52 protein-coding genes (2 of these 52 cut by a window edge) are annotated in these 55,920 nt (G+C 69.6%); 14 read left to right on the top strand and 38 right to left on the bottom strand.

The window, feature by feature from the left end; translation table 11 throughout:
- From AB4078_RS02270 to AB4078_RS02260, 3 genes are all read right to left on the bottom strand, one after another.
- Positions 1-2,046, bottom strand: partial view of an endo-beta-N-acetylglucosaminidase gene (locus AB4078_RS02270; RefSeq protein WP_441975801.1) — the 5' portion only. 57 nt of this gene lie to the left of the window's left edge; 2,046 of the gene's 2,103 nt are visible here — the first part of the coding sequence; it begins with the start codon at positions 2,044-2,046; the stop codon falls past the left edge of the window.
- Positions 2,047-2,273: 227 nt separating this feature from the next.
- Positions 2,274-3,824, bottom strand: coding sequence for a signal recognition particle protein (gene ffh, locus AB4078_RS02265; protein ID WP_440731619.1), 1,551 nt, complete (start codon positions 3,822-3,824; stop codon positions 2,274-2,276).
- 43 nt (positions 3,825-3,867) lie between these two features.
- On the bottom strand, positions 3,868-4,482 hold the full coding sequence (locus tag AB4078_RS02260; RefSeq protein ID WP_441975800.1) for a TetR/AcrR family transcriptional regulator: 615 nt from the start codon (positions 4,480-4,482) through the stop codon (positions 3,868-3,870).
- Positions 4,483-4,540: 58 nt separating this feature from the next.
- Here AB4078_RS02260 and lipB point away from each other — a divergent pair, with 58 nt between their 5' ends.
- The gene (lipB, locus tag AB4078_RS02255) at positions 4,541-5,182 is read left to right on the top strand and encodes a lipoyl(octanoyl) transferase LipB (protein WP_441975799.1); all 642 of its coding nucleotides are present in this window, start codon (positions 4,541-4,543) and stop codon (positions 5,180-5,182) included.
- On the top strand, positions 5,179-6,168 hold the full coding sequence (gene lipA / locus AB4078_RS02250; protein ID WP_440731616.1) for a lipoyl synthase: 990 nt from the start codon (positions 5,179-5,181) through the stop codon (positions 6,166-6,168). Before lipB ends, lipA begins: the two co-directional genes overlap by 4 nt.
- A 97-nt stretch (positions 6,169-6,265) precedes the next feature.
- Here lipA and AB4078_RS02245 read toward each other — a convergent pair whose 3' ends face one another.
- The 3 genes from AB4078_RS02245 to smc form a co-directional block, all read right to left on the bottom strand.
- The gene (locus AB4078_RS02245) at positions 6,266-6,766 is read right to left on the bottom strand and encodes a DUF2004 domain-containing protein (RefSeq protein ID WP_440731615.1); all 501 of its coding nucleotides are present in this window, start codon (positions 6,764-6,766) and stop codon (positions 6,266-6,268) included.
- A gap of 80 nt (positions 6,767-6,846) precedes the next feature.
- Positions 6,847-7,722: a signal recognition particle-docking protein FtsY gene (gene ftsY / locus AB4078_RS02240; RefSeq protein ID WP_440731614.1), complete on the bottom strand. Its 876-nt coding sequence runs from the start codon at positions 7,720-7,722 to the stop codon at positions 6,847-6,849.
- 77 nt (positions 7,723-7,799) lie between these two features.
- Entirely contained in the window at positions 7,800-11,423 is a 3,624-nt protein-coding gene (smc, locus tag AB4078_RS02235; protein ID WP_441975798.1) for a chromosome segregation protein SMC, read from the bottom strand.
- 507 nt (positions 11,424-11,930) lie between these two features.
- On the opposite strand from smc, the gene AB4078_RS02230 reads away from it, so the two are divergent.
- From AB4078_RS02230 to AB4078_RS02215, 4 genes are all read left to right on the top strand, one after another.
- On the top strand, positions 11,931-12,209 hold the full coding sequence (locus AB4078_RS02230) for a hypothetical protein (RefSeq protein WP_440731613.1): 279 nt from the start codon (positions 11,931-11,933) through the stop codon (positions 12,207-12,209).
- Positions 12,209-13,315, top strand: coding sequence for a GNAT family N-acetyltransferase (locus AB4078_RS02225; protein WP_441975797.1), 1,107 nt, complete (start codon positions 12,209-12,211; stop codon positions 13,313-13,315). Before AB4078_RS02230 ends, AB4078_RS02225 begins: the two co-directional genes overlap by 1 nt.
- Positions 13,316-13,411: 96 nt before the next feature.
- Positions 13,412-14,107 (top strand): ABC transporter ATP-binding protein, encoded by a 696-nt coding sequence (locus tag AB4078_RS02220; RefSeq protein ID WP_441975796.1) that lies wholly within the window; start codon positions 13,412-13,414, stop codon positions 14,105-14,107.
- Positions 14,104-15,420, top strand: coding sequence for a permease (locus tag AB4078_RS02215; RefSeq protein ID WP_441975795.1), 1,317 nt, complete (start codon positions 14,104-14,106; stop codon positions 15,418-15,420). Before AB4078_RS02220 ends, AB4078_RS02215 begins: the two co-directional genes overlap by 4 nt.
- 11 nt (positions 15,421-15,431) lie before the next feature.
- On the opposite strand, the gene AB4078_RS02210 is transcribed toward AB4078_RS02215, so the two are convergent.
- Positions 15,432-16,070: an HAD-IA family hydrolase gene (locus AB4078_RS02210; protein ID WP_441975794.1), complete on the bottom strand. Its 639-nt coding sequence runs from the start codon at positions 16,068-16,070 to the stop codon at positions 15,432-15,434.
- A 146-nt stretch (positions 16,071-16,216) separates the two neighbouring features.
- Here AB4078_RS02210 and AB4078_RS02205 point away from each other — a divergent pair, with 146 nt between their 5' ends.
- Positions 16,217-16,678 carry a phage tail protein gene (locus AB4078_RS02205; RefSeq protein ID WP_440731608.1) on the top strand — a complete coding sequence of 154 codons (462 nt, stop codon included), beginning with the start codon at positions 16,217-16,219 and terminating at the stop codon, positions 16,676-16,678.
- Positions 16,679-16,734: 56 nt separating this feature from the next.
- Here AB4078_RS02205 and AB4078_RS02200 read toward each other — a convergent pair whose 3' ends face one another.
- From AB4078_RS02200 to AB4078_RS02165, 8 genes are all read right to left on the bottom strand, one after another.
- On the bottom strand, positions 16,735-17,886 hold the full coding sequence (locus AB4078_RS02200; RefSeq protein ID WP_441975793.1) for a hypothetical protein: 1,152 nt from the start codon (positions 17,884-17,886) through the stop codon (positions 16,735-16,737).
- Positions 17,887-18,287: 401 nt separating this feature from the next.
- The gene (mutM, locus tag AB4078_RS02195) at positions 18,288-19,208 is read right to left on the bottom strand and encodes a bifunctional DNA-formamidopyrimidine glycosylase/DNA-(apurinic or apyrimidinic site) lyase (RefSeq protein ID WP_441975792.1); all 921 of its coding nucleotides are present in this window, start codon (positions 19,206-19,208) and stop codon (positions 18,288-18,290) included.
- The gene (gene rnc, locus AB4078_RS02190) at positions 19,201-19,893 is read right to left on the bottom strand and encodes a ribonuclease III (RefSeq protein WP_441975791.1); all 693 of its coding nucleotides are present in this window, start codon (positions 19,891-19,893) and stop codon (positions 19,201-19,203) included. The genes mutM and rnc overlap by 8 nt, the downstream gene beginning before the upstream one ends.
- Before the next feature lie 14 nt (positions 19,894-19,907).
- Complete coding sequence (gene rpmF / locus AB4078_RS02185; RefSeq protein WP_013586329.1) at positions 19,908-20,117, bottom strand: 50S ribosomal protein L32; 210 nt, start codon at positions 20,115-20,117, stop codon at positions 19,908-19,910.
- 32 nt (positions 20,118-20,149) lie between these two features.
- The gene (locus tag AB4078_RS02180) at positions 20,150-20,632 is read right to left on the bottom strand and encodes a YceD family protein (RefSeq protein WP_440732421.1); all 483 of its coding nucleotides are present in this window, start codon (positions 20,630-20,632) and stop codon (positions 20,150-20,152) included.
- A gap of 139 nt (positions 20,633-20,771) precedes the next feature.
- Complete coding sequence (coaD, locus tag AB4078_RS02175) at positions 20,772-21,269, bottom strand: pantetheine-phosphate adenylyltransferase (RefSeq protein WP_440731604.1); 498 nt, start codon at positions 21,267-21,269, stop codon at positions 20,772-20,774.
- Between the two features lie 92 nt (positions 21,270-21,361).
- On the bottom strand, positions 21,362-23,539 hold the full coding sequence (locus AB4078_RS02170; RefSeq protein WP_441975790.1) for an ATP-dependent DNA helicase RecG: 2,178 nt from the start codon (positions 23,537-23,539) through the stop codon (positions 21,362-21,364).
- A gap of 62 nt (positions 23,540-23,601) precedes the next feature.
- Positions 23,602-24,372, bottom strand: a complete 771-nt coding sequence (locus AB4078_RS02165) for an alpha/beta fold hydrolase (RefSeq protein ID WP_441975958.1) — start codon at positions 24,370-24,372, stop codon at positions 23,602-23,604.
- Positions 24,373-24,466: 94 nt separating this feature from the next.
- Between AB4078_RS02165 and rsmD the strand changes: the two genes are divergently transcribed.
- Positions 24,467-25,042 (top strand): 16S rRNA (guanine(966)-N(2))-methyltransferase RsmD, encoded by a 576-nt coding sequence (gene rsmD / locus AB4078_RS02160; protein ID WP_441975789.1) that lies wholly within the window; start codon positions 24,467-24,469, stop codon positions 25,040-25,042.
- 7 nt (positions 25,043-25,049) lie between these two features.
- On the opposite strand, the gene thiL is transcribed toward rsmD, so the two are convergent.
- Entirely contained in the window at positions 25,050-26,084 is a 1,035-nt protein-coding gene (gene thiL / locus AB4078_RS02155) for a thiamine-phosphate kinase (RefSeq protein ID WP_441975788.1), read from the bottom strand.
- A 23-nt stretch (positions 26,085-26,107) separates the two neighbouring features.
- Here thiL and AB4078_RS02150 point away from each other — a divergent pair, with 23 nt between their 5' ends.
- The gene (locus tag AB4078_RS02150; RefSeq protein ID WP_440731600.1) at positions 26,108-26,635 is read left to right on the top strand and encodes a DUF3515 domain-containing protein; all 528 of its coding nucleotides are present in this window, start codon (positions 26,108-26,110) and stop codon (positions 26,633-26,635) included.
- Positions 26,636-26,654: 19 nt separating this feature from the next.
- On the opposite strand, the gene AB4078_RS02145 is transcribed toward AB4078_RS02150, so the two are convergent.
- From AB4078_RS02145 to AB4078_RS02105, 9 genes are all read right to left on the bottom strand, one after another.
- A complete protein-coding gene (locus tag AB4078_RS02145; RefSeq protein WP_441975787.1) occupies positions 26,655-27,233 on the bottom strand; it encodes a hypothetical protein in 579 nt (192 codons plus the stop codon).
- 133 nt (positions 27,234-27,366) lie between these two features.
- Positions 27,367-28,290 carry a LysR family transcriptional regulator gene (locus AB4078_RS02140; RefSeq protein WP_441975786.1) on the bottom strand — a complete coding sequence of 308 codons (924 nt, stop codon included), beginning with the start codon at positions 28,288-28,290 and terminating at the stop codon, positions 27,367-27,369.
- Positions 28,291-28,365: 75 nt separating this feature from the next.
- Positions 28,366-29,448, bottom strand: a complete 1,083-nt coding sequence (locus tag AB4078_RS02135) for a D-alanine--D-alanine ligase family protein (protein ID WP_441975785.1) — start codon at positions 29,446-29,448, stop codon at positions 28,366-28,368.
- Positions 29,354-30,505, bottom strand: a complete 1,152-nt coding sequence (locus AB4078_RS02130) for an NAD(P)H-dependent glycerol-3-phosphate dehydrogenase (protein ID WP_441975784.1) — start codon at positions 30,503-30,505, stop codon at positions 29,354-29,356. Before AB4078_RS02130 ends, AB4078_RS02135 begins: the two co-directional genes overlap by 95 nt.
- The gene (locus AB4078_RS02125; protein ID WP_440731595.1) at positions 30,495-31,247 is read right to left on the bottom strand and encodes a lysophospholipid acyltransferase family protein; all 753 of its coding nucleotides are present in this window, start codon (positions 31,245-31,247) and stop codon (positions 30,495-30,497) included. The genes AB4078_RS02130 and AB4078_RS02125 overlap by 11 nt, the downstream gene beginning before the upstream one ends.
- Before the next feature lies 1 nt (position 31,248).
- Complete coding sequence (murA, locus tag AB4078_RS02120; protein ID WP_441975783.1) at positions 31,249-32,610, bottom strand: UDP-N-acetylglucosamine 1-carboxyvinyltransferase; 1,362 nt, start codon at positions 32,608-32,610, stop codon at positions 31,249-31,251.
- A 75-nt stretch (positions 32,611-32,685) separates the two neighbouring features.
- The gene (gene leuD, locus AB4078_RS02115; RefSeq protein ID WP_441975782.1) at positions 32,686-33,282 is read right to left on the bottom strand and encodes a 3-isopropylmalate dehydratase small subunit; all 597 of its coding nucleotides are present in this window, start codon (positions 33,280-33,282) and stop codon (positions 32,686-32,688) included.
- Positions 33,283-33,284: 2 nt separating this feature from the next.
- On the bottom strand, positions 33,285-34,751 hold the full coding sequence (gene leuC, locus AB4078_RS02110) for a 3-isopropylmalate dehydratase large subunit (protein WP_441975781.1): 1,467 nt from the start codon (positions 34,749-34,751) through the stop codon (positions 33,285-33,287).
- 181 nt (positions 34,752-34,932) lie between these two features.
- Positions 34,933-35,934: a TerC/Alx family metal homeostasis membrane protein gene (locus AB4078_RS02105; RefSeq protein ID WP_441975780.1), complete on the bottom strand. Its 1,002-nt coding sequence runs from the start codon at positions 35,932-35,934 to the stop codon at positions 34,933-34,935.
- A gap of 335 nt (positions 35,935-36,269) precedes the next feature.
- Here AB4078_RS02105 and AB4078_RS02100 point away from each other — a divergent pair, with 335 nt between their 5' ends.
- Positions 36,270-37,736 (top strand): DUF222 domain-containing protein, encoded by a 1,467-nt coding sequence (locus tag AB4078_RS02100; RefSeq protein WP_441975779.1) that lies wholly within the window; start codon positions 36,270-36,272, stop codon positions 37,734-37,736.
- A 232-nt stretch (positions 37,737-37,968) separates the two neighbouring features.
- Here AB4078_RS02100 and AB4078_RS02095 read toward each other — a convergent pair whose 3' ends face one another.
- Positions 37,969-38,778, bottom strand: coding sequence for an isoprenyl transferase (locus AB4078_RS02095; RefSeq protein WP_441975778.1), 810 nt, complete (start codon positions 38,776-38,778; stop codon positions 37,969-37,971).
- The gene (gene recO, locus AB4078_RS02090) at positions 38,775-39,503 is read right to left on the bottom strand and encodes a DNA repair protein RecO (RefSeq protein ID WP_440731589.1); all 729 of its coding nucleotides are present in this window, start codon (positions 39,501-39,503) and stop codon (positions 38,775-38,777) included. The genes AB4078_RS02095 and recO overlap by 4 nt, the downstream gene beginning before the upstream one ends.
- A 35-nt stretch (positions 39,504-39,538) precedes the next feature.
- Here recO and AB4078_RS02085 point away from each other — a divergent pair, with 35 nt between their 5' ends.
- Positions 39,539-40,225: a trimeric intracellular cation channel family protein gene (locus AB4078_RS02085; protein ID WP_440731588.1), complete on the top strand. Its 687-nt coding sequence runs from the start codon at positions 39,539-39,541 to the stop codon at positions 40,223-40,225.
- A 130-nt stretch (positions 40,226-40,355) separates the two neighbouring features.
- Here AB4078_RS02085 and leuA read toward each other — a convergent pair whose 3' ends face one another.
- Positions 40,356-42,119 carry a 2-isopropylmalate synthase gene (gene leuA, locus AB4078_RS02080; RefSeq protein WP_441975777.1) on the bottom strand — a complete coding sequence of 588 codons (1,764 nt, stop codon included), beginning with the start codon at positions 42,117-42,119 and terminating at the stop codon, positions 40,356-40,358.
- Positions 42,120-42,365: 246 nt separating this feature from the next.
- Here leuA and thrC point away from each other — a divergent pair, with 246 nt between their 5' ends.
- A complete protein-coding gene (gene thrC, locus AB4078_RS02075; protein ID WP_440731586.1) occupies positions 42,366-43,787 on the top strand; it encodes a threonine synthase in 1,422 nt (473 codons plus the stop codon).
- Between the two features lie 87 nt (positions 43,788-43,874).
- Positions 43,875-45,662 carry a DUF2207 family protein gene (locus AB4078_RS02070; RefSeq protein ID WP_441975776.1) on the top strand — a complete coding sequence of 596 codons (1,788 nt, stop codon included), beginning with the start codon at positions 43,875-43,877 and terminating at the stop codon, positions 45,660-45,662.
- Positions 45,663-45,723: 61 nt separating this feature from the next.
- On the opposite strand, the gene AB4078_RS02065 is transcribed toward AB4078_RS02070, so the two are convergent.
- From AB4078_RS02065 to hrcA, 9 genes are all read right to left on the bottom strand, one after another.
- The gene (locus AB4078_RS02065) at positions 45,724-46,683 is read right to left on the bottom strand and encodes an NADP-dependent oxidoreductase (protein WP_441975775.1); all 960 of its coding nucleotides are present in this window, start codon (positions 46,681-46,683) and stop codon (positions 45,724-45,726) included.
- Between the two features lies 1 nt (position 46,684).
- Positions 46,685-47,605 (bottom strand): GTPase Era, encoded by a 921-nt coding sequence (era, locus tag AB4078_RS02060; RefSeq protein ID WP_441975774.1) that lies wholly within the window; start codon positions 47,603-47,605, stop codon positions 46,685-46,687.
- On the bottom strand, positions 47,595-48,893 hold the full coding sequence (locus tag AB4078_RS02055) for a hemolysin family protein (protein WP_441975773.1): 1,299 nt from the start codon (positions 48,891-48,893) through the stop codon (positions 47,595-47,597). Before AB4078_RS02055 ends, era begins: the two co-directional genes overlap by 11 nt.
- The gene (gene ybeY / locus AB4078_RS02050; protein ID WP_045270489.1) at positions 48,890-49,354 is read right to left on the bottom strand and encodes an rRNA maturation RNase YbeY; all 465 of its coding nucleotides are present in this window, start codon (positions 49,352-49,354) and stop codon (positions 48,890-48,892) included. The genes AB4078_RS02055 and ybeY overlap by 4 nt, the downstream gene beginning before the upstream one ends.
- Complete coding sequence (locus AB4078_RS02045; protein ID WP_441975957.1) at positions 49,351-50,376, bottom strand: PhoH family protein; 1,026 nt, start codon at positions 50,374-50,376, stop codon at positions 49,351-49,353. Before AB4078_RS02045 ends, ybeY begins: the two co-directional genes overlap by 4 nt.
- Before the next feature lie 70 nt (positions 50,377-50,446).
- A complete protein-coding gene (locus tag AB4078_RS02040; protein ID WP_233309285.1) occupies positions 50,447-50,794 on the bottom strand; it encodes an HIT domain-containing protein in 348 nt (115 codons plus the stop codon).
- A 37-nt stretch (positions 50,795-50,831) separates the two neighbouring features.
- Entirely contained in the window at positions 50,832-51,560 is a 729-nt protein-coding gene (locus AB4078_RS02035) for a 16S rRNA (uracil(1498)-N(3))-methyltransferase (protein WP_441975772.1), read from the bottom strand.
- 6 nt (positions 51,561-51,566) lie between these two features.
- A complete protein-coding gene (gene dnaJ, locus AB4078_RS02030) occupies positions 51,567-52,673 on the bottom strand; it encodes a molecular chaperone DnaJ (RefSeq protein ID WP_440732418.1) in 1,107 nt (368 codons plus the stop codon).
- Between the two features lie 49 nt (positions 52,674-52,722).
- Complete coding sequence (hrcA, locus tag AB4078_RS02025; RefSeq protein WP_441975771.1) at positions 52,723-53,757, bottom strand: heat-inducible transcriptional repressor HrcA; 1,035 nt, start codon at positions 53,755-53,757, stop codon at positions 52,723-52,725.
- A 98-nt stretch (positions 53,758-53,855) separates the two neighbouring features.
- Between hrcA and AB4078_RS02020 the strand changes: the two genes are divergently transcribed.
- Entirely contained in the window at positions 53,856-55,295 is a 1,440-nt protein-coding gene (locus AB4078_RS02020; protein WP_441975770.1) for a carboxylesterase/lipase family protein, read from the top strand.
- Positions 55,296-55,384: 89 nt separating this feature from the next.
- Here the strand turns inward: AB4078_RS02020 and hemW are convergent, their stop codons facing one another.
- Positions 55,385-55,920, bottom strand: the final stretch of a protein-coding gene (gene hemW, locus AB4078_RS02015) for a radical SAM family heme chaperone HemW (protein WP_441975769.1). 709 nt of this gene lie beyond the right edge of the window; 536 of the gene's 1,245 nt are visible here — the last part of the coding sequence; its start codon lies off the right edge, out of view — the gene reads right to left on this strand; the stop codon is at positions 55,385-55,387.

Genomic DNA, 55,920 nt, shown 5'->3' with positions numbered 1-55,920 from the left:
GACGAGCTGGAACTGCCGCCCTCCGGCGAGATCCACAGCCTCGGCGAAGAACACGTCGCGGTGCACCCGGCCCAGCCAGGTGGTGCCGCCGTCCCCGATCTGCAGCACGTCGTAGCCGACGGCATCGGCCTGGAGGTCCCAGGCGAAGCTCAGATGCCGTCGCCCGTCTCCGGCATCCCCCGCGTCGGCGACCTGGAAGCCGGTCGGCGTCGATGGCTTCAGCGGTTTGCCGGCCTCCCGCAGCGACACGCGTCCGAGACGGCCATCGCCACTGGTGCGCAGCGAGATCCGCGCGACGCGTCTCCCGTGCATCTCGATCCCGCCGGTCCAGCCGTCCCAGTCCGCGGACGCCGATTTCGCCAGCGACTGCCAGTCGATCTCGGACGGTGCATCCTGCCACGTGATCCCGATGTCGATGGTCTGCAGCCCCTGCGCGCGGACGTCGACCGACATCGCCTTCGCGGCCGTCAGGTCGGTCTTGAACAGGTGGATCACGCCCCCGCCGCGCAGAGCGAGGCTGTGCCCGCTGCCGTAGCTGGCCGACTCGTCCAGCGTGACGACGAGGTCACCCTCGGTCCAGTACTGCCAGGTCAGCGCCCGATCCGCGCAGCCCATGTTGTCCCAGCCGCCGTCACGCACCTTCGTTCCGTCGAGGAAGAATGCGGATCCGACGCCCGCGTTGAAGTCGGTGGCGATCGGCAGGCTGCCGTACGGCGAACGCTCCGTGATCCAGTGCGCGATGCCATCCCACTGCCGGTAGTCGAGGGTGTCAGTGCGATACGGGGGCGTGCGGGGCTCGAGCCGTCCGGACGTCCCCGGGTTCCCTGTCGGGCCGGACCAGAACCGCTGCTCCAAGTCGCGGTACGTCGCGCGCCCCTCCGCGGTGGACGTGGTGCCGTCCCACGATCCGTTCAGCCAGATCTGGGAGTCCACGAAGAGCGCGACCGAGGTCGGCGCAGGACGACCCGGGCCCGCCACGCTGCCGAAGTCCTCTTCGGGCCGGAACCCGCCCTTCTGGTGTTCGACGCCGGCGAAGCCCACCATGCGAGGGTCGTAGCCCGCGGCGACGGCTGATGCGGCGCTCTTGCTGAGATCGCGGTCTGCGCCGCCGGTGGTCGCCTGCCACCAGTAGTTCATGAACAGGGAATCGTAGATGGGCGCGTCCGGCGTGCCCAGCCAGCGCAGGTTGTTCTCGCTCAGCCTGTTCTCATAACTGACCTCGCCGCTGTCGAAGTCCGCCGAGTCATAGCCCTGCAGATAGAAATCGGGATCCGCGCGCTTGAGGTAACGCAGGAAGTCCTGGAACTTCTTGATCTGCGCCGCGCTGACGCTGCCCTCCTGATTGAGGAACAGGCCGTCGAATCCGAAGTATTTCCGGATCTCGATCATCTTGTCCGCGACGGGGAAGGATCCGTCGCCGGACTGCACGAGGAATGCGTCGAAGTCGACGGGGCGCGGCCAGAACCAGCCACCGATGGAGCGCGCGCCGTTCTTATGCGCGGCCTCGGTCCAGCCGGGATTCGGGATGTCGATCACGCCGTACGGACGTCCGGGGGCACGCTGCCCATCGATCATCTCGATGGGTGCCGGCCCCTTGACCTGTCCGTGCCAGGTGCCCCAGATGTCGATGTACGACCAGTACCGCTGGGTGTACACCTGCGCCTCCAGGCCGATCGCCTGGTTGTGGCCCTCGTAGATGCTCCCCGCGTCGTCGATCGTGAGCGTGGACAGCTGCACGGCGGGGTCGAGATCCGGATGCGCCTGCGTGGCGGCGAAGGGCGCGATGCGCGTGGCCCGTGGGATCAGACAGCGCAGGTGCCGCGCCCACGGCGTCGTGCCGGGGTCGAAGGCGAGCAGATCATCAGCGGCCCAGCCGAACGTATAGGGCCCGGGCGGCGTTCCCCCGGATGCCGGCACAGGTGCGGCGGCATCGGTTCCCGCGGCCGGACGCGCCGCCGCGTGGGCGATCCCCGGCGCCCCGGCGAGCAGCGCTGCCAGCCCGACACCTCCGACGGTCAGGAATGTTCTGCGGTTCAGGTCAGCCATATGCACCCTCCAGGTTGCGCTCCGTTGCGTGGCGGATCCGCGTCCCGTCACTGGAGACGCGAAGCCGCGTCCAGGCTATAACGCTTTAGTGTTCGGATGCGAAGCTCGAATCCGGCGCGTCGGTGGTCGCGGCGCACAACGATGCGAGGTTCTGGGTATCCGCCGCCGTCGCCGGACACGCCGCGGGCGCCGGGCCGCATCGGCCACGGCGCCCGCGAGCGTCGACGTCAGTTCTTGCCGAAGAGCTTCTGGATCTCAGCCATGTCGGCCTCGCTCGGCGCCGGCCGGCCACCCAGACCGAATCCCGATCCGGTCCCGGCTTCGCCGGTGGCGATGCCCGCGTTCTCTGCCGCGCGCTTGGCCGGGTTGCCGGAGCGGGATCCGGATCCCTTGCCCTTCTTGCCGCGCTTCGAAGAGGCGCCGGGGCGCCCCATGCCGGGCACCGGGCCCATGCCGGGGATGTTCGGGGTGCCTCCGCGGGCGACGGTCTTCATCATCTTCGCGGCCTGCTCGAACCGCTGCACGAGCTGGTTCACGTCGGTCACGGTCATGCCCGAACCGCGCGCGATGCGCAGGCGCCGGGAGCCGTTGAGGACCTTGGGGTTGCGGCGCTCCCCCGGCGTCATGGAGCGGATGATCGCCTCGGTGCGGTCGATCTCGCGCTCGTCGAAGTCCTCGAGCTGCTGCTTCATCTGGCCCATGCCCGGGAGCATCCCGAGCATCTTCTTCATCGAGCCCATCTTCTTGAGCTGCTGCATCTGCTCGAGGAAGTCCTCGAGCGTGAAGGTCTCGGTCGCAAGCTTCTCAGCGACCTTGAGCGCTTCAGCTTCATCGAACGCACTCTGAGCCTGCTCGATGAGGGTGAGGATGTCGCCGAGGTCGAGAATCCGGCTCGCCATGCGGTCGGGATGGAACGGCTCGAGGTCGTCGAGACCCTCGCCCGTCGACGCGAACATGATCGGCCGGCCCGTGATCGAGGCGACCGAAAGCGCGGCACCACCGCGGGCATCGCCATCGAGCTTGGAGAGCACGACGCCGGTGAAGTCCACGCCGTCCTGGAACGCCTTGGCGGTGTTGACCGCATCCTGACCGATCATCGCGTCGATGACGAACAGCACCTCGTCGGGGTTCACCGCGGCGCGGATGTCGGCGGCCTGCTTCATGAGCTCGGCGTCGACGCCGAGGCGTCCGGCGGTGTCGATGATGACGATGTCGTGCTGCTGGCGGCGTGCGTGCTCGACGCCGTCGCGCGACACGCGCACGGGGTCGCCGACGCCGTTGCCGGGCTCCGGGGCGTAGATGGTGGCGCCCGCCTGCTCCGCGACGACGGTGAGCTGGGTCACCGCGTTCGGACGCTGCAGGTCGGCGGCGACGAGCAATGGCGTGTGCCCCTCGCCCTGCAGCTGCTTGGCGAGCTTTCCGGCGAACGTGGTCTTTCCGGATCCCTGGAGGCCGGCGAGCATGATCACAGTCGGCGGGTTCTTCGCGAACTCGAGACGGCGCTGCTGACCGCCGAGGATCGCGATGAGCTCCTCATTGACGATCTGCACCACCTGCTGCGCGGGGTTCAGCGCCTTGTTGACCTCGTCGCCCAGCGCCCGCTCGCGCACCTTGGCCGTGAAGTCCTTCACGACGGGAAGCGCGACGTCGGCGTCGAGCAGAGCGCGACGGATCTCGCGGACGGTGCCGTCGACATCGGCGGCGGACAGCTTGCCCTTCGTGCGCAGGTTGCGGAAGGTCTCGGTCAGCCGATCGGAGAGCGTGCCAAATGTAGCCATGGTGCTCCGATTCTACGCGAGCGGATCCCCCGTCCGCGGCGCGTCAGCCCCAGTGCAGGTCGGCGATGCGCGGCAGCGCGTGCTGCAGCTGCGCGAGCGGCGATCCGTGGCCCGCGCCACCCTCTGCCCAGACGCGCAGAGACGACAGCACGACGACCGCGTAGGCGGCGCCGAGCACGTCGGCGCGGATCCGCTCGACGCCGGCACCACGCGCGGCTTCGGAGAGCGCGGCGGCGAGCCGGCCCTGACGCAGCGCGGATTCGCGCTGCAGCTCATCGCCGAGACCCATGGCCTGTGCGTTGCCGAACGCGAGCGCCAGCGGATCCGGCTCGAGACCCTGCAGGATCGCGGTCAGGATCGTCTCGATCCGGGCCGAGTCCGCTCCCGCATCCGGCTCCGCGAGCGCCGCGACGGCCCGGTCGAGGCGCTCGTCGAAACCCGACCAGAGCACATCGCTCTTCGAGGAGAAGTAGTTGAAGAAGCTCGACCGGCTCACGCCTGCGCGCTGTGCGATGCCGGCGATCGAGGTCCCCTCGTACCCGGACTCCAGGAACAGCTCGCAGGCCGCCTCGGCGATCGTCTCGCGTGAGGAGACCCGGGGGCGGCCGACGCCGCGGGCAGGGGTGGTCACCACCACACCGTATCGCGATGCGCTCATCCGACCATTCACCCCTATTATTGAACCGCATACAACAACTCGATCAGAAGGATCGGTCATGCTCGACATCCAGACGGTGGGCCTCGCCCCCGCGTTCGTCCCCTACCTCGACGGCTGGGATCTGCAGCGCCGGATCCATGCCGAGGTCGTCGCCGGCACCCGCCCCGACACGCTGCTGCTGCTCGAGCACGAGGCCGTCTACACGGCCGGCAAGCGCACCGAGCCCCAGGAGCGACCTCAGGACGGCACTCCCGTGGTCGATGTCGACCGCGGCGGCAAGATCACCTGGCACGGCCCCGGCCAGCTGGTGGGCTATCCGATCGTCCGCCTGCCGGAGCCCATGGACGTGGTCGCCCACGTCCGCCGCCTGGAGCGCCTGCTCATCGACGTGCTGCGCCCGCTCGGCGTGGACGGATACCAGGTCGATGGTCGCAGCGGCGTGTGGGTGCGCCGGCCGCTCAGTGAGGACAAGGTGGCGGCGATCGGCGTGCGCGTGCAGCAGGGCGTGACCATGCACGGCTTCGCAATCAACTGCGACAACACGCTCGCGGGCTTCCGCGGCATCATCCCGTGCGGCATCACCGATGCCGGCGTCACCACGGTCAGCGAGGTGGTGGGGCGGGAGATCCCGCCGGCGGACATCGCCGACGCGGTCGCCATGGCGTTCGCTGCGGAGTATGCGACGGAGGTGGCAGCATGAGCGCCGCTCCAGAGGGCCGCAAGCTGTTGCGCCTGGAGATCCGCAACGCGGAGACCCCGATCGAGCGCAAGCCGGAGTGGATCAAGACCAAGGCGAGGATGGGGCCGGAGTACAAGGCCCTGCACTCGCTCGTGAAGGACGAGGGCCTGCACACCGTGTGCCAGGAGGCCGGCTGCCCCAACATCTTCGAGTGCTGGGAGGACAAGGAGGCCACCTTCCTCATCGGCGGCTCGCAATGCACACGCCGCTGCGACTTCTGCCAGATCGACACCGGCAAGCCCGCCGATTACGACACCGACGAGCCGCGCCGCGTGGCCGAGAGCGTACAGCAGATGGGTCTGCGCTACGCCACGGTCACGAGTGTCGCCCGCGATGATCTGCCCGACACGGGCGCGTGGCTCAACGCCGAGACGGTGCGCAAGATTCACGAACTCAACCCGAACACCGGTGTCGAGCTGCTGGCGAACGAGCACAACGCGGATCCGGCCTTCCTCGGGCAGATCTTCGACGCGCGTCCCGAGGTGTTCGCGCACAACGTCGAGACGGTGCCGCGCATCTTCAAGCGGATCCGCCCGGCGTTCAAGTACGAGCGCTCCCTCAACGTGATCACGCAGGGACACGAGGCCGGTCTCATCACGAAGTCGAACCTGATCCTCGGCATGGGCGAGGAGCCGGAGGAGGTCGTACAGGCGCTGCAGGACCTGCATGACGCCGGCTGCGACATCATCACGATCACCCAGTACCTGCGCCCCACTCCCCGCCACCTTCCGGTGTCGCGGTGGGTGAAGCCCGACGAGTTCGTCGCCTTCAAGGAGGAGGCGGAGCGGATCGGCTTCCTCGGCGTGCTCGCCGGCCCGCTGGTGCGTTCGTCCTACCGCGCGGGACGGCTCTGGGCGCAGTCCATGGTGTCCAAGGGCCGCGAGATCCCGCCGCACCTGGCTCACATCGCCGCCAGCGCAGACCTCGGCTTCGCGCAGGCCGTCTGAGACGCGGATCGCCGGGCGGGGAGCAGGGGGGCCACTCCCGTCCGGCGGTCCGTACTTCCCCCCTTCGGAGGGCGACCGGCCCGGCCGGCGCTCGGGCTCAGTCGGCGCTCATCACCGACAGCACCGAGCCGTCGGATCCGAAGTTCACCAGCAGCACGTCGTCCGCGCCGTCCGCGTCGAGGGCGTATTCGAGCACAGCGAACGGCTCACTCCCGCCGTGCTCGTCGACCAGCAGCGTCATGCTCATCAATCGGAGCGAGCGGATGATGTCGACGGCGGCGTCGCCGCTCACATCGACGAGATAGTCGGTGAGCTCGTCGCCGTACTCCTCCTGCTGCTGCAGGATGTACTCGGTGACCTCGCTGGTGCGGTCGTCGACCTCGGCGAGCATGCCGCGGCGGGCCTTGTCGTCGATCGCCTCCAGGCCCGACACGAACGCGGCCGCGATGTCGAGGGACTCCGGGGACACATCCTCCTGATCGGGCGCGGTCAGGTCCACGGTGAGGGCATGGTCGCCGAACTCCACCGTCTCGGACCAGAAGATCGATCCGTCCGGTCCCGAGGACAGCAGTCCGAAGAAGTCGTGTTCGATCGCCATACCGCTATAAAACCAGCCTTGTGCGCGGGGCGGTAGTCCGTGGCGCGCGTGCCGCCGACAGGTTCTTCGCCATCGTGGAATCAGGACCCGACGAGCGCCTGCACGAACACGTGCGGGGTGAAGCCGGTGAGGTCGTCGATGCCCTCGCCCTGGCCGAGGAGCTTGACCGGGATGCCTGTGCGCTCCTGCACCGCCAGCACGAATCCACCCTTCGCGGAGCCGTCGAGTTTGGTGAGCACGAGCCCTGTGACACCGGCGTGCTCGAGGAAGGCTTCCGCCTGCATGACCCCGTTCTGGCCCGTCGTCGCATCCAGCACGAGCAGCACCTCGCTGATCGGCGCCTGCTTCTCCACGACACGGCGGATCTTGGACAGCTCGTCCATCAGCCCGCCCTTCGTGTGCAGCCGCCCCGCGGTGTCGATGATGACGATCTCCGTGCCCTCGCGCTTGGCGTAGTCCACGGTCTGGAACGCGACGGAAGCCGGATCCTGCCCGTGCTGCTGCGGTCGCACGATCGCGGCGCCTGCGCGCTGCGCCCAGGTGGCCAGCTGCTCGACGGCCGCCGCTCGGAAGGTGTCGGCGGCGCCCACGACGACCGAGCGCTGGTAGCCCCGCAGGAACTTCGTGAACTTGCCGATCGTGGTGGTCTTGCCCACGCCGTTCACGCCGACGACGAGCACGACCGCCGGCCGCTCCGTGAGCTTGAGCGTGGTGTCGAACTTCGCGAAATGCTCCTCGAGCGTCTCCCGCAGCATGCGCTGCAGATCCTTCGGATCCGTGGTGCGGTACTTCTCGACCTTGGCGCGCAACTCGTCGACCAGTCGCTCGGTGATGTCCGGGCCGAAGTCGGCGGTCAGCAGCGCGGTCTCAAGATCGTCCCAGGTCTCCTCGTCGATCGTGGGCTTGACGAACATGCCGCGCAATGCGCGACCGAGGGACCAGGACTTCTCCGCCATGGCTCCAGCCTACGGGGAGCGACCCGGCGAACGCGGCGTGTTCGCCGAGGGCGCGGCCCGCTGTTCAGCGTCTCGGCTCAGACGGCAGCGGCCGCGCGATCCCCGACGCGCTGTCCGACCACCGCCGACACACCGTCCTGGCGCATCGAGACGCCGTACAGCGCGTCGGCGATCTCCATGGTGCGCTTCTGGTGCGTGATCACGAGCAGCTGCGAGCTGGCGCGGAGCTGCTCGAACACCGTCAGCAGCCGACCGAGGTTGGCGTCATCGAGCGCCGCCTCGACCTCGTCCAGGATGTAGAACGGGCTGGGGCGGGCCTTGAAGATCGCCACGAGCAGAGCGACGGCGGCGAGCGACCGTTCCCCGCCGGAGAGCAGCGAGAGCCGCTCGATCTTCTTGCCGACCGGGCGCACCGCGACCTCGATGCCGGTGTTCAGCAGATCGTCGGGATTCGTGAGCGAGATGCTCCCCGCGCCGCCCGGGAACAGCAAAGGGAAGACCTCGCCGAACGCCTGCCGCGTGTCCTCGAACGCAGAGGCGAAGATCGTCTGCATCCGCTCGTCGAGCTCGGTGATGATCGTGAGCAGATCCTGCCGGGTCTTGGTGAGGTCGGCGAGCTGTTCGGTGAGGAAGGCGTGCCGCTGCTCGAGCGCCGCGAACTCCTCGAGGGCGAGCGGATTCACCCGGCCGAGCTGGGCGAGCTTGCGTTCCGCTTCCTGCAGCCGGCGCTGCTGGATACGACGGTCGAACGGGATGCCGCTCGCGGTCGGCGCGCTCACGTCGCGGACGGATTCGTCGCCGATCTCATCTCCTTCGGCGCCTTGCGCTGCCTCTTCGGCCACGGCGGCCGCGAGCAGACTCTTGGCATCGCCCGCCGCACCTGAATCGCGCGGAACCAACTGATCAGGACCATATTCCGCAATCAGAATATCTTCGTCGAGAGCGAGTTCGGACTGCACGCGCTCGAGCAGGCTGGACAGGTGCAGCTTCTTCTCGTGGATCTGCAGCTCGAGGCCGTGCACGCTCTCGGTGAGGCCCGCCAGGCGCTCCCGGATCGAGGAATCCTGCCGGCGCAGCTCGCCCAGCTCCTCGTTCTGGGCGGAACGGGCGGACTCCGCGGCCGCGAGCGCCAGACGCGCCTCCGCGACCGAGCGATCCACGGAGTCCATGATGCGCGGCAGCTCGGCGGCGACCCCGGAGGCCGTCTCGCGCTGGGCACGACGCACCACGGCGCGTCGTGCGGCCTCCGCCGCTGCCTCGCGCTCCCGCTCGCGCTGCCGTTCCAGCGACGCGACCCGCGCCTCGGCGGCGCGCACGCGTTCACGCATCGTCTCGACACCGAGGCGCGCCTCGATCTCCGCTTCCCGCGCGGCCTCGAGCGCTTCCAGCAGGCCGTCTCGTGCCGAAGCGTCGAGGACGGGGCGCGGTGCAGCCTCGGCCGCCGCGAGCGCGTTCTTCGCCGCATCCGCGTTCGACTCCGCGTCGGCGACAGCCGACTGCGCCTGAGCGAGCCCCGACTCGAGGCGCTCGCACTCGGCGATGGCCGACTCGTGTTGCACGGCCACCCTGTTGACCTGCTCGGTGTGCGCGGCCAGCGCCGCATCGTGCTCGCGCAGCGTGCGCAACGCGTCGCGGGACGTACGTCGCGCGGTCTCCAGCGTCTCGGTCGCATCCTCGCGAGCTTCGCGCAACGAGTCGACGACAACCCGTACCTCGTCGAGGCGCTCTACGGCCGCATCGCGCTCCGCGACGAGCTCCAGCCGGGAGCGCTCCCCTCCGGATCCGGTGTGCAGGGTGTGCGCCGTGAGCACTTCGCCGGCGCGGGTGACGATCGTGAGCGGCACGCCGGCGGCGGCCGTGGCGGCCGCATGCGCGGCACGGGCGGACGCCAGATCCCCCACGACGACGACGTGCGAGAGGACGCCGATGATGCCGGCCGGAGCGGTCACGACCTGCACCGCGGGCGTCGCCCCCGCGATCCCCGCGTCGACGACGGATACGGCTGCTCCTTCGGCGATGACGAAGTCGTAGACGCCGGCCGTCGCGTCGTCCCCGGCGAGGGCGAAGGCCGCCGCCACGTCGTCCACGAGCACGCCCTCGGCGAGCGGACCGAGCACTGCGGCGATCGCGGCCTCGAACCCCGGTTTGACCTGCACCGCGTCGCCGACGACCCCTCGCACGCCGGCGAATCCCGCGGCGACGATCTCCGCGGCGCCGCCCGTGACCGCGATGGCGCTGCTCAGCGCGGCAGCCTTCGCCGTCAGCGCCTCGGACTCGCGCTCGGCGGCGTGCAGCCGCTCCCGCAGCTCGCCGAGCGCGGTCTCGGCCGCGACAGCCCGGGCCTGCGCTCGCTCATAGGTCTCGGCGTGCTCCGAGGCCGTGCCCTCGGGCGCCTCGCCTTCCTCGATCCGCTCACGTGCGTCTGCGGCTTCGCGACGGCGCTCGTGCGCGGCCTCCAGCGCGTTCTCCTGACGGAGCACCGCGCCGCGGACGGCTGCCAAGGCGGATGCGGCGGCCTCCGCCTGCCCGCGCAGGGTGGTCAGACGCATGTCGTGCGCAGAGACCAGCGCGCTCTGCTCTGCGATGTCGACATCGAGCGCGTCCAGCTCCGCCCGCGCATTCGCGACCTCGCGGGTCGCCTCGTGCGCGGCGTCCTGCGCGCGGCCGATGTTCGACGAGATCTCCTCGGCTTCGTGCTTCGCCTCGTCGATCGTGGCCTGGGTGACCGTGACGGCCGTGACTGCGGCATCATCGTCGTCGGATCCGAGCAGCGCGAGTCTCTGATTCGCGAGAGTGAACAGACCGCGCATGCGCTCCTGCACCTGCTCCAGGCCGAACGAGATCCGCCGCGCCTCATCGACCGCCGCGGAGTTCTGCAGGGCCTCGAGCCGGGTGATCTCGGCCCGGACGCGGTCACCCTGCTCGCTCAGCACCACGCGCTCGGCATGACGCTCGTGTTCGTTGCGGGTATGGTCGGCGAGCGCCGTGCGCAGCGTCACCACATCGTCGGCGAAGATCCGTGCCTTGGCGTCGCGCACGACCGCCGCGATGGTCTGCGCCTCGCGAGCGATCTCGGCCTGACGACCGAGCGGCTTCAGCTGGCGACGGATCTCCCCCGCCAGGTCGCTGAGCCGGGTCAGGTTGGTCTCCATCGCGTCGAGCTTGCGGAGGGTCTTCTCCTTGCGGCGCCGGTGCTTGAGGATGCCCGCGGCCTCCTCGATGAAGCCGCGCCGATCCTCGGGCGAGGCCTGCAGCACCGTGTCCAGGCGCCCCTGACCGACGATGACGTGCATCTCCCGGCCGAGCCCCGAGTCGCTGAGCAGCTCCTGCACGTCGAGCAGGCGGCAGTTCTCGCCGTTGATCGCATAGTCGCTCGATCCATTGCGGAACAGGGTGCGACTGATCGTCACCTCGGCGTACTCGATCGGCAGAGCCCCATCGCTGTTGTCGATCGTGAGCTGCACCTCCGCACGTCCGAGCGGACCACGCGTAGACGTGCCGGCGAAGATGACGTCCTCCATCTTGCCGCCGCGGAGAGTCTTCGCCCCCTGCTCCCCCATGACCCACGCAAGCGCGTCGACGACATTCGACTTGCCGGATCCGTTCGGCCCGACGATGCAGGTGACGCCCGGCTCGAAGGCGAACGTGGTCGGCTGCGCGAAGGACTTGAACCCCTTGAGGGTCAGGCTCTTCAGGTGCATGGGCACGCTCGGGGATCGGCGGAGTTCACGGCGTCTACGCTATCGCGGTGCTCCCTGCGGCCGCGCGGGAAACGCCCGAGGTCCAGGGATTTCTGAGTGTCGGCTTGACGTCTTCTGTGAAGCTCCGCTAGCGTGACAACCCGAGCCGAGAAAGGAGGTTGCCGACATGATTACTCGCACTGATATCAACCCAGCACGTGGGATCGATGCGTCCTCGGCGACTTCCGCCGGCCTCCGCGAGCGTTTCGCCGCGTAGTAGGCGCCTCTCCCCTCGCCCCGGCCACAGGCCGGCCTGACGCTCCGTGCGTCTGCGATCCGATCCGCGATTTCCGCGTCGATCTTCGATCGTCCACCCGATCCGGGACACCGTGTCCTTGGATCCGTGCAGATCCGGACATTTCGTCTCGGATCCGTCCCCTCACCCGTGACACGTCGCGGCGTCCTACCGGACGACCCTGCCGTGGAGCGAAACCGCCTTTCCGGCACGACCAACGAAAGCGAATCACCGTGAATACCGCATTGCACGCTTCGCCTCCCACCGAGTCGAAGCAGCGCGCTCTCCCCGAGCGTGACCTGTCCATCCAGCTCCCCCGCGAGGAGGAGCTGCGCAACCTGTCGCTCACCCAGCGTGTGGCCCTGCGCGTCGCCCTGCACCTCATCGTGCGGTCACGGCCGTCGATGCAGGACCGGGCTCACGCCGCCCAGGCCGAGGCACGTCGCCTCCGCATGCTGGAGCAGTACGAGGCCGACCGCCTGGCTCGCACGGCGACTCGGCAGGTCCTCTGATGACCGGCTCTCGGATCGACGACCCGATCATCTCCCTGCCCGCCGGTGCGACCCTGCATCCGCTCGTGCTCCCCGCACGGGCGGATGCGGGCTCGCCCGGCCCGTTCCGCGACTACGCCGAGGTGCGCAATCGCTGCCTCGAAGCGGCATCGGGCCGGGATGACGACAGCTTCACCCCGGAGGAGCTGCTGCCGCTGCTCACCTCGGACGCGTACTCGCAGCGACGCCAATGGCGGATCGTCATCGGGCCGCGCACGGTCGGCGTGGCTCTCCTGAACATCTCGCGCGACGGCGAAGGCGACACCGCCACGATGGCGATCAGCGTGCTCCCCGAGGAGCAGGGCCGAGGCCTCGCCACCGCGGTCGCCGCTCACCTGGAGCAGCTCGCCCGCGCCGACGGCGTCCACACGCTGCAGGTGTGGACGGAGCATCTCCCGGCGGACGAGCCTGCGCTGGTATCGCCGACCGGATTCGGCAGCGTCCCGCGCGACCACACCGCACGCTTCCTGCTCGCACAGGGCTGGACCCTGGAGCAGGTCGATCGCGTCAGCGAGTATCGCTGGGGCGAAGACGACCACCTGCCGGCACTGCGCGCCGCCGCCGAGGAGGCCGCATCCGGATACCGCGTCGTGCAGTGGCTGCTGCCGACCCCAGACGAACGGCTCGACGGGTACGCGTGGATGAAGTCCCGCATGTCGACCGACGCGCCGGACGCGGCGATGGGCTCGCCCGAAGAGACCTGGGACGCGGATCGCGTCCGCGAACAGGACACCCGCTGGCTCGACATGGGTCACACTGTGCAGGTGACGGTGGCCGAGCACATCGCGACTGGTGAGCTCTGCGCATACAACGAGCTCTCCCTCAAGGGGCCGGAGGACAGCGTCACGCAGCAGAACGACACCCTCGTGCTCGCCGCGCACCGCGGCCATCGGCTCGGCCTGCTCGTGAAGACGGCGGGCCTGCTCTCCTGGCATGAGCGCTTTCCGAGGTCGGCCCGCGTGGTCACCTACAACGCGGAGGAGAACCGCCCGATGCTGTCCATCAACGAGCAGCTCGGATTCGTCCCGATCGCCCACGGCGGTGCGTGGAAGAAGGTCCTGGACTGATCCTCGGTCCAGGATCATCCCGGAGGATGACGTCGCATCGCGATCCTCACTCCGGGGGCCGATGATCCATCGGGTCTCGCCGACCAGGCTGGAGGCATGAGCACAGCAGTCATCGAAGCACATGGCCTGATCAAGTCGTTCGGATCCACTCGCGCCCTGGCCGGAGTGGACCTGCGGATCTCCTCCGGGGAATCCGTCGCGATCATGGGGGCATCCGGATCGGGCAAGACGACTCTCCTGCATGCGCTCGCCGGGATCACCCGGCCCGACGGGGGCCGAGTGATGTTCCTGCCGCCCGCCGGTGGCTCCGTCGAGGTGAGTGCGCTGGGCGAGTCCGCGCGATCCCGCCTGCGTCGCGAGTCGTTCGGATTCGTGTTTCAGCAGGGGCTGCTGATGCCCGAGCTCTCCGCGGTGGAGAACGTCGCGCTCGCGGCGATGATCACGGGGGTCTCGCGTGCGGAGGCGACACAGCGCGCGGCGGGGTGGCTCGCAGCGCTCGGGCTGCAGGGCATGGAGGACCGCCGCATCGGCGAGCTCTCGGGCGGGCAGGCGCAGCGCGTCGCCATCGCCCGCGCCCAGGTCACCGGAGCGAGCGTGGTGTTCGCGGACGAGCCGACCGGCGCGTTGGACTCAGCGACCTCGGCGGAGGTCATGGACGCGCTGCTCTGGTCGACGACGGGGCAGGGGCGCACGCTCATCGTCGTCACGCACGATCCCCAGGTCGCGGCGCGCTGCTCGCGCACGATCGCCGTCCGCGACGGGCGAGTGCTGGGCTCGGTGGTGAACGCATGAACGCCGCGACGCTGCGTTTGCTGCTGCGGCCCGCTCCGGGTTCCGCCGCGGTCGTGGTGATCCCCGCCATCGCATTCGCCGTCGTGTCCGCGCTCGTGCTGACCGTTGTCGGCGGCGCGCAGGCGTTCTGGCGGTGGACCGACCAGGACGCGACGATCTACCAGATCCTTGCAGCGGTCGCCCTCGTGCTGCTAGTGCTGCCGCTCGCCACCCTGGGCGGTGCCGCGGCCCGGCTCTCCGCCCGGCGCCGTGACGAGCGACTTTCCACGCTGCGCCTGCTCGGCGTCACGGGGTTCGGCGTCGGCGTCGTCGCCGTGGTCGAGTCGACCCTGGTCGCGGTGATCGGCGTTCTCGGCGGCGTGGTGCTGGCCCTCGGTCTCGCGCCGCTCGTCGGCTTCATCTCGTTCCGCGGCGCGCCACTGGGCTCGGCTGTGCTGCTGTCGCCGGGGCTGATGGCGGCGATCGCGGCCGGCACGGTGCTGCTCGCGACGGTGAGCGCGATCGTCGGGCTGCGCCGCGTGGTGATCTCACCGCTCGGCGTGCGCACCAGGACCACACCGCCGACGCCGCACGGGGTGCGCGCCGTCATCGCGATCGCCGTCGTCGCGGCAGGATTCGTCGCCGGCCGGATCGTCCCCGGGATCGGCGGCGCGATCGCCATGATCACCGGTCTCGTCGCGATCTTCGGCACCGGGCTGCTGGTGCTGAACCTCATCGGTCCGTGGGTGTTGAAAGTCGGCGCCCGGGTGCAGCTGCGCGGGGCGAAGACCCCGTCGCGGCTGCTCGCGGCGCGCATCGTGCTGGATGAACCGAAGGGGGCATGGCGTCAGGTCAGCGGGGTGGCGATGGCCAGCTTCATGGCCGTGTTCGCCGGTACCGGGGTCGCCCTGATGGATGTGATCAGCTCGGGCGACCCGTCGGAACAACAGCTGATGCTGGTCACGGACATGCGCACGGGCCTCGTCATCACCCTGGTCGCGTCGTTCCTCATGGTCGGCTGCTCCGTCGCCGTGACGCAGGCCTCCGACATCCTCGACCAGCGCGATCTGCACCGCAGTCTGCACTACCTCGGTGTACCGGCCGACACGGTTGACGCCGCACGACGCCGCGCCGTGATGTCGCCGCTGCTGATCACGACCCTGGGCTCCGCCCTCTGCGCGGCCGTGCTCATCTTCCCGCTGCTCGGGATGGCGCTGATCACGGCACCGCTGTCCATCGCGACGATCGCCGCGGTCCTGACCGCCGGCATCGCCCTGGTGTGGATCGCGACCAGGCTCACCCGACCGCTGCTCATGCGGGCATTCGCGGGCTGAGCACTCTGATCTCAGGATCCGGTCGCGGCCGTCAGGAAGTCCTCGATGGCCGCGATCGTCGTCGCGTTGTCGACATGCACGATGCCGCGGATGCCCATGCGGGCGGCGCCGTCGATCTGCTGCCGGCGGTCGTCGATGAAGAAGACGTCGGCCGGGTCGGCGCCCATGGCGGTCAGCGCCGCGGTGTAGGCCTCGGGATCCGGCTTGTTGGCGCCGATCTCGTGGCTGTAGCAGATCGAGTCGAAGACGGCGGAGAAGCGATGGCGGCGCTCCTCCTCTTCGCGAGCGCCGTCCGCCGAGTTCGAGAGGATCGCGACTCCGGCGCGGCCGCGCAGCCCGCGCGCGTAGTCGATCAGCGCCGTGTTCGCCTCCCCGCAGTAGGCGTCCCACATCTCAGCGAGCGCGACTTCCTGCTGTGCAGGAGTGAACCCCAGCGTTCGCGCGAAGCCGTCCCAGTACTCTGCAGCCCGGCCCTGCTCGATGTCGATGCGCGGAAGCCCGGCGGCGGCGAGACGCTCGTCGTACTCCGGCCGGGTGAGGTCCGCCCGGGCCGCCCACCTGTTCTTGAGCTCTTCCTGCCAGGGTCCGTCGTCGACGAGTTCGAGCACTCCGCCGATGTCGAACAGGATCCAGGTCTTGTTCCGCGTCATACCTCGACGCTAGGCGACGAGTGCCACGATGACGATGGGGAGCGCTCCCCCGCTCCCCGCTCCGGCACCGGCACCGGCACCGGATGCACGCGATGCGGATGGGGCCCAGAATGGATCCGTCCCGCCAGCGACCCGAGGAGCACCCCATGAGCAGCATCGTCGACTTCGTCAGCGTCTCGACCGCGGGCCTCGAGTCCTCGCCCATCGCCGAGGCGCTGGCCGGCCTGCGCGCGAACGAGGCGCGGTACATCACCAATAAGTACGGCACGCCCTTCACCGTGAGCACGCCGGAGGAGGATCCGGACACGCTCCACTGGGTCACCGAGATCCTGCGTGACGAGCGCGGCATCGTGATCGCGAGTCCCGCACTCGAGGTCAGCGGCTTCGAGGCGGACGGGATCCGATTCGGCTACGTCTTCTACGCCTCGGGGCTCGCGATCAACGTGATGTACACGATCGCCGACGGAGGCAAGCGCGCGGTCGGCTTCAAGCTGTCGCTCGGCATGGACGCTCCGGAGGAACTGTCAGCCTTCAAGTTCGCACGCCAACGCTCGAAGCTCGCCGGCGAGATCCGCGGCTCCTACTTCGTCATCAAGGGCACGCACTAGCCGCGCCGGGAGCCCTCTTCTCCGCTGGCCACGGTTCTGGATCTTTCTCAGGACGCTCAGTTCGGCAGAGTGGCCTTGTAGATGGCCGCCGCGCCGGTGCCGATGAACACTGTGCTTCCAGAGACGGCGATGCTCTCGGCATTGCCGGTGATCCCACTCACGTCCGCCCGCTTCGTCCAGGTCGACCCGTCCGTGGACGAGTAGACGGCCGGAGCCGTCAGCGAGTTCGCCAGCATGTACGTGGTGCCGCCATCCTGGTAGGTGTCCAGGACGGCGCTGAGTCCGGGGCCCGAGATGGTGGTGTACTTCCCCGTGGTCGTGTCGAAGGCCGCGAGGCCGGCCGAGCCGTTCACTGAGACCACGTCGCCGCGGAGCGTCGACTTGGAGAAGACGATCTTCGAGCCCACTGCATCCGCGTGGTAGGGGTGCGGCAGCGTGGCGATGACCGGGCCCGGGTCCACCGTGCTCCAGCCGGATCCGGGCGTGTAGACGTCGAGCCCCGTGTTGTTGTACGCCGTGTGCTGCACGCCGTCCTTGCCGGGGTATTGGAACGCCAGCGAAGCGGCACCCGTGGCAGACATCGTGCTCGCCCGCGTGTAGAGCTTCCCGCCCACGACGGACATCCAGTAGTAGCGGGCGTACTCGCCGTCACCGGGATAGGTCGCCAGTACCGTGGGATCGTCCGCCGCGGTGCGCTCGATGGTCCAGGTCGCGCCGCCGTCGACGGACTTCTTGATCGCGGCGATCGTGTTCGTCGGCCCGTACTCGGCCTTGTCCGGGTTCTGAATCGAACCGGCCAGGAACAGCTCGCCTCCGAGTTCGGCGGAGTCGAACACGTGCACGAACGGGGTGTTCGCCACATAGCTGCCGAGATGCGTCGCCGAATCGTAGAGGCCGTAGTTCGCCGGCGACGTCCAGCTGACCCGCGGGTCCATGTTCGGGGCATAGACGTTGCCGTCCCACACCCGCAGGGTGTGGATCTCCTCGGCCGGCATGCCCGTGACCTCGCGCTTCTCGGCCCCGGTCGCGATCGAGTAGGAGTTCAGGCTCACCGGCCCGGTGTTGATGTTGTAGTCGCCGTAGCCGGCGAAGACCTTGCCATCGGCGACGGCCAGATCGTGGATCCCCGAGTGGAACGTGCTCTGCGTCCCGACCCAGCTCGGGACCGCCTTCGCATCGCTGTTCGTCGCGAAGAGAGAAGCCTTCACCGCTGAGGTCGTGGTTCCTCCACCCGGCTTGGACGGGCCTTTCCCCGTGTGCACGGATGCCGTCAGTTGCGCAGACCCCGAGGCCGGAACTGCGTTCGCGGGCGCTGCGATACCCAGCGTGCACACCGCGACCAGGGCGAGAGCGGGAGCAGCACGAAATGCCGTGCGGGAGAGCCGGCTGCCGGCGCGAGATCCGGAATTCTTGATGGACCGCATGAGCGTGAACCTTTCGATCTGGGTTGGAGCTTGGTGCGGAGCACAACGAATTTCGAGGATTATTCTGCTATATCGGGAGTCGATAGAGGAAATCAGAGAGAGCCCGATGCGCGACGCCCCGGCGCTCGACGCGCTTGACCCGCATCCACAGACTCGAGCGCCTCAGCGAGGGAACCCCGCGCCCGTCAGGCGCTCGAGGTGGGAGCCTTCCTCTGGCATCGCGGGCAGAAATGACTCGAGCGGTTCATGAAGGCGTCGCGGCGGATCGGGCCCCCGCAGCGCGGGCACGGCTGACCCGTACGACCGTAGGCGTTCAGCGAGTGCGCGAAGTAACCGGCCTCGCCGTTGACGTTGACGTACTGGGCGTCGAAGCTAGTGCCGCCCTCGGCCAGCGCCTTCTCCAGCACGGCGCGCACCTCGGCCAGCAGGCGGTTCACCGCCACAGTGGACAGTGCGGAGGCCGGCGTCTCGGGGTGGATGCGGGCGGCCCAGAGCGACTCGTCGGCATAGATGTTGCCGACACCGCTGATGAGATTCTGGTCCAGCAGCACACGCTTTATCGCGCTCGACCGCGTGCGCAGCGCTGCGCGGAAGACGCCGTCCTGGAACGCCTCATCCATGGGGTCCCGCGCGATATGCGCGACCTGCGACGGAAGGAGCGGTGCGTCACTCCCCCAGCCCGCGGCTCGTCCATCGGCCGTCGCCACCAGCTCGTCCACGGCGAGAGATCCGAAGGTGCGCTGATCGGCGAAGACGACGGCCAGCTCGCCGTGCTGCGGATGCTCGATGAACAGCCGGATCCGCTCGTGCCGCTCAGCGGCCACGTCCGGGCGGCGCAGCAGCAGTTGCCCCGACATGCCGAGATGCCCGACGATCGCCGAGCGTCCGTCGGTGCCGTCGGTCGTCAGCGGCATCCAGAGGAACTTCCCCCGGCGAGCCACCGTCGCGACCTCGGTACCCTCCAGCCGCGCGACGAAGTCGGCGGCGCCCGCGACGTGCCGCGTGAGGGCACGCTCGTCGTGTACGGCCACCGAGACGATGCGTGCCCCGGTCATCGCCGGAGCGAGGCCGGCGCGGACGACCTCGACCTCGGGGAGCTCAGGCACGGTCGCTGAGCGCGTGCCAGGCGGCCAGCGCCGCGGCCATCTCGGCCGTCTTCTTGCTCGTGCCCGTGCCCGTGCTGGCCAGGTCGCCCGTCGTCACAGTCGCGGTGAAGCGACGGTCGTGATCGGGCCCGGTCGAGACCACCTCGTACACGGGAGCGCTGAGACCGCGATGCGCGGACAGCTCCTGCAGCGCGGTCTTCGGATCCATCGCCGCGCCGTACCGCTCCGGGTCGGCGAAGAGCGGCTCGATGAGCCGCAGCACGAGCGCCGTCGCCGCCTCGGGACCTGCGGACAGGTAGGTGGCCCCGAACACCGCCTCCATCGTGTCGGCGAGGATCGAGTCCTTGTCGCGACCGCCGGTGCGCTCCTCGCCGTTTCCGAGCAGGATGTGCGCACCGAGGCCGATGCCACGGGCGACCTCTGCCAGCGCGACGGTCGACACCACGCTCGCACGCCGCTTCGCCAGGGATCCCTCGTCGAGGTCCGGGAGCGTCGTGTAGAGCATGACGGTCACAGCCTGGCCGAGCACGGAGTCGCCGAGGAACTCGAGACGCTCGTTGTGCGGGATGGCGCCGTTCTCGTACGCGTACGAGCGATGCGTGAGCGCAAGCTGAAGCAGCTCGGGGTCGATATCGACCCCGAGCTGCTCAGAAAGCGGGCGCGTCCCTACGGGGACTTCTGCCATGATCGACGGATCGATCAGACGTCGGCGACCTTGCGGCCCTTGTACTCGAGGAACAGCTCGGTGCCCTGCGAGTCCGTGACGACCTTCGCCTGGTGAGGACGGCTGTAGACGACCTTGCCGTTCTCGATGGTCTTGACGAGGGCAGGAGCCTCCGCCTTCCACTGCGCGCGACGCGAGCGGGTGTTCGAACGGGAGACCTTGCGCTTCGGGGGGTTACCGGCCATGGTTTGCTACTTTCTGTGCTCTGGGCGCGCAGCTATTCCGCTGCTTGCTTTTCGACGGTGCCGTCGTGGTCTGTGATCTGCTGGAGCGCGGCCCATCGAGGATCGACAGGAGCGTCCTGCTCTTTCCCGGCGCTTCCGGTCAGCCGCTCGCCGGTCTCGGGGTCGAGTCCAGGGCAATCCGGCTGACACACCGGCTGAAACGGGAGCGCCAAAACCACCGCGTCCCTGACCAGAGTTTCAAGATCCACGTGGTCGTCTTGAACCTCGAAGTCGTTCGCTTCCTCTCCAGGGTACGCGAAAAGCTCTTGAAACTCGACTTCGACAGGCTCTTCGATCGGATTCAGGCATCGACCGCACTCTCCGCGGTACGTCGAATCGACCTCGCCGGTGACGAGGATCCCCTCGTGCACGGACTCCAGCCGGACGTCGAGATCGAGTCCCTCGCCCTTCTCGACGGAGACGAGACCCTCGCCCCACTGCTCAGGCAGAGGAATCGTCATCCGGAACTCTCGCATCTCACCGGGTCGACGAACGATGTCGTGCGCGGACAGCGAGAATGGTCCTTTGCGTCGGGTCTTCACCGGTTCAGTCTACTGGGCGCACCTGGGCGGAGGCCGGGCCCTCCGATGGGCTCAGGGACCGGCGGGCTGCCGTTCAGATGCCGCGGGCACCGGTGTCGAGGAAGCGCGCGACGGCCGGCGGCACGAACGGGGACACGTCGCCGCCGAGCGCGGCGACCTGCCGCACGAGCGAACTGGAGACCAGGGCGTGCGCCGGATCCGGCAGCAGGAACACGGTCTCGATGTCGGCGAGGTGGCGGTTCACGATCGCCATCGGCGACTCGTACGCCACGTCGACCTGCGAGCGGATGCCCTTGATCAGCACACCCGCGTTCACATCGCGGGCGTAGTCGACGAGCAGACCCATGCTCCAGGATCCGACGATGACGGTGCCCGTCACGCCGGCTTCTGCGATCGACTCCTCCAGCAGTGCGAGTCGCTGCGCCACCGGCAGCATGGCCTGCTTGTCGGGGTTGTGCACCACCAGCACGTGCAGCTCGTCGTAGAGGGCGGCGGCGCGTCGGATGACGTCCAGGTGGCCGAGGGTCGGCGGGTCGAAGGAACCGGGGACGACGGCGATCCGAGCGCTCATGCGCCCAGCCTAGCGGCGCGGATCTCTGCGTCAGCCGCATGCGCCGTTCGACGAGCGCCCTCCGACGCGCTCAGGGGGCCGCGCGGGAGGAGTCAGTTCTTGGCGAGTGCGGCACGATCGTCGATGCTGAGGCGCTGCGCCATCGCCGCGCGCAGCCCGTCGTGCTGCTGCAGCGCGGGATCCGCCTCGATGATCTCCTCGGCGATCGCACGGGCCTGGGCGATCAGATCCGCGTCCTTGATGACCCGCAGCAGCTTCAGCGACGACTTCGCACCCGACTGGCGCGCTCCGAGCACGTCGCCCTCGCCGCGCAGGTCGAGGTCGACCTCGGCGAGGACGAAGCCGTCGAGCGTCGCGGCCACCGCATCGACCCGGTCGCGGGCCGGCGTGCCCTGCTCGGCCTCGGTGACCAGCAGGCACAGGCCGGGCACCCCGCCGCGACCGATGCGGCCGCGCAGCTGGTGCAGTTGGGAGACACCGAAACGGTCGGCCTCGAGCACGATCATGGTCGAGGCATTCGGCACGTCGACACCGACCTCGATCACGGTGGTCGCGACGAGGAGGTCGATCTCGCCACGGGCGAAGGCCTGCATGATCGCGTCCTTCTCGTCCGCGGCCATACGGCCGTGCAGACCGGCGATGCGCACCGCGCCCAGCTTCGGGTGCGTGCTGAGCGCGGCCAGCAGCTGCACCACCCCCCAGCGCGGTCCGCGGCTCTCCTGCTCCTCATCCGCGAAGTGCTCCTGGTCCGCCTCCTCCGCGCCGTCATCGGTATCGATCGCGGCGCACACGGCGAACACCTGGCGCCCCTTCTCGATCTCCTCCGCGGCGCGCTCCCACACCCGGGTGAACCAGCCGGGGTGGTCGGCGAGGGGCGCGACGAAGGTCTCGATGCCCGCGCGCCCGCTCGGCATCGTGCGGATCACCGAGATGTCGAGATCGCCGAACACGGTCATCGCGACCGTGCGCGGGATCGGGGTGGCGGTCAGCACCAGCGCGTGCGGGCTGGTGCCCTTGGCGCGCAGCGCTTCCCGCTGCTCGACGCCGAAGCGATGCTGTTCGTCGACCACCACGAGCCCCAGATCGGCGAAGGTCGTCTTCTCCCCGAGCAGTGCATGCGTGCCCACCACGATGAGTGCCTGGCCCGCCGCGACGCGCAGCGCAGCCTTGCGCCGTTCGGGCGCGGACATCTGCCCCGTGAGCAGCGTCGGCATCACCAGGGGGGCGAGCTTCGGCCCGAGCATCTTCGTGATCGAACGCAGGTGCTGAGCCGCGAGCACCTCGGTCGGCGCGATCAGCGCCGCCTGACCGCCCGTCTCAGCGACCTGAAGCATGGCGCGCAGCGCGACCAGCGTCTTTCCGGATCCGACCTCTCCCTGCACCAGCCGGTTCATGGGCGCGCCGCCGACCAAATCCGCGGCGATCGTCTCGCCCACCGACTCCTGGTCGGGCGTGAGCTCGAACGGCAGCGCGGCGTCGAAGCGCTCCAGCAGCCCGCCCGGCTTCGCCGGGCGAGCGGTGGCGTCAAGCATGCGCACGAGATAGCGCTGCTGCATGAGCGCCGTCTGAAGAGTGAGCGCCTCGTGCATCCGCAGCGTGCGGATCGCCGGAGCGATCTCGTCCTTGGTGCTCGGCCGGTGGATGCGCTCCAGCGCAGCGCGGGCGTCGAGGAGCCCCTCCTGGAGGCGCACCGCATCGGGGACCGGTTCCGGCACCGGCCCGAGCTCGTCCAGCACCGTGCCAATCATCTTCTCGATCTGCCACGTGGTGAGGGCCGCCGTGGCCGGGTAGATCGGCAGCGGCGTGGTCACCAGCACATCGGCCTGAGTGCGCGCGCGCAGCTCATCGTCGAACATCTCGTACTGCGGGTGCGCGAACTGCGTCACGCCGCGGTAGTCGCCGACCTTGCCGGTGAACACCCCGCGCCTGCCGACCCGCAGCTCCTTCTCGCGCCATTCGAGCTGTCCGCGGAACTTGGCGAAGAACGTCAGCACCATGCGGCCGACGCCGTCGCCGATGTCGACCGTCATCATCGCCCCGCGGCGATTCTTCATGTCGCGGACGTCGACCTTCATCACCTCGGCGACGATCGTGACCGTCTCACCCTTCGGGAGATCGAGGATCGGCGTGAGCTCGCCTCGGTTGGCGTACCGGCGCGGGTAGTGCGAGAGCAGATCCCACACCGTGCTCATGCCGAAGGCCTTCTGCAGCGTCTTCGCATTCCCGTCGCCGACCGCGACAGCGAGCGGCGAGTCGAGACGGAGCGGCATGCTCAGAAGTCTAGAACGGCGCGCGGACACCGCCCTCGTCCACGACCCGGGGCAGCGCCTGGTCAGTTCTCCTGCAGGAACTCCAGGGCTGCCTCCCGGAACGCCTTCGACCCCGGTGCGTTGAAGTGATGCCGGCCGGGGATCTCGAAGAACCGTCCCTGCGGCGTCGCCTCCGCGAGTCGCACGGAACCAGCGATCACGGCGTCCTCGGACCCGGTCGCGAAGAGCACCGGCTGCGTCGGCGCCGTCGCGGGGTCCGGATCCATCGATCCCGATTCCCGCATGCCCTGGGCGAGCGCGATCAGCGCGCTCAGGTCGTTGCCGGGGACGCGCTCCGTCAGCGCGATGTAGTTCTGCGTGACCCGATCCGTGACCGGCGTGCCCTCGTCGATGAAGCGGCGCACCTGGTCCAGATCGAGCCGGCCGAGCGGGATCCCGTCTGGCACGCCGCCGAGCACCGCCCGCGGGATCCGGTCGCCGAGGTCTTGAAGGACCTGCCAACCCACCCGCGCTCCCAGCGAATAGCCGACGTAGAATGCGTCGTCGACGAGGTAGGTGTCCAGGACCTGCTCGACGTCCGATGCGAGCGTGCGCACGTTGTAGCCGACGACATCGTGCGGCTTCTCGCTCGCGCCGTGCCCGCGCTGGTCGACACCGAGCACGCCGTAGCCTGCCTGCTGCAGCATCCGGATCCACCCGGTGAGCACCCAGTTGTCGCGCGTGCTGGAGGCGAAGCCGTGCACGATGAGCACCACAGGGCCCTCGAGCTCTCCCCAGACGTAGGTGGCGATCGCGACGCCCTCCCCCGCTTCGATGAACTGCGGCTGCGGCATGCGGGTCAGATCGGCGAGGCTCTCGGGCACGCTCCTATCCTGCTCCCTTCCGTGCCCTCCGCGGCGAATGAGTCGCGGCGCATAAGGTGAACAGGTGACGAGAATCATCGCCGGATCCGCCGGCGGCACCCGCCTGGAAGTGCCGGGACAGGGGACGCGGCCGACGAGCGATCGGGTGCGCGAGTCGCTGTTCGGCGCTCTCGCCTCCATGGACGCGATCGCCGATGCGCGCGTGCTCGACCTGTACGCCGGATCCGGCGCCCTGGGCCTGGAAGCGCTCAGTCGCGGCGCCCGCAGCACCGTGCTCGTCGAACGAGGACGCGGCGCCGCAGCCGTGATCCGCCGCAATGCGGCTGCCGTCTCCAGGGCGCTGGGCGGGGACGCCGCGGGGAGGACGACCGTGCAGGAGTCCTCCGTGCATGCATACCTCGTCCGCGCCACGGGACTGTTCGACCTGGTCTTCTCCGACCCGCCCTATGATCTGACCGACGCCGAGATGAACGCCGACCTGGTGGCGCTCGCTCCCCTGCTCTCCCCCGACGCCGTCGTCGTCATCGAGCGCGCGAAGCGCTCCACTCCGCCGGATCTCGCCGCCGCCGGCCTCGCCCTCATCCGCGAGAGGGTCTACGGAGACACCGCGTTGTGGTGGGCGGAGCCGGGCGCGTCCTGACCGTCGATCAGTGCGGAGCGTCGGCTCCCGCATCGCGGTAAGGGTCCCAGCCGAGCGGGCCGACCGGCTCGCCGTCGCACAGCACCGGAGCGTCGGTCACGGCCGCGACCACGGATCCGATCCGCCGGAAGCCCGGCGGCAGCATCCCCGGAGGGAACGTGGCGAGCAGGGCGTGGTCCTCGCCGCCGGCGAGCGCCCGGTGCGGATGCGCCCCCAGGGCAGACCGCTCCAGCGCGAGCGTCACGCCGGAGGCCTCGGCCATGCGGCCCGCATCCAACGCGAGGCCATCGGAGACGTCCATCATCGCGGTGGCCCCGGCGATCGCGGCCGTCGGGCCGAGTCCGATCGGCGGCGCGGGGCGCAATTGGGCGGCGATCGCATCGGCCTCGCCCTCGGTCAGGGCGGCGGCGACCACCGGCACCGCCACGCCGTCGGGGTGGAAGCGCCGGAACAGCACGGAGAGGCCGTGCCCGGCGAGGCCCATCTCGCCCGCGATCGCGAGGTCATCCCCCACGTGGGCGCCGGCCCGTGTGACAGCCGCACGCCCTTCCAAGTCCCCGAGCGCCGTCACGGCGATCATCAGCGTCGCCGACACGGTCAGATCGCCGCCGACGACCGCGCATCCCGGAGCGAGCGCGGCGCACGCCTCGCGGAAGCCGTCGGCGATCGCGGCGACGAAGGAGAGCCGACGATCCTTCGGCACCGCGAGCGCCACGAGCAGCGCCGTCGGGCGCGCCCCCATCGCGGCGATGTCCGCGAGATTCACGGCCGCCGACTTCCACCCCAGGTCGTAACCGCTCGACCAGGCCGCGCGGAAGTCCGGCCCTTCCACGAGCGTGTCGGTGGTCGCGACGACCGAACCGGAGGGCGCGGCGATCACGGCGGCGTCGTCTCCCGGACCGAGCACAGTGTCGCGCCCCGCGGGCGTGCGCGCCAGGATCGTGCGCAGCACGCGTCCCTCGCTCACCTCGCCGATCATCGGATCGTCGGATCGGGGAGCCTCCGCGGTCGCATCGGATCCGGGAGCTGAAAGGTCCACCATGCTCTCAACGGTAGCCTGGAGGGATGCCCCGCCGTCTCTCCGTCGCCACCGTCCTCGTGCTCGCGACGGCGCTGCTGGCCGGGTGCAGCTCGACGGTGCATCTGAACCCCGCGGACGACGCGAACGACCCGCGCTGCGCGGATGTGTCGGTGCGGTTGAGCAACGTCCCGTCGATCGACGGGCACGATCGGCGCTGGACGGATGCCCAGGCCACCGCGGCGTGGGGCGACCCCTCCGTGGTGCTGCTCACCTGCGGCCTGCCGGAGGCGGAGCCGACGAGCGCTCTGCAGTGCATCTCCTTGCAGGGCATCGACTGGCTCGTGGACGATTCCAAGAGCCCTTATCTCACGCTCACCACGTACGGCCGCAAGCCCGCCGTGCAGCTCTACATCAACAGCAAGCCCGATGCACCGGGCAAGGGTGTCAGCGCCAATGACGTGATCGGCAATAAGAGCCTCGCTGCGGCGATCGCGACCATCCCCGCCACGCACGCCTGCACCGATCGGCCCGGGGCGGACACGGCGACACCGGCTCCGACTCCGGCCGGCTGACGCGAGCGCTCAGGACGGTTCAGTCGGGCGCGCCCGCCACTCCCGTCAACGACGCCGTCGGTACCGGATCGACCGCGGGATGATCGTCATCGCGCCGGTGCTGCAGGAGGATCTCGGCGAGAGCCGGGATCCAGATCAGCGTGGCGAGCTGGATCGTCAGCCATGCGCCGTGCGGCGTCGTGACGCCGATGACGAACGCCGCACCGATCGGCACCGCGGCCAGGAACACGAACGAGGAGACCCCGGCGAGCCGGCGCACCCACGGCCGGCTTCGGTCGGAGAACAGGAAGCCGGCGCCGATGAACGCCGCCAGCAGCGGCAGGGTCGCCGGATCCGCGAGCATGACGAACGGCGCGAGCGTCAGCCAGGCGGCTCTACGCCGGCGGCCCGCGATCCGGCGGGCGAAGGCCCAGCCGAACAGAGCGCCCATGATCGTCCCCGGCACAAGGATGAAGCCGAACGTTCCGAGCCAATGGAACTCCGACTCGAAGCCGGCGAGCTGCGCCATCATGCCGCGCATGGAGGCGGCCCAGCCGAGGCCCCCGACCGCGCCGATCGCGATCGGCAGCACCACTCCTGTTCGCCTCGTCGCGTTCATGACCGCTCCTTCTCGCGCCCCACGACGCCGCGCCGCACATCGCGGCCCGATCATGCTGACGTTCTATCAGGGAAGCGGGCGGTCCGCGGGATCGTTTCCTCTGCGGAAACAGCGGACGAACGCCCGGCATCGCTCAGCGTCGCGCGGACGGTGCGGCCCGGGTGATCGCCTCGGTGAAGTCCGCGAACAGCGCGATCATCGCCAGGAGCTCGGGTCTGACGTCCGCTGACCGATGATGCATGTAGTACCAGCACGCCGGGACACCGTCGAGCTCGACCCATTTCAACGCGGGCGGCAGGGTCGCGACCAGGGCAGCGGGAACCACGGTGATCCCGGACCCCACGAGCAGCTGCCCGGCGACGTCCGACGTTCGCGACGCCGGCAGCCGGACCAGCGCCGCGTCGGCGAGCGGTCGGACGTCCGCGAGGACGAACGGATCCATGTAGCTCGCCGGCAGCTCCGGAGAATACAGCAGCGGCTGCCGGGCGAACTCCGCCACCGGCACGCTGCGTCGATGGGTATAGGGGTGTCCGGTCGGGATCAGGCCGACGCGCCGCAGTTCCCCGAGCCGTGTCGAGGACACCTCTTCGGACTCCGAGACGCCGAACGTGAGCGCGGCGTCGACGGTGCCGTCGGCCAGGTCAGGATCCAGCCGTTCGAATGCTGTCGGCACGAGCACGACGCCGACGCCGGGAAAGGCGTGCGAGAGCGCGAGTTCGAGCGTCGCGAGTGCAGCCGGCATCAGCGGGGCCACCGCATCCACGCCGGCGGGGAACGCCACGCGTAACCGCTCTGCCGGCTCCGCGACGGCCGCGAGCTGCGCGGCCTGAGCAGCCTCCAGCACCCGCGGCGCGAACTGGAGGAACCGGCGCCCTGCCGCGGTGAGGCCGAACACGCCTCCGGAGTCCCGCTCGATGAGCGGGATCCCGAGTTCCGTCTCCAGCCGTTGCACCCGTTTGGTCACGGCCGAGATCGATACCCCGAGTTCCGCCGCCGCGCGCCCGAAATGGCGATGACGGACTACCGCGAGGAAGGAGGTCAGCGCGATGATGTCCACCGCATCCTCCCCTCGGCACGGGCGTTGCAGAACGCCAGGATGCCCCTGCGCCGAAGAGCGCGCAAGAGGGCAGGATCAGCGCCGCAGACCCGCCTCGATCAGCTCGGTGATGAGATCGCGGTATCTGAGCCCCGAGGCGATCCAGCACTTCGGGAACATCGAGATCGGAGTGAAGCCGGGCATCGTGTTCAGCTCGTTCACGACGAGGGTGCCGTCGGCCGTGAGGAACATGTCGACGCGTGCGAGACCGCGTCCGTCGACCGCCTCGAACGCGCTGATGCCGGCGTCCTGGATCGCGCCGATCTCGGCCTCGTCCAGCTCTGCCGGGCAGACCACGTCCACGCCGTCTCCGCCGAGGTACTTGCCCTCGAAGTCGTAGAAGCCCCGGGACGTCAGCACGATCTCGCCCGGCACCGAAGCGCGCGGCCCCTCGGCGCCCTCGAGGATCGCGACCTCGATCTCACGGCCGACCACTCCGGTCTCCACGAGCACCTTGTCGTCCTCGGCCAGAGCGATCCGCATGGCCTCGTCGAACTCCGCGGGATCCGTCACCTTCGAGACGCCGACGCTCGACCCGGCACGGGCCGGCTTCACGAACAGCGGCGATCCGAGCCCGGCCGCGGCAGCGCGCACGCTCTCGGGATCCTGCGCCCACTGCCGCGCGCGCACGGTGATCCAGGGCGCCACGGCGATGCCAGCGGCCTGCAGCGCGACCTTCATGAAGTGCTTGTCCATGCACAGCGCCGAATCCAGCACCCCGCCGCCGGCGTACGGCACCTCGAGCGTGTCGAAGTAGCCCTGCAGCGTGCCGTCCTCGCCGTGCGGACCGTGCAGCAGGGGCAGCACCACATCGATCGCACCGAGGTCCTCGATCGTGCCGTCGGCGCGCGTCACGCGCAGCGTGCGGATCCCGCCGGGCTCCGGCCACTGGATCCGAGTGCCGTTGTCCACGACCTCGGGCAGATGCGCGGCGTCGAGCGGGAACTTGTCCGGCTCGTCGTCCTCCAGGACGAACGCTCCTTCGCGGGTGATCCCGACGGGGATGACGTCGTAGCGTTCCCGGTCAAGGGCGCGCAGCACCCCTCCCGCCGTGGCGGAGCTGATCGAATGCTCGCTGGAGCGCCCTCCGAAGAGCACCACCACCGTCTGCTTGTCCATTGCCCGTCCCTTCCCCCTGCGGGGTGTCGTCGTCGGTGGTCAGATGGGGGGCGATGTCGCGCGGATCCATGGTGCCGTCCAGCACCATCTTCACCTGCTCGACGATCGGCATCTCCACGCCGGCGGCGCGGGCCAGCTGCAGGATCGGCGCGACGGACGCGAGTCCCTCGGCTGTCTGCTGCATCTGCTTGACCACGTCTTGGAAGCTGTATCCCTGACCGAGCAGGCGCCCGGCGGTGTTGTTCCGGCTGAGCGGCGACTGGCACGTCGCGATCAGATCGCCGAGGCCGGCCAGACCCTGCAGGGTCCCCGGCTGTGCGCCGTTCGCCACCGCGAAGTCGGTCATCTCGACCAGACCCCGCGTGATGATCGACGCCTTGGTGTTCTCGCCGTAGCCGACGCCGTCGACGATGCCGATGGCGACGGCGATGAGGTTCTTCAGCACGCCGCCGAACTCGGTGCCGATCACGTCGGTGTTCACGAAGCTGCGGAAGTAGTGGTTGCGCGCGGTGCGCGCCACGATGTCGGCCGTCTCCTGGCTGTTGGAGGCGATGACGGCCGCGGTGGGCTGCTCGCGCGCGATCTCGAGCGCCAGGTTGGGGCCGCTCGCGACCGCGATCCGGTCGGGGTCGCAGCGCAGCTCCTGCTCGATGACCTGGCTCATCCGCAGGCCGGTGCGTTTCTCGACGCCTTTCATGAGGCTGACCACGGGGACGTCGGAGTTCTGCAACAGCGGACGCAGTGCCTTGAGGTTCTCCCGCAGCGTCTGGCTCGGCACCGAGAGGTACACCTGCTCGGCGCCCTGGATCGCCTCGGCCAGGTGATGCGTGGCCGTCATTGATCGTGGCAGGTTGATGCCGGAGAGGTATTGCGAGTTGCGCTTCGCCTCGGCGATCTCGTGGGCCAGCTCCTGTCGGCGCGCCCACATCGTCACCTGCGCGCCGCCGTCGGCCAGGATCTTTCCGAAGGTGGTCCCCCAGCTCCCGGCACCGATCACCGTCACGCGCGGCCCGAGCGGGATCGAGGCGGTGCGCGGGGCCGCGTTCCTAGGAGTCAAGACGCCCCGTCTCCTTCTGGCCGTGCTCGGTCGGATTCCACCGCTCGGCGGGAGCCTTCTCGCCGCGGAGCTCCTCCAGGAGCACCGTGATGGCGGCCATGAGCCGGTCGTTCGCTTCCACGAGCGCGGCACGCTCGCCTCCTCGACCGTACAGGTCGGAGACGTCGACCGGATCCCCGATGAGCACGTCGACCTTCTTGCGCGGCGGCCAGAGGCGGAGGCCCTTCTGGTAGCGGCCCATGATGTTCTGCGTGCCCCACTGGGCCATCGGGATCAGCGGGATCTCTCCGGCGAGGGCGAGGCGGACGGCACCGGTCTTGCCGCGCATCGGCCACAGCTCCGGATCCCGGGTGAGCGTGCCCTCCGGGTAGACGATGACCCCGCGTCCGTGCTTCACGAGCTCCTCGGACTGCACCAGCGTCTGCTTCGCCGCCGCGGCGGACGAGGCCCGGGCCACGGGGATCATCCCCGTGCCGCGCAGCGCCCAGCCCAGGACCGGCACGCGGAACAGGCTCTCCTTCGCCATGAAACGGGGCGCGCGGCCGAGCCGCCACACGGCGACCGCGACGATCAGCGGGTCGAACTCCGAGTAGTGGTTCGGCGCCAGCACGAAGGCGCCTTCGCGGGGCAGCCTCTCGGCGCCGCGGATTCGGATCTTCGCCAGGAACGAGACGAACGGCACCACGAAGACCCCGAGGAACCAGAACAGGCTCGGGCGGGTCTTCTCGGCGGTCGCGCGCATGTCAGCCGATCACGTCGAAGTCGGCGCCCAGTGCGGTGAGCTTGTCGAGGAACTTCTCGTAGCCGCGGCTGAGGATGTCGACGCCGGAGACCCTCGACTCGCCGGTCGCGGTGAGCGCGGCGATGACGTGGCTGTAGCCGCCGCGCAGGTCCGGCACCACGATGTCTGCGCCGTGCAGCGGGGTCGGGCCGGTGATGACCGCCGCCTGCTCGAGGTCGCGGCGTGCGACACGTCGCGGGCCGTCCTGCAGGCCGTGCGGGTGCACGACGATGTCTGCGCCCATCTTGATCAGTGCGCCGGTGAAGCCCATCCGGTTCTCGTACACCGTCTCGTGCACCACCGAGCGACCCTGCGCCTGCGTGAGCGCGACGACGAGAGGCTGCTGCCAGTCGGTCATGAAGCCCGGGTGCACGTCGGTCTCGACGATCACCGGCTTGAGCTCTCCGTCGCGGCGGAACAGGATTCCGTCCTCGCGTACGTCGAACCAGCCGCCGGCCTTGCGGAAGACGTTGAGGAACGTCAGCATCTCCTGCTGCTTGGCGCCGCCGACGAAGATCTCGCCGTCGGTCGCGAGCGCCGCCGACGCCCAGGACGCAGCCTCGTTGCGGTCGAAGATCGAGCGGTGATCGTAACCGCGCAGCTTCTCCACGCCCTCGATGAGAATCACCCGGTTGGGCTCGTAGGAGATGATCGCGCCCATCTTCTGCAGCACCGCGATCAGGTCCATGATCTCCGGCTCGATGGCCGCGTTGCGCAGCTCCGTCGTGCCTTCCGCGCGCACCGCGGTCAGGAGGACCTGCTCGGTCGCTCCGACGCTCGGGTACGGCAGATGGATGTTGGCGCCGTGCAGACGGCTGCCGCCCGTGGACAGGCGGATGCCACTGGGCAGCTTCTCGACGGTCGCGCCGAACTTGCGCAGCGCGTCGAGGTGGAAGTCGATGGGACGGTCGCCGATGCGGCAGCCGCCGAGGTCGGGGATGAACGCCTGGCCCAGGCGGTGCAGCAGCGGGCCGCAGAACAGGATCGGGATCCGGGAGGCGCCCGCGTGGGCGTCGATCTCCTCGAAGTGCGCCGACTCGACGTCGCTCGGGTCGAAGATCAGCGCGCCGGGCTCGTCGCCCTCGGTGACGCGCACGCCGTGCACCTCGAGCAGCGAGCGGACAACGGCGACGTCGGAGAGGTCGGGGACGTCTCGCAGGGTGCTCGCGGTCTCGCCGAGGAGGGTGGCCACCATCGCCTTGGTCGCGAGATTCTTCGCGCCCTTCACGTCCACCCTGCCGTGCAGTGGACGTCCGCCGCGGATTGCCAGGACATCGCCCGAAGGCTTCGAAGCGAGCGTGGTCTCGTGCAGCGGTGTCGTCATTCAGGGCCTCTTCTTGTGGAACGAGCGCGGCCGGAGCCGCCGGGCGGATGCCCTAGGCTCACGGCCGCGTCCGATTCAGAGAACAGGAAGCGTACGTGGCCGCCACGACTCGCGACGGGCCTCGAACTGCGCGATCTTGTCTTCGTTGCGCAGCGTGAGCCCGATGTCATCGAGCCCTTCGAGGAGCCGCCATCTAGTGTAATCGTCGATCCCGATGGAGGTCTGGAAGTCGCCGATCGTGGCGGTGCGCGCCTCCAGATCGACCGTGATCTCCTTCCCGGGATCCTCGTCGATCAGCGCCCAGATCCGCTCGATGTCGGCCTCGTCGACGGTCGCGGCGAGCAGGCCCTGCTTGCCGGAGTTCCCGCGGAAGATGTCCGCGAAGCGGGGGCTCAGCACGACGGCGAAGCCGTAGTCGCGCAGTGCCCAGACCGCGTGCTCGCGACTGGATCCGGTGCCGAAGTCGGGACCCGCCACGAGCACGGACGCGTTCCGGAAGGGGTCCTGGTTGAGCACGAACTCGGGGTCCTGACGCCAGGCGTGGAAGAGCGCGTCCTCAAAACCGGTCTTGGTGACCCGCTTGAGGAACACCGCGGGGATGATCTGATCGGTGTCGACGTTGGAGCGCTTCAGCGGCGCTGCGACACCGGTGTGGGTGGTGAACTTCTCCATGCTCAGGCCTCCGATCCGGCCGCGACGGGCGCTTCGACTGATCCGGCGACCTCCAGGTCGCTCGGGCTGGACAACGTGCCGCGCACGGCGGTGGCTGCCGCGACGAGGGGCGAGACGAGGTGAGTGCGCCCGCCCTTACCCTGGCGGCCCTCGAAGTTGCGGTTGCTTGTCGACGCGCAGCGCTCACCGGGCGCGAGCTGGTCGGGGTTCATGCCCAGGCACATCGAGCAGCCCGCGAATCGCCATTCGGCGCCGAACTCGGTGAAGACCTTGTCCAGACCCTCCGCCTCGGCCTCCAGGCGAACACGGGCGGATCCGGGCACGACCATGACGCGCACGCCCTCGGCCTTTTTCTTGCCCTTGATGACCGACGCGAAGGCGCGCAGATCCTCGATCCGGCTGTTCGTGCAGGATCCCATGAACACGGCGTCGACCTTCACGTCCTTCAGCGGAGTACCCGGCGTCAGATCCATGTACTCGAGAGCCCGCTCGGCCGCGCTGCGCTCGTTGGCATCGGCGATCTGCGCGGGGTCCGGAACCGCGGAGGACAGCGAGCTGCCCTGGCCCGGGTTGGTGCCCCACGTCACGAACGGTTCCAGCTCGTCGGCGTCGATGAACACCTCGGCGTCGAACGTCGCCCCCTCATCGGTCGGGAGCGTGCGCCAATACGCGACCGCGTCATCCCAGTCCTGCCCCTGCGGCGCGTGCGGCTTGCCCTGCACGTAAGCGAACGTGGTCTCGTCCGGGGCGACCATGCCCGCGCGGGCGCCGGCCTCGATCGACATGTTGCAGATCGTCATGCGCCCCTCCATGGAGAGGGCGCGGATGGCGCTGCCGCGGAACTCGAGCACGTAGCCCTGTCCGCCGCCCGTGCCGATCTTGGCGATCACGGCGAGGATGATGTCCTTCGCGGTGACGCCGGGGCGCAGCGTTCCCTCGACGGTGATCGCCATGGTCTTGAAAGGCTTGAGAGGCAGCGTCTGGGTGGCCATGACGTGCTCCACCTCGCTGGTGCCGATGCCGAACGCCATGGCGCCGAATGCTCCATGCGTGGAGGTGTGCGAGTCGCCACAGACCACGGTGATGCCGGGCATGGTCAGCCCCAGCTGCGGTCCGACCACGTGCACGATGCCCTGCTCCGCGTCGCCCAGGGAGTGCAGGCGCACGCCGAACTCCGCGGCGTTGCGGCGCAGCGTCTCGATCTGCGTGCGGCTGGTGAGGTCGGCGATCGGCTTGTCGATGGCCAGCGTCGGAGTGTTGTGGTCCTCCGTGGCGATCGTCAGGTCGAGCCGGCGCAGCGGGCGCCCTTCGGCCCGCAGCCCGTCGAAGGCCTGAGGGCTGGTGACCTCGTGCACCAGGTGCAGGTCGATGTAGATGAGGTCGGGCTCGCCGTTCTCGCCCTTCACCACGAGGTGGTCGTCCCAGACCTTCTCGGCCAGCGTCCGGGGGCGGGGGGCTGCGTCATTCATGCGTTGCTTCTCCAGAGGGTCAAGGTGCGGCCCACGCGAGACTCCGCGGCGAGAGAGGCCTAGATCGAGGTCTCGCCGCGGCTGCTAAGGAGAAGCTGCACCGCCTGCATGGCCACGAGTTTACCCCCGGTCAGGGTGGGTGTTTCCCACCCACCCTGAGCCGGGCGAAGCACCGGACGGGTCACTCCGCGAGCGCGCGCTCCTGACGCTTCTCGCGCCCTGACGCGATCAGACTCGCGCCGGTGGCGCCGAGCATCGCGACGACGATCACGGTGAGCGACAGCCAGATCGGCACGTCGGGCGCCCACTCGATGGGCTGGCCGCCGTTGATGAACGGCACGCTGTTCTCGTGCATCGCATGCAGCACGAGCTTCACGCCGATGAAGGCGAGGATCACGGCGATGCCGTAGTGCAGGTAGCGCAGCCGGTCGAGCAGGTCGCCGAGCAGGAAGTAGAGCTGGCGCAGCCCCATCAGGGCGAAGATGTTCGCGGTGAACACCAGGAAGCTGTTCTGCGTGATGCTGAAGATCGCCGGGATCGAGTCGATCGCGAACATCAGATCCGTCACGCCGATCGTGACGAAGACGATGATCATCGGCGTCCAGACGCGCTTGCCGTCGACCATGGTGCGCAGCTTCGGACCGTCGAACTCATCGCTGACGGGAACGATGCGGCGCACCAAGCGGACGGCGAAGCTCTCCTTCGCGGCTGTCTCGTCCTCCTGTGCCTTCTCCGGCATCGCCTGACGGATCGCGGTCCAGATGAGGAAGGCGCCGAAGAGGTAGAAGACCGGGGCGAAGTTCTCGATGATCGTGACGCCGAGCAGGATGAAGACGCCGCGCAGCACCAGGGCGATGATGATGCCCACCATCAGCACTTCCTGCTGCAGCTTCCGCGGCACCGAGAACTGGGCCATGATCAGCACGAACACGAAGAGGTTGTCGATCGAGAGGCTGTACTCCAGCGCCCAGCCGGTGAGGAACTCCCCCGCATGCTGGCCGCCCGCGACCGCGAGCAGGAGTCCCGCAAAACCGAGCGCCAACGCGACGTAGAACACCACCCAGAGGGTGGACTCCTTGGTGGAGGGGATGTGCGGGCGCCAGCGCACGATCAGCAGATCGCCGATCAGGATCAGCAGCAGGACGGCGAGCGAGACGACTTCGAACCAGACGGGAACGTCCACAAGGGCCTTTCGAGGGGGTCGGTCAACGGCCGAAAGTCTCTTCCCCACCAAACGGCGGTCACGCGCCCGGAGGCCCGGCGGCGGGCCTCGTGATGACGATCGCGTGAAGTCGGAATACTCCCCTTCGCGTCGCCCAGTCTACGGCAAGCGCGGGGTCCACGGTTCGTGGACTCGTGGAGGTATCCCCCGTCGCGCGTGTGATGTGGTCCTGGACTGGCGCGGGCCGGCATGTCCGATCGTCCTCCACAAGTGAGAGTGTGCGCAAGTTGTGCACGGTTTGGAAAAAGCTCCTGAACTGGGGTTCGAATGTCGGTGTCCCCCTCGAGAATGGATGTATGACGACGTTGGATGCGATCGCGGCATTGATCCCGACCCTGGCAGGGCGAGTCAACGCGGGAGCGTCTGCGTCCGAAGTTCAGGCGATCATCGCCGGCCTCGAGGATGTGGAAGTGGTCGCGGTGCGTCGTGAAGCCGGTCAGGTCGGGGCGCTGGTGGAGCAGATCCAGGTGATGAGCGCTGGGGTGATAGCGGAGCGCTCCTCACGGGAGGCAGGGCATTCCGGTCTCGCGCAGCGACTCGGGCACCGGTCAGCGGCGTCGCTGATCCAAGAGCTCGGTGGCATGGCCAAGGGCGAGGCGGCGCGACAGGTGCGGGTTGGGGAGGCCCTTCTCGACGACGCACACGGAGACGCCGCGTCCGAGGGTGCAGACGTGGGCTCACCCGACAGGCCGCGACCAGAACTGTCGCCTTTCGGCGATTGGCGGGAGACGCTCCGGAGCGGGTTGCGGGCGGGGACGTTGACGTCGGCGCAGTTCGACGCGATCCGGCGAGGACTGGGTGACCCACCAGAGGGGGCTGTCGAGGCGTGGGCGCAAGCCACGACACAGCTGATCGACGAGGCAGCCCGGCGGACTGTGGAGGAACTGGGCGCATCTGCGCGAACGATCCGCGACATCCTCGATTCCGACGGAGCGGAAGCCCGATTCCTGGCTCGGTACGAGCGCCGGTCGTTCCGAACCTGGTTCGATCTGGACGGCGCGCGCCGGGCATCGATCGCCTTCGATGACGAGGGCGGGGCGTTCGTCGACGCGATCTTCGCCGCCGCGCTGCGCCCTCGCAGGGGCGGCCCGCGATTCGTCGACCCGGACGAGAAGATGCACGCCGAGGCTCTGGCCACCGATCCGCGCTCGAATGACCAGCTGGCGTACGACCTGCTCCTGGATCTGGTCCGGACCGGCGCACTCGCCGATGCGGACGCCGTGCTCGGCAGCAGGCAAGTGGGACTCCGGCTCGTGCAGGTCACCGACCGGAACCATGGGCCAGCGCCGACTGCGGTCACTGAAGACGGACTCACCGCACTCCCCGCCACCGTCGCGGAACGACGCATCTGCGACACGGGAGCCCTCGTCGTCGCGGTCGACTCGTGCGGGAACCCGCTCGACGTGGGCAGGGAATCACGCCTGTTCACCTCGAAGCAGCGGATCGGCCTCGCGATCCGGGACGGCGGATGCCGGTGGAACGGCTGCGACAGACCAGCCTCCTACTGCGAGGCCCATCACATCGACGAGTGGGCGCGCGATCAGGGCCGCACCGACATCGACCGAGGGATCCTGCTGTGTCGGTTCCATCACATGGAACTCCATCACGGCGGATGGCGGATCACACGCGAAGGGAAGGCCGACTTCGTGCTGCATCACCCTGACGGTGGCCGCGCACAGGCCCTGCTGCGCACACGGCTGCCGCTGCGATACGCGTGGGGCGATATCGATCCCTCACCGCGACGATTCCGCCCCGCTGCTTGAACGGTGCCTCGCGGAGGCACGGTCAGGCCGGGGCTGGGCGCGCTTGGGGGGCGTGTCCAGCCAATGGCACGTGCGCCCGAACTCGCCGAATCACGGTATGGGAGACGCGCGACGCCGTGGGCGACTCCGGCGGATGTGGCGTTCGTTCCCGCCGTTCGGGCCCGAGAGCCGTGGGCGGCTTCCCCGGATGTGTCATCCGTCCAGATCCTCAGCTGCGTTCACGCCCAGGAGATCAGGCGCCCGCCGCAACGTCCGGTACGTCCACCGCCCCGCCGAAGCGACGATCCCGGGAGAGGTAGATCCCGATCGCACGCCACAGCTCTTCGCGGGAGAAGTCGGGCCACAGCGTGTCGAGGAACACCATCTCCGCGTAGGCGGACTGCCAGAGCAGGAAGTTCGACGTGCGCTGCTCTCCCGAGCTGCGCAGGAACAGGTCCACATCCGGCATGTCCGGGATGTACAGGTGCCGGCGGATCGCCTTCTCGGTGATCGCACTCGGGCGCATCCGCCCTGCCTTCACGTCCTCGGCGATCGCGCGCATCGCGTCCACGAGCTCCACGCGTCCGCCGTAGTTGATGCACATCGTGAGCGTGAGGGTGTCGTTGCCGCGCGTCAGTTCGGACGCGTACTCCAGCTCCTTGATGACGGAGCCCCACAGGCGCGGCCTGCGCCCCGCCCAGCGGATCCGCACGCCCCACTCGTTGAGCTGGTCGCGGCGACGGTGCAGCACGTCACGGTTGTAGCCCATGAGGAAGCGCACCTCCTCCGGAGACCGGGCCCAGTTCTCCGTCGAGAATGCGTAGACGCTGAGGTGCTTGACACCCGCCTGAATGGCGCCGGCGACGACGTCGAGCAGCACCTCCTCCCCCGCCTTGTGCCCCTCGATGCGGTTGAGTCCGCGCCGGTTCGCCCAGCGGCCGTTGCCGTCCATGACGATCGCGACATGGTTCGGCACGGCCGGGAACGCGGGCGGCTGCGCGCCGGTCCAGTCCAAGGGACGGTACGGGACGGCGTCCTTGTGCGTGTACGACTTGGGGCTCAACGGGTTCCCTCCACGAGCGAGAGCGAGCGGATCCCCCGCTCGAGATGCCACTGGGCGTATGCGGCGATGAGGCCGGATGCGGCGGCTGTGTCGCGGACGGAGGCGGAGTCGACCCGCTCCCAGTCCCCCGCGATCAGGGCGCGCAGCACATCGAGCGCCGTGGCGGGGATGCGCGGGCTGCCCGCGGGTGCGCACTCATCGCAGACGATGCCGCCCATCTGGGCGACGAACACCGTGTGCGATCCGGGCTTCGCACAGCGCGCGCAGTCGTCGAACGACGGCGCCCAGCCCGACAGCGCCATGACGCGCAGCAGGTAGGAGTCCAGGATGCTGCGGGAGGCGTGCTCGCCGCGCGCGAGAGCCCGCAGCCCGCCCACGAGCAGCAGATACTGCTCGGGCGTCGCTTCGGCGTCGTTCAGCCGATCGGCCGTCTCGACCATGGCGTTCGCCGCCGTGTAGCGGTCGTAGTGCAGGGCGATGTCGGCGCCGTAGGATCCGAGCGACTCCGCCTGCTGCACGATATCGAGCGAACGCCCCTGGTACAGCTGCACGTCCGCGACCATGAACGGCTCGAGACGCGAGCCGAACTTCGACGAGGTGCGGCGCACCCCCTTCGCCACGGCCCTGACCTTGCCGTGTGCACGCGAGAGCATCGTGACAATCCGGTCCGCCTCACCGAGCTTGTGGGTGCGCAGGATCACCGCTTCGTCTCGGTAGGTGGGCATTCCTCGATCATCCCACTCCCGGGGACAATAGAGCTGTGACCGAACCGACCTTCACCATCCCGCTGTGGGCCGATCTGCTGGGCGTGGGCCTGGGCGGCGTGCAGGGCGCCATGTTCGCGAGCGGCTTCCGGGGTGAACGCCGCCTGGATCTGCTGGGCGTGGCCATCATCGGGATCATGATCGGCATGGGCGGCGGTCTCATCCGCGACATCCTGCTGGGCCAGCCGCCCGCATCGCTGCACAGCAACTGGTACCTGCTCACCGCCGGAGGCGCGGCGCTCATCGGCATGCTGCTCGCTGGCCTCTTCCAGCGCCTGAACGCCGTGGTCGTCGGCCTCGACGCCGTGGTGATCGGCATGTTCGGCGCCTTCGGCACGAGCAAGGCGATCGCGTTCGGCCTGCCCGAGGTCCCCGCTGTGTTCATCGGCGTCTGCGCCGCCGCCGGCGGAGGTGTCCTCCGCGACATGCTCATGGGCCTGCCGGTGTCGATCATGCACGTCGGCTCCCTCTACGCGGTCGCCGCCGGCGCGGGCTGCGCCTTCATCGTGGTCGCGCACGCACTCGGCATGGGCATCGTGCCGGCCGCGATCATCGGCATCGTCCTGACCGCGATCATCCGCGTGCTCGCCGTGGTCTTCGACCTGTCGCTGCCCGAGCAGCGCGCCCTGTATCGCCGGCGCGTCGCCGCCGAGACCGGGATGATCCCGATCATCCGCCCCTGAGACACGCCTGCGCCCCGGGCTCGGCAGGTTCTGCCGGACTCGCGGCGCAGGCGCAGTCACGCGGACGGTTGCGCCGCGGACGGATCCTCCGCACACGGGGTGACGGTGCGGAGAAGCTTCGCGCGGGCGCTCAGGCGCTGACGAGGTCCGCCTCGGCGGCGGCCCGCGCACGGATGGAACGGTTCACGCAGGACACGATCGCCTTGAGCGACGCCGTGGAGATGTCACCGTCGATGCCGACGCCCCACAGGCGCTGGTCGCCGACCTGCAGCTCGACGTAGGCGGCCGCCTGGGCGTCGCCACCGGTCGACAGAGTGTGCTCGACGTAGTCGTACAGGGCGATGTCGAAGCCGCGCTCGCGCAGCACCTCGATGAACGCCGCAACCGGACCGTTGCCCCGGCCTTCGGCCTCTACGCGCTCCTCGTCGTCGCGCAGCACGACGTCGAGGGTGACCTCGCCGGACATGTCGCTGTTCGTGCGGGTGCCGAGCAGCTCGAACCGGCCCCACTTGGCGTCGTCGGCCGACGCGGGCAGGTACTCGTCGGTGAAGATCTCCCAGATCTGCTCGCTGGTGACCTCGCCGCCCTCGGCGTCGGTCTTGCCCTGCACGACGCCGGAGAATTCGATCTGCAGCTTGCGCGGCAGGTCGAGCGCGTGGTCCGTCTTCAGCAGATAAGCGACGCCGCCCTTGCCGGACTGCGAGTTGACCCGGATGACTGCCTCGTACGACCGGCCCAGGTCCTTGGGATCGACCGGCAGATAGGGCACGCCCCACTCGATGTCGTCGACCGTGACGCCCTGAGCCTCGGCCTTCGCGGCCATGGCCTCGAAGCCCTTCTTGATCGCATCCTGGTGGGATCCGCTGAACGCGGTGAAGACGAGATCGCCGGCCCAGGGGCTGCGCTCGGGCACGGGCAGCTGGTTGCAGTACTCGGCGGTGCGCTTGACCTGGTCGATGTCGCTGAAGTCGATCTCGGGGTCGATGCCCTGCGTGAACAGGTTGATGCCCAGCGCGACGAGGTCGACGTTGCCGGTGCGCTCGCCGTTGCCGAACAGGCATCCCTCGATGCGGTCCGCGCCGGCCATGTAGCCGAGCTCCGCGGCGGCGATGGCGGTGCCGCGATCGTTGTGCGGGTGCAGCGAGAGGATCACGTTCTCGCGGTGGTTCAGGTGACGGCTCATCCACTCGATCGAGTCGGCGTAGACGTTGGGGGTCGCCATCTCGACGGTGGCCGGCAGGTTGATGATGACCTTGCGACCGGGGCTCGGCTGCAGGATCTCCAGCACCTCGTTGCAGACCTCGACGGCGTACTCCAGCTCGGTGCCGGTGTAGCTCTCCGGCGAGTACTCGTAGTAGACCTCGGTGTCGGGGATCCGCTTCTCGAACTCGCGGCACAGGCGCGCGCCCTCGAGCGCGATCTGCTTGACACCCTCGCGGTCGGAACGGAACACGACCTCGCGCTGCAGCACGCTGGTGGAGTTGTAGAAGTGCACGATGGCCTGCTTGGCGCCGGCAATCGCCTCGTAGGTGCGCTCGATGAGGTGCTCGCGGCACTGCGTCAGGACCTGGATCGTGACGTCGTCCGGGATCAGGTCCTCTTCGATGAGCTGGCGCACGAAGTCGAAGTCGGTCTGGCTCGCGGACGGGAAGCCGACCTCGATCTCCTTGTAGCCCATGCCGACGAGCAGCTCGAACATGACGCGCTTGCGCTCAGGGGACATCGGGTCGATGAGGGCCTGGTTGCCGTCGCGCAGGTCGACCGCGCACCAGCGCGGCGCCTTCGTGATGCGGGCCGAGGGCCAGGTGCGGTCGGGCAGATCGACGGCGATCTGCTCGTGGTACGGCCGGTACTTGTGGACCGGCATCGAGGTGGGGCGCTGGTTGTTCTTCATGAGGGTTGCTCTTCTCGTCGCTTCAAGTGTGGGAGCGGGCCAACACGAACACCGCGACGAGTGGGGCCCTCAGAGACGGGACTCGTCGCGGCAGATAAGAAGGAGCAGACCGCCTGCGCGCATGCCGTCATGCTAGCACGGCGACACAGGGGCGTCAGGGCTGTGACGGACCTGCGAGAATCGATGCACGCGGATCCGCACCCCCTACGAGCGGATCCGAGACGCCCGAGAATCGAGGAGCAACTCGTGCAGTACATCTCCACCCGCGGTGGCGGGGAGCCGAAGACCTACAGCGAGGCGCTCCTGGAGGGCCTGGCCGTCGATGGCGGCCTGCTCGTCCCGGAGCGGCTGCCCGAGGTCGACGCGGCGACCCTCGAGTCCTGGCGGGCACTCGACTACGCGGAGCTGGCGACCGAGGTGCTCGGCCTGTTCGCGACCGACATCCCGCGCGAGGATCTGGCGGAGCTGTGCGCGGCGGCGTACTCCCCCGCGGTGTTCGCCGAGCCCGTGCCGCTGACGCCGATCGGCGGCGGGATCACGCTCGTCGGGCTCTCCGAAGGGCCGACGCTGGCGTTCAAGGACATGGCGATGCAGTTCCTCGGGCAGGCGCTCGAGTACGCCCTCGAGCGCACGGGCGGCGTGCTGAACATCGTCGGCGCCACCTCGGGCGACACCGGTTCGGCGGCCGAGCACGCCCTCCGCGGCAAGGACCGGATCAGCGTCTTCATGCTCTCGCCGCAGGGACGGATGAGCCCGTTCCAGCGCGCGCAGATGTACTCGCTGCAGGACGCGAACGTGCACAACATCGCCGTGGACGGCGTCTTCGACGACTGCCAGAACCTGGTCAAGGACCTCGCCGGCGACCTCGACTTCAAGAACGCGCAGCACCTGGGCGCGGTCAACTCGATCAACCTCGCCCGCATCACCGCGCAGGTCGTCTACTACTTCTGGGCGTGGCTGCGCGCGACCGACGGCCTCGCCGCTGCCGAGCGGGACGGCTTCGAGGTGTCCTTCGCGGTGCCGTCCGGGAACTTCGGCAACATTCTCTCCGGCTTCTTCGCGCGCGGCATGGGCCTGCCGATCCGCCGTCTCGTGCTCGCCGCGAACGAGAACAACGTGCTGGACGAGTTCTTCCGCACCGGGCTCTACCGTCCGCGCAGCGCGGCACAGACGCTCGCGACGTCGAGCCCGTCGATGGACATCTCCAAGGCATCGAACCTGGAGCGCTTCATCTACGACCTCGTCGGCCGCGACCCGCAGCGCGTCGTCGGGGCCTGGGACGACCTCGCCCGCACCGGCGTCTTCGACTTCACCGCGGATCTGCCGCGCTTCGCCGACGAGTTCGGGATCGTGAGCGGCACCAGCACGCACGAAGACCGGCTCGCCACGATCCGCGCCGTGCACGACGCGAGCGGAACGATCATCGACCCGCACACCGCCGACGGCGTGAAGGTCGCGAGCACGTTCATCGAGGACGGCGTGCCCATGCTCGTGCTCGAGACCGCCAAGCCGGAGAAGTTCGGCGAGACCATCACCGAAGCGCTCGGGATCGAGCTGCCGCTGTCGGACGAGCTGCAGGCCCTGCTCGCGGCCCCGCAGCGCGTCACCGAGATCGCGAACGACGAGGCGGCGCTGCGCACGATCATCGAGACGAGTGCGCTGCACTGATCCTCGCGTGCGGGAGCGGGCACGCGCACAGCGCGCCCGCTCGCGGACGACCTCGGGGCGACGGGTGAGACGGATAGTCTGGCTGGCATGACGGCTCGACTGCGCGCCCGGCTGCTCACCCTGCTCGGCGCCCTCGCCCTCGTGCTGGCCCCACTGCTGGCGGCACCCGCCGCGCACGCCGACACGAACGACTTCTCCTACGCGTCCTGGGACGCGCGGTATCTGCTCAGCCGCGACGCCGACGGCCGCGCGATGCTGGCGGTGACCGAGACGCTCGTCGCGGAGTTCCCCGACTTCGACCAGAACCACGGCATCCTCCGAGGCCTGCCCACCTGGTACGAGGGCGCGCCACTCGGGCTGCACGTCGTCTCGATCACCGACGGCGCAGGCAAGGCGGTGCCGTACGACGACAGCGAGACCGACGACGGCGAGCGGCAACTGAAGATCGGCGATCCTGACAGGTTCGCGCACGGACGCAACACCTATGTGATCCGCTACACGATGCGCGATGTCGTGCATCGGCCCACCAACCGGGCAATCGACGAGTGGTATTGGAACCTGCTCCCGTTGAACTCCGCGCAGCCGATCGCGCACTTCTCCGCCGAGCTCTCCTTCGCCCCGGACGTCGATGCCGCCATGATCGGCGCCCCCTCCTGCTACGCCGGGCCCGTCGACTCCACCACCCGCTGCACGCTCTCCCCCGCCTCTGGGACCGGGTTCGCCGTGACGCAGGAGAACGTCCCCGCCGGATCCGGTGTCACCGTCGCCTTCCCGATGAAGGCGGGAACCTTCGCCCAGGCTCCGGCACGCCAGCCGGATCCGATGACCGACGTCGCGCCGTATCCCGTCGCGGGTCTCGCCGTGCTGCTCGCGATCGGTGGCCCGATCCTCGGCATCGGACTGCTGCGCCGGAACGGACGGCGCAGCGGCCGCGGCATCGTGGTCGCCCAGTACGACGTGCCTGACACGTTTCCCCCGGTCCTCGCCGCCGAGATCGAGGGTCGACGGCCCGTCGCGAACTCCGCCGAGATCGTGCACCTCGCCGTCCACAGGGCGATCCGCATCTCTGACGGCGAGAGCAAGCCCGTGCTCGAGCTCCTCGACCCGTCGAGCTCCCCCGATGCGCTCGACGCGGAGGCTCTGCATGCGCTGTTCCCCGGAGATCCTGTCGGCACGACGCTGCATCTCGAGGTGCCGAACGATCCGTTGGTCGCCCGGCTCAAGGCCCTCGCCGGGTCCGCCCATGTCGCCGCGTTCGAGCGTGGTCTGCTCACCCGGCGGCGCTCGGTGCTCGCGGTGGTCCTGAGCGTCATCGCACTCGCGGCGGGCCTCGGCGCGATCGTGCTGGCCGCGCCCGGCATGGCGGTGGGCCGTCCTGCCGCCATCGCGACCTTCGTCGTCGCGATCGTCGCATCGGCGGTCGCGATCGTCGCCATCCTCGTGTCGCTGCCGCGCCGCGCCGTCCTCACGCCGCAGGGCGCTGAGGCGCGCGAGTACCTGCTCGGGGTGCGCGAGTACATCCGGCTGGCCGAGGCGGACCGGATCCGCATGCTGCAGTCGTACCGGGGCGCGGAACGCCGCGCGGACGGCACGGTGGACGTCATCGTGCTGTACGAGCGGCTGCTCCCCTACGCGATGCTCTTCGGCATGGAACGCGAGTGGGGGCAGGTGCTTGCCGTGCAGTACGAGCACGACGGCATCACGCCCGGCTGGTACTACGGCTACACCGGCGCGAATTTCGCCGGCTCGCTCAGCGGCATGAACAGCTCGCTCAGCCCGACCCCCACGCCGAGCTCGTCGTCGAGTTCCAGCGGCTCCTTCGGCGGCGGGTTCTCCGGCGGTGGCGGAGGAGGCGGATCCTCCGGCGGCTGGTGATACCGGCGCCCTCCCGATGCGCGGAGTCTGCGGAGACCGCGCTCGAGATCGCCGCTGTCCGTCAGGGGATCAGCGCGAGCTTGCCGCCCGGATGCTCCTCGGCGAGGAAACGAGTGGCGTCGACGGCCTCGGCGAGCGGATAGGTGCGCGCGAGCGGCACCACCAGCCGTCCTTCGTCCGCGAGACGCACCAGTTCGCCACGGATCCCGTCGCGGAACGCTGCACTGCCGGGCTGGGATCCCGCGATGGCGCGGAAGCCGTGCTCCGCCGCGCGACCGGGTGCCGCGATCGTGACGATCCGGGAACGGTCCCCGACGAGAGCGAGGGAGACGTCGACGGCTTCGTCCGTGCCGACCGCATCCAGCGCCGCGTCCACGGCCAGGCCGGTGGCGCGGACCCGGTCCAGAAGACCCTCGCCATAAGCCACGGGGGTGCCGCCGACCACGGGGGTGCCGCCGAACCGACGCACGCGCTCGGCGCCGGCCTCGCTCGTGGTGCCGATCACGCGGATGCCGCGCAGTGCGGCCAGCTGCAGCACCATGACCCCGACCGCGCCCGAGGCGCCGTGGAGCAGGATGGTCTCACCCTCCTCAGCGTGCACGCGCTCGAGCATCTCCGCGGCCGTGGTGCCGGCGAGCAGCAGGTTCGCCGCCTCGGCGTGCGACAGGCGTGCGGGTTTGCGGAAGGCCTTCTCCGCGGGGATCGTGAGCGCGCTCGCATACCCGCCCTGGACCCGGAAGGCCACGACCTCGTCGCCGACTCGCGCCTCCCCCGATCCGATCCGCGTGCCCGGTCCGATCGCGAGGATCTCGCCCGAGACCTCATAGCCGATCGGCACCGGCAGCTCGACGCCCGGCCTCGGCACGGCGACGTGCTTGCGGTCCGCAGGGTTCATCCCCGCCGCGTGCACGCGGATCGTCACCTCGCCCTGTTGCGGATCCGGTGCCGTCGTGTCGGCCAGCCGCCACCGCTCCGGACCGCCCCATTCCGGAGCGATCCAGTGCCGCGCGGCGACGCTCATGTCAGAAACCCAGCCGCCCGAGCTGCTTCGGGTCGCGCTGCCATTCCTTGGCGACCTTCACGTGCAGACCCAGGAACACCCGGGTGCCGAGCAGTTCCTCGATGCCCGCACGGGCGGTCGCGCCGACATCGCGGAGCCGAGTGCCCTTGCGTCCGATGATGATCGCCTTCTGGCTGTCTCGCTCCACGACGATCGAGGCGTGCACATCGGTCAGGTCGGAATCCTCGCGCGGTGAGATGTCGTCGACCACGACGGCGATCGAGTGCGGCAGCTCGTCGCGGACGCCCTCGAGGGCCGCCTCGCGGATCATCTCGGCGATGCGGTCCTCGGTGGACTCGTCCGTGACGATGTCGTCCTCGTACAGGGACGGGCCCTCCGGCATGAGCGAGAGCACCTCGTCCGCCAGCACGTCCAGCTGCACCCGAGTGAGTGCGGAGAGCGGGATCACGGCCGCCCAGTCCTCGCGCAGGGAGTCGACCTCCATGAGCCGCTCGGTGATCTCGTCGCGCTCCGCGATGTCGACCTTGGTCACGATCGCGACCTTCTTCGCCCGCGGATAGCCGTCCAGCGACGCCGCGATGCGCTTGTCACCGGGGCCGACCTTCTCGGTCGCCGGCACGCAGAAGCCGATCACGTCGACGTCACCGAGCACCTGCCCGACGAGGTCGTTCAAGCGCTCGCCCAGCAGGGTCCGAGGGCGGTGGATGCCCGGGGTGTCCACGATCACGAGCTGTCCGTCCGGACGGTTCACGATGCCGCGGATCGCGCGCCGGGTGGTCTGCGGCTTCTCGCTGGTGATAGCGATCTTCTCGCCGACCAGCGCATTCGTGAGTGTGGACTTGCCGACGTTCGGCCGACCCACGAACGTCACGAACCCGCTGCGGTGCGGGGCCGGGGTCTCGGTGTCGCGCTCATCGCTCATCGTGGTTCTCCTTGTTCTGATCCCCCGCGAGCGGCTCCTCGGCCCGCTCGACGAAGACATGTTCGATGCCGCGGCCGCGACCCCGTGAGGCCCCGCCGGTGAGGAGAAGCCCGCGCACGACGGCCGTCGCGCCGGGAGTCGGAATGCGGCCGAGCTCCTTGCCCAGCAGGCCGCCGATGGAGTCCACGTCGTCGTCCTCGAGCTCGACGCCGAACAACTCGCCGACGTCCTCGAGGCTCATCCGCCCGCTCACCCGATAGTGCCCCGGCTCGAGCTCGACGACCTCGGAGCCGGGCCGATCGTACTCGTCGGAGATCTCCCCGACGAGCTCCTCGATGAGGTCCTCCATCGTGACGAGCCCGGCGATCCCGCCGTGCTCGTCGATCACGATGCACACGTGCACGGCCTCGCGCTTCATCTGCTGCAGGAGCGTCTCCGCACGCATGGACTCCGGCACGAACACGGCGGGCCGGGCGAGCCGGCGCACCGAGGCGGCCCGCCAGCTGCGGTCGTCCCGGTAGGCGAACTGCACCAGATCCTTGAGGTAGAGCACGCCGACGACATCATCGGCCTCGTCATCGACGACGGGCATACGCGAGACGCCGCGGTTCAGGAAGAGATCCATCGCCTCGGATGTGGTCGCAGCGGCGTCGACGGTGACCATGTCGGTGCGCGGCACCATGACCGCGCGCACGAACTGGTCGGTGAAGTCGAAGACGGAGTGGATCAGCTCGCGGTCGTCCGCCTCGATGAGGTCGTGCGAGGCCGCCTCGTCGACCATGCTGAGAAGCTGCGTCTCGGTCGCGAACGTGCTCCGCCCCGCCCCCGGGGTGACCCGGCTGCCGAAGACCGCGAGCCCCTGCGCGACCGGGCCGAGGATGACCCGGACGGCGCGGATCGTGGGAGCGCACACCCTCAGCATCGCGTCGGCGTGCTGGCGACCGAAGGATCGCGGGCTCGCCCCGACGAGGACGAAGGTGATGCCGGTCATGATCACCGCGGCGGCGAGCATCGCCCACCAGATCTGATCGTCGAACAGCAGCACCAAGGCGACCGTGACGAGCACTGCGGCCGCCGTCTCCACGAACACACGCATGAAGGCGACCGCATTCGCGTGGGGTTCCGGATCCGCGGCGATCCTGGCGAGGGCCGGCGCATTGCGCCCCTCGGCTCCCATCTCCTCCAAATCCGCCCGCGAGGTCACGGACAGCGCCGCGTCGATCGCCGCCATCAGGCCGCCGAACGCGACGAGCAGGATCGCGCCGGCGAGCAGCAGGAATGGCGTCATCGACCGTGCGAGCGCTCGTCGGCGGCGAAACCGGCGATGAGCTCGCGCTGCAGGCCGAACATCTCCTTCTCGTCCTCGGGTTCGGCGTGATCGAATCCGAGGAGGTGCAGCAGACCGTGCGTCGTGAGCAGGATCAGCTCGTCCATGAGCGTGTGCTTGGCTGCGGCCGCCTGGGTCTCCGCGACCTGGGGGCACAGCACGATGTCGCCGAGCAGCCCGGGCGGCGTCGGCCGGTCGATGGTGCCGGGACGCAGTTCGTCCATCGGGAAGCTCAGCACGTCGGTCGGTCCCGGCTCGTCCATCCACTGCACGTGCAGCGCTTCCATGGCGCCCTCGTCGACGAGGACGATGGCCACGTCCGCATCCGCGCTCACGTTCAGCTGGCCCAGGTTGCGCTCGGTGAGGCGCAGGAGCACCGTCTCGTCGATCGCGATGGCCGATTCGTTGTTGATCTCGATCATTTCAGGCCTCGTTTCGGCATGCGGTCTCGGGGTCCGGGGCGCTGCTGCCCGGCACGTCGCTCGGCGCGGTTGGCGAACTCCGCCGCCTGCTCGCGCTCGGCGCGGACCGCGGTGCGCTGCTCGTCGTATTCGGTGTACGCATCCACGATGCGACCCACCAGCGAGTGGCGCACGACGTCGTCACTCGTGAGCCGTGAGAAGTGGATGTCGTCGATGTCCTCCAGCACCCGGGTCACGACGCGCAATCCGGAGGCGCCCTGAGGAAGATCGATCTGGGTGATGTCGCCTGTGACGACCATGCGCGTGCCGAACCCGAGCCTGGTGAGGAACATCTTCATCTGCTCGGGCGTGGTGTTCTGCGCCTCGTCCAGCACGACGAACGAGTCGTTCAGCGTCCGGCCGCGCATGTACGCGAGCGGGGCGACCTCGATCGTGCCGCTCGCCATCAGCTTGGGGACGATCTCGGGATCCATCATCTCGTTCAGCGCGTCGTAGAGCGGGCGCAGGTACGGATCGATCTTGTCGGTGAGGGTTCCCGGCAGGAATCCGAGCCGCTCCCCGGCCTCGACGGCCGGGCGGGTGAGGATGATCCGCTCGACCTCCTTGCGCTGCAGCGCCTGCACCGCCTTCGCCATCGCGAGATAGGTCTTACCGGTGCCGGCGGGGCCGATGCCGAACACGATCGTGTTCTCATCGATCGCGTCGACGTATTCCTTCTGGCCGAGGGTCTTCGGCCGGATCACGCGACCCCGCGTCGACAGGATCGCCTCGCCGAGGACCTCGCTCGGGCGCACGCCCTCCCGCTCCAGCATCCGCGCCGACTGCGCGACATCGCTGGGGACGAGTGCATGCCCGGAGCGCGTCAGCTCGATGAGCTCATCCACGAGCTTCTGCGCCGAGCGCACCGCGGCCGGCTCGCCGGTCAGAGTGACCTCGTTGCCGCGCACCAGCACGTCGACCGCCGGATGCTCCTTCTCGAGCATGCGCAGCAGCCGGTCCTGTGGTCCGAGCAGCTGCACCATCGCGACCCCGTCCACCTCGATGCGGGCGGAGGTCACGGACTGGGAGGGCGCGACGCCCTCGGCCGTGTCGTCAGAAGCCAACGAGCTTGTTCTCCTCAAGATTGCCGAGCACGTGGGCGTGCACGTGGAAGACGGACTGCGCGACACTCGCGCCGTTGTTGAAGATCAGGCGGTACTCGCCGTTCGCGTGCTCATCGGCGATCTCCTTCGCCGCAGCGACCATCTTCGCCATGAGTCCGGGGTCGCCTGCGGCGAGCTCGGTGACGTCGCGGAACTGCTCGGACTTGGGGATCACGAGCACATGCAGAGGCGCCTGCGGGTTGATGTCGCGGATTGCGAAGACATCCTCGGTCTCCAGCAGGATCTCGCCGGGGATCTCCCCGTTCAGGATGCGCGTGAAGATCGAGGGTTCGCTCATGGAATCAGTCTATCCGCGCGGTGCCGGGCGGCGTCGGCTACCAGCGCCCGCGCGCCACGTTCAGCACCGCGATGGCGGCGGGGCCCGCGGTCGAGGTGCGCAGCACGGTGTCGCCCAACAGCACGCGTTCCGCGCCGGCGGCGACAAGACGCTCGATCTCCTCGGGGGCGATCCCGCCCTCGGGGCCGACGACCAGCACGATGTCGCGCTCGTCCGGGACGAGGGCGGACAGCGCCGCAGGCGCCGTCGGGTCCAGGATCAGCACCCGCTGCGTCGCCGCACGGCGCGCCAGATCGGCTGTCGCTTCGACGGATGCGACCTCCGGGATCCAGGATCGGTGGGCCTGTTTGGCGGCCTCGCGCACGATCGTGGCCCAGCGTTCCCGGCCCTTCACCGCCTTGGCCCCCTCCCACCGGGAGACGCTGCGCGCCGCCTGCCACGGAACGATCTCGTCGACGCCGAGCTCGCACGCGGCCTGCACCGCGAGCTCGTCGCGGTCGCCCTTCGCCAGCGCCTGCACGAGCAGGATCCGCGGATCCGGTCTCGGATCCTCCCTGCGCGACAGAATGCGCACCTCCACCAGGCCGGGGGCTGAGGACGCGACCTCGCCCTCGAGCCAGACGCCCGCCCCGTCTCCGAGCGTGATCGGCTCCCCGATCCGCACCCTGCGCACGACAGCGGCGTGCTTGGCCTCGGCGCCGGTGAGGGCGAGGACCGAACCGGCCGCGGCCGCCGTCGCGTCGGGCGTCACGAAGTGCAGGGCCATCGCGGGTCAGCCCCGGAAGCGGTCGCGCAGTTTGGAGAACAGCCCCTGGTGGAACTCGGCCAGCTTCGGCGCCGGTGCCTTGGTGCGCTTGGCGAAGTCCTCGATGAGCTGGCGCTCCTTATGGTCGAGCTTGGTCGGGGTCAGCACCTGTACGCCGACGCGCAGGTCGCCGCGCTGGGTTCCGCGCAGCGGCGTGACGCCGCGGCCCTTGATCGTCAGCACATCGCCGGACTGGAGGCCCTGGCGGATCTCCAGATCCACGGGCCCGTCCAGCGACTCGATGGTCGTGGTGGTCCCGAGGATCGCATCGCTCATCGCCACCTCGAGAGTGGCGAGCAGGTCGTCGCCGTCGCGGCTGAAGCGGGCGTGCGGGGAGACCGTGACCTCGACGTACAGGTCGCCGTTCGGGCCGCCCGCGCGGCCGACCTCGCCCGACCCGGGCAGCTGCAGGCGCAGGCCGGACTCGACGCCGGCGGGGATGTCGAGGCCGACGGTACGGCGCGAACGCACCCGTCCCTGACCGTTGCAGGTCTGGCACGGGAACGGGATCGTCGTGCCGAAGCCCTCGCAGGAGCCGCACGGCGCGGTCGTGATGACGTTGCCGAGCAGGCTGCGCACCTGCTGCTGCACGTGTCCGGATCCGCCGCAGATGTCGCAGGTAACCGGTGAGGTGCCCTCCTGGCAGCAGGAGCCCTGGCACGTCTCGCACAGCACGGCGGTGTCCACGTCGATGTCGCGGTGCACACCGAACACGACGTCGCCGAGCTCGAGCGTGACCCGCACCAGCGCGTCCTGGCCCCGCTCCCGGCGCGAACGCGGCCGGGCCGCGCGCGCCCCTCCGCCCCCGAAGAAGGTCTCGAAGATGTCGCCGAAGCCGCCGAACCCACCGAAACCGCCGTTGCCGTTCTGGTCGCCGCCCATGTCGTAGCGGCGCCGCGAGTCGGCGTCACTCAGCACGTCATAGGCGTGCGTGACGAGCTTGAACCGCTCCGCCGCATCCTCACTGGGGTTCACGTCGGGGTGCAGCTGACGCGCGAGCCGTCGATACGCCTTCTTGATCTCGTCCTCGCTCGCATCGCGCGAGACGCCGAGAACCTCGTAGTGATCCGTCACCATCGCCTTTCCGGGCCGCCGTCGGCGGCATGCGTGTTCGTGCGGCCGATCAACGGCCGGTCTCATCCTCTTCGAGCAGCTGCGACAGGTAGCGGGCCACGGCCCGCGCCGCCGCGAGGTTGCTCGGATAGTCCATGCGGGTCGGCCCCATCACGCCCACGCGCGCGGTACCGCCATGCGTCAGGTAATCGCTCGCCACGATCGAGGCCTCGCCGAGGCCGAACGCGGCGTTCTCCGTGCCGATGCTCGCCGCGAGTCCGTGCTCGTCGACGTGCATCTCGCTCATGAGGCGCAGCAGCGTCACCTGCTCCTCGATGGCCTCGAGGAGCGGATGGATGCTGCCGCGGAAGTCGTGCTCCCGGCGGGCCAGGGTCGCCGCCCCCGCCATGACCAGGCGCTCCTGCCGGAACTCCGCGAGCTCCTCGGCAACGGCGCGCAGCAGCGCACCAAGGGCCGCGTCGATCCGAGGGCCGTACGAGGTCTCCGCCGCCGCCTCCACGCGCTCGGCACCGCGGCGCACCGAACGGCCGGTCAACAGCTCGGTGATGACCGCGCGGAGCACGCCGAGCTCTGGCTCGTCGAGCTCGACCGGCAGCGGCACGATCCGCTGCGACACACCGCCGGCGTCGGTGACCAGCACGATCAGCAGCCGGCTGGGGCCGAGGGCGACGAGCTCGACGTGCGTGACGTGCGCACGAGCGAAAGACGGATACTGCGCCAGCGCGACCTGGCCGGTGAGGCGTGTGAGCACGCGCACCGTGCGAACCATGAGGTCATCGAGGTCGGCAGGATCCGCGAGGAAGGCCGTGATCGCGTTGCGCTGTGCCGAAGAGAGCGGTCGCACCTGCGCGAGGTGGTCGACGAAGACACGGTATCCCTTGTCGGTCGGCACGCGCCCGGAAGAGGTGTGCGGCGCCGCGATGAGGTCCTCGTCCTCGAGCTGGGCCATGTCGTTGCGGATCGTGGCCGCGGACACGCCGAACGCGTGCCGCTCCACGATCGACTTGCTGCCGACCGGCTCGTTCGTCTCCACGTAGTCCTCGACGATGGCACGGAGCACCTGGAGTCCGCGTTCTGAGACCATCACTCCTCCTCACCGTTGGCACTCGTGCGACCTGAGTGCCAATCCTATCCTGCCGGGCCGGGAGCGGACCGAGGATACGACACTCTTAGGATGTGGCCATGGGTCAGGACGTCGTGCGCACCAGGATCTCCTCCGGCGACCTGCTCGGCCGACGTGACGTCGGTATCGATCGCTACCTCGGCGTGCCGTACGCGGCGCCCCCTTTCGGCGAACTCCGCTTCCGGACCCCGCAACCGGTGGAACCCTGGTCTGCACCTCGCGACGCCGAGACATTCGGTCCGACGGCCCCGCAACTGCCGTATGCAGGGGCGACCGCGGAGATCCTCGGCAGCGTCCGCATCGACGGCGACGGCATCCTCACGGCGAACGTCTGGGCTCCGGCCGACGCGAACTCGGCCCCTGTCGTGCTGTGGATCCACGGCGGCGCACTCGAGCGCGGCACGGCGGCACTGTCGATGTACGACGGCACGGCGTTCGCCCGCGACGGGGTGGTGTTCGTCAGCGTCGGCTACCGGCTGGGGTCCGAGGGCTTCTCGGTGCTCGAGGGGGCGCCCCGCAACCTGGGGCTGCAGGACGTTGCGGCGGCCCTGCACTGGGTGCGCGACGAGATCGCGGCGTTCGGCGGCGACCCGAATCGGATCACGCTCATGGGCGAATCCGCGGGCGGCGCGCTCGTGGCAGCGTTGCTCTCCCGGCCCGACACCCGCGCGTTGGTGCGCGGCGCGATCGTGCAGTCCGGACCGCTGGAGGCGCAGACGCCGGAGCGCGGCGGACGCGTGACCCAGCAGCTCGCGAAGCGCCTCGGCGTCGCGGCGACGCGCGAGGCATTCACGTCTCTCACTCCGGATGCCCTGCTCGAGGCACGGCGCGCGCAGTCCGCCGGATCCTCCCCGCTCGGCGGTGCCCCCGGCTTCCAGCTCGTGCGGGATCCCGATTCGCTGCCGCGATCACCGCACGAGGCGCTCGCCGACGTCGATGTGCCGCTGTTGATCGGCACCAACACCGACGAGTACCGTCTGTGGTTCCCGCCGGAGGCGCTGGCCGCAATCCGGCCGTCGAAGCTCCTGCTCGCGCGGCTCGCCCTGCGGATCCCGGCCGCAGCCGCCAGGGCCGTACGTGCCGACCATCCTGGAGGGAGCACCGGGGAGGTGTTCGGCCAGCTCGCCACAGACCTGTTGCTGCGCGCGCCGGCCGCCCGGGTCGCGCGCGCCCGCACCGCGCAGACGTTCGTGTACGAGTTCTCGTGGCCGAGTCCGGTGCGTGACCTGCGCGCCGCGCATGCCCTGGAGATCGGGTTCGTGTTCGACCGGCTCCGCGATCCCGAGAGCGCCAAGATCGCGGGCACCGCGCCCCCGCAGGCCCTGGCCAGCGCGATGCACGACGCCTGGGTGCGCTTCATCCGCGACGGCGATCCGGGATGGCCGGCGTTCGACATGCAGCGCACCGCGGCGCTGTTCGATGGCGCAGGCGAAGGGCCCGTCATCGGCCCGCAGCGAAGGCAGACGGTGCTGGATCTGCTGCCGGCACCCAGGGGCTGAGCGTCGTCCGCCTCCGCTCACTGGTCGCGAATTGCGGTTCGCTGCGGCGAATGAGCGCATTTCGCGACCAGTGAACGGCCTGCGCCGGATCAATCCGTCAGCGCGCGCACCACGGCGTCGGCGAGCAGCCGTCCGCGCAGCGTGAGCACGAGGGTGCCGCGCAGTGCGGGACCGGCTTCGACGAGGCCGTCGGCGATGAGCCCCGCGACCCTGGTGCGGGCGTCGGCCGCGATGGCGTCCAGCGGCATGCCCTCCGCCATGCGCGAGCGCAGCAGGATCCGCTCCAGCAGGGCGGCATCTGCATCGGGCCGCTCCGTGCCCGCTGCCGGTGACTCCCCCACCGCGAGCCGCTGCGCGTACGCGGCAGGGTGCTTCACGTTCCACCACCGCAGGCCGGCGACGTGGCTGTGCGCCCCGGGCCCGAAGCCCCACCAGTCCGTGCCGCGCCAGTACGCCATGTTGTGCCGGGAGCGCTGATCCGCGGCACTGCGACCGACCTCGGTCGAAGGCCGACGGGCCCAGTTGCTCACCTCATACCAGTCGAACCCGGCCTCGCTCAACAGGCTGTCGGCGAGCTCGTACATGTCGGCCTGCAGGTCGTCGTCGGGAGCGGGAACCTCGCCGC

It is taken from the genome of Microbacterium sp. 2MCAF23 (assembly GCF_052115565.1).
Lineage (GTDB): Bacteria > Actinomycetota > Actinomycetes > Actinomycetales > Microbacteriaceae > Microbacterium.
Note: the sequence above shows the minus strand (reverse complement) of the source record. Positions and strands in the feature narration are given on the sequence as shown.

What these genes read in the sequence shown, in the direction of transcription:
- AB4078_RS02150 (WP_440731600.1), top strand. Translation starts at nt 26,108, where the DNA reads ATGCCCCGCCGTCTCTCCGTCGCCACCGTCCTCGTGCTCGCGACGGCG.
- ftsY (WP_440731614.1), bottom strand. Translation starts at nt 7,722, where the DNA reads ATGGCGGAGAAGTCCTGGTCCCTCGGTCGCGCATTGCGCGGCATGTTC.
- ffh (WP_440731619.1), bottom strand. Translation starts at nt 3,824, where the DNA reads ATGGCTACATTTGGCACGCTCTCCGATCGGCTGACCGAGACCTTCCGC.
- rpmF (WP_013586329.1), bottom strand. Translation starts at nt 20,117, where the DNA reads ATGGCCGGTAACCCCCCGAAGCGCAAGGTCTCCCGTTCGAACACCCGC.
- thiL (WP_441975788.1), bottom strand. Translation starts at nt 26,084, where the DNA reads ATGGTGGACCTTTCAGCTCCCGGATCCGATGCGACCGCGGAGGCTCCC.
- AB4078_RS02125 (WP_440731595.1), bottom strand. Translation starts at nt 31,247, where the DNA reads ATGCGCGCGACCGCCGAGAAGACCCGCCCGAGCCTGTTCTGGTTCCTC.
- hrcA (WP_441975771.1), bottom strand. Translation starts at nt 53,757, where the DNA reads ATGGTCTCAGAACGCGGACTCCAGGTGCTCCGTGCCATCGTCGAGGAC.
- AB4078_RS02035 (WP_441975772.1), bottom strand. Translation starts at nt 51,560, where the DNA reads ATGGCCCTGCACTTCGTGACGCCCGACGCGACGGCGGCCGCGGCCGGT.
- AB4078_RS02065 (WP_441975775.1), bottom strand. Translation starts at nt 46,683, where the DNA reads ATGAGCGTCGCCGCGCGGCACTGGATCGCTCCGGAATGGGGCGGTCCG.
- AB4078_RS02100 (WP_441975779.1), top strand. Translation starts at nt 36,270, where the DNA reads ATGACGACGTTGGATGCGATCGCGGCATTGATCCCGACCCTGGCAGGG.
- smc (WP_441975798.1), bottom strand. Translation starts at nt 11,423, where the DNA reads ATGCACCTGAAGAGCCTGACCCTCAAGGGGTTCAAGTCCTTCGCGCAG.
- AB4078_RS02135 (WP_441975785.1), bottom strand. Translation starts at nt 29,448, where the DNA reads ATGGACAAGCAGACGGTGGTGGTGCTCTTCGGAGGGCGCTCCAGCGAG.
- AB4078_RS02220 (WP_441975796.1), top strand. Translation starts at nt 13,412, where the DNA reads ATGAGCACAGCAGTCATCGAAGCACATGGCCTGATCAAGTCGTTCGGA.
- era (WP_441975774.1), bottom strand. Translation starts at nt 47,605, where the DNA reads ATGAGCGATGAGCGCGACACCGAGACCCCGGCCCCGCACCGCAGCGGG.
- lipB (WP_441975799.1), top strand. Translation starts at nt 4,541, where the DNA reads ATGCTCGACATCCAGACGGTGGGCCTCGCCCCCGCGTTCGTCCCCTAC.
- rnc (WP_441975791.1), bottom strand. Translation starts at nt 19,893, where the DNA reads ATGGCAGAAGTCCCCGTAGGGACGCGCCCGCTTTCTGAGCAGCTCGGG.
- murA (WP_441975783.1), bottom strand. Translation starts at nt 32,610, where the DNA reads ATGACGACACCGCTGCACGAGACCACGCTCGCTTCGAAGCCTTCGGGC.
- AB4078_RS02180 (WP_440732421.1), bottom strand. Translation starts at nt 20,632, where the DNA reads ATGCGAGAGTTCCGGATGACGATTCCTCTGCCTGAGCAGTGGGGCGAG.
- leuD (WP_441975782.1), bottom strand. Translation starts at nt 33,282, where the DNA reads ATGGAGAAGTTCACCACCCACACCGGTGTCGCAGCGCCGCTGAAGCGC.
- AB4078_RS02055 (WP_441975773.1), bottom strand. Translation starts at nt 48,893, where the DNA reads ATGACGCCATTCCTGCTGCTCGCCGGCGCGATCCTGCTCGTCGCGTTC.
- recO (WP_440731589.1), bottom strand. Translation starts at nt 39,503, where the DNA reads ATGCCCACCTACCGAGACGAAGCGGTGATCCTGCGCACCCACAAGCTC.
- AB4078_RS02215 (WP_441975795.1), top strand. Translation starts at nt 14,104, where the DNA reads ATGAACGCCGCGACGCTGCGTTTGCTGCTGCGGCCCGCTCCGGGTTCC.
- AB4078_RS02210 (WP_441975794.1), bottom strand. Translation starts at nt 16,070, where the DNA reads ATGACGCGGAACAAGACCTGGATCCTGTTCGACATCGGCGGAGTGCTC.
- AB4078_RS02205 (WP_440731608.1), top strand. Translation starts at nt 16,217, where the DNA reads ATGAGCAGCATCGTCGACTTCGTCAGCGTCTCGACCGCGGGCCTCGAG.
- AB4078_RS02020 (WP_441975770.1), top strand. Translation starts at nt 53,856, where the DNA reads ATGGGTCAGGACGTCGTGCGCACCAGGATCTCCTCCGGCGACCTGCTC.
- ybeY (WP_045270489.1), bottom strand. Translation starts at nt 49,354, where the DNA reads ATGATCGAGATCAACAACGAATCGGCCATCGCGATCGACGAGACGGTG.
- AB4078_RS02170 (WP_441975790.1), bottom strand. Translation starts at nt 23,539, where the DNA reads ATGCCGCTCCGTCTCGACTCGCCGCTCGCTGTCGCGGTCGGCGACGGG.
- AB4078_RS02070 (WP_441975776.1), top strand. Translation starts at nt 43,875, where the DNA reads ATGACGGCTCGACTGCGCGCCCGGCTGCTCACCCTGCTCGGCGCCCTC.
- AB4078_RS02260 (WP_441975800.1), bottom strand. Translation starts at nt 4,482, where the DNA reads ATGAGCGCATCGCGATACGGTGTGGTGGTGACCACCCCTGCCCGCGGC.
- AB4078_RS02040 (WP_233309285.1), bottom strand. Translation starts at nt 50,794, where the DNA reads ATGAGCGAACCCTCGATCTTCACGCGCATCCTGAACGGGGAGATCCCC.
- coaD (WP_440731604.1), bottom strand. Translation starts at nt 21,269, where the DNA reads ATGAGCGCTCGGATCGCCGTCGTCCCCGGTTCCTTCGACCCGCCGACC.
- AB4078_RS02165 (WP_441975958.1), bottom strand. Translation starts at nt 24,372, where the DNA reads ATGCCGCAGCCGCAGTTCATCGAAGCGGGGGAGGGCGTCGCGATCGCC.
- AB4078_RS02145 (WP_441975787.1), bottom strand. Translation starts at nt 27,233, where the DNA reads ATGAACGCGACGAGGCGAACAGGAGTGGTGCTGCCGATCGCGATCGGC.
- AB4078_RS02045 (WP_441975957.1), bottom strand. Translation starts at nt 50,376, where the DNA reads ATGGTGCAGCTGCTCGGACCACAGGACCGGCTGCTGCGCATGCTCGAG.
- AB4078_RS02245 (WP_440731615.1), bottom strand. Translation starts at nt 6,766, where the DNA reads ATGGCGATCGAACACGACTTCTTCGGACTGCTGTCCTCGGGACCGGAC.
- lipA (WP_440731616.1), top strand. Translation starts at nt 5,179, where the DNA reads ATGAGCGCCGCTCCAGAGGGCCGCAAGCTGTTGCGCCTGGAGATCCGC.
- leuA (WP_441975777.1), bottom strand. Translation starts at nt 42,119, where the DNA reads ATGAAGAACAACCAGCGCCCCACCTCGATGCCGGTCCACAAGTACCGG.
- leuC (WP_441975781.1), bottom strand. Translation starts at nt 34,751, where the DNA reads ATGAATGACGCAGCCCCCCGCCCCCGGACGCTGGCCGAGAAGGTCTGG.
- AB4078_RS02225 (WP_441975797.1), top strand. Translation starts at nt 12,209, where the DNA reads ATGACCGGCTCTCGGATCGACGACCCGATCATCTCCCTGCCCGCCGGT.